This window comes from Streptomyces sp. NPDC055955 (assembly GCF_042270245.1).
Lineage (GTDB): Bacteria > Actinomycetota > Actinomycetes > Streptomycetales > Streptomycetaceae > Streptomyces.
This window is the reverse complement of record NZ_JBHJYS010000035.1, coordinates 1-56,404: the sequence shown is the minus strand read 5'-3', so window position 1 is coordinate 56,404 and position 56,404 is coordinate 1. Positions and strand designations below refer to the sequence as shown.

General features: G+C 67.7%; 50 protein-coding genes and 7 pseudogenes (1 of these 57 cut by a window edge). 21 read left to right on the top strand and 36 right to left on the bottom strand.

Going from position 1 to position 56,404, the window contains the following annotated elements; translation table 11 throughout:
* A protein-coding gene (locus tag ACFC96_RS42780; protein ID WP_340457839.1) for a serine/threonine-protein kinase crosses the window boundary here: on the bottom strand, positions 1–919 show its 5' portion. It extends 368 nt beyond the left edge of the window; 919 of the gene's 1,287 nt are visible here — the first part of the coding sequence; its start codon is at positions 917–919; the stop codon falls past the left edge of the window.
* Between the two features lie 596 nt (positions 920–1,515).
* On the opposite strand from ACFC96_RS42780, the gene ACFC96_RS42775 reads away from it, so the two are divergent.
* The 3 genes from ACFC96_RS42775 to ACFC96_RS42765 all read left to right on the top strand — a co-directional run bounded on the left by ACFC96_RS42775 (position 1,516) and on the right by ACFC96_RS42765 (position 5,498).
* Entirely contained in the window at positions 1,516–2,016 is a 501-nt protein-coding gene (locus ACFC96_RS42775) for an NUDIX domain-containing protein (protein ID WP_376617911.1), read from the top strand.
* Positions 2,017–3,108: 1,092 nt separating this feature from the next.
* Complete coding sequence (locus ACFC96_RS42770) at positions 3,109–4,251, top strand: PLP-dependent cysteine synthase family protein (protein ID WP_376617909.1); 1,143 nt, start codon at positions 3,109–3,111, stop codon at positions 4,249–4,251.
* Positions 4,248–5,498, top strand: coding sequence for an MFS transporter (locus ACFC96_RS42765; protein ID WP_376617908.1), 1,251 nt, complete (start codon positions 4,248–4,250; stop codon positions 5,496–5,498). Before ACFC96_RS42770 ends, ACFC96_RS42765 begins: the two co-directional genes overlap by 4 nt.
* A gap of 139 nt (positions 5,499–5,637) precedes the next feature.
* Here ACFC96_RS42765 and ACFC96_RS42760 read toward each other — a convergent pair.
* The 6 genes and pseudogenes from ACFC96_RS42760 to ACFC96_RS42735 form a co-directional block, all read right to left on the bottom strand.
* Positions 5,638–6,322: pseudogene (locus tag ACFC96_RS42760) on the bottom strand (IS5 family transposase); the annotation flags it as partial.
* Between the two features lie 83 nt (positions 6,323–6,405).
* Positions 6,406–6,960, bottom strand: coding sequence for a putative immunity protein (locus ACFC96_RS42755; RefSeq protein WP_376617906.1), 555 nt, complete (start codon positions 6,958–6,960; stop codon positions 6,406–6,408).
* Between the two features lie 74 nt (positions 6,961–7,034).
* Positions 7,035–7,434, bottom strand: a pseudogene (locus ACFC96_RS42750) (hypothetical protein); the annotation flags it as partial.
* 56 nt (positions 7,435–7,490) lie between these two features.
* The gene (locus ACFC96_RS42745) at positions 7,491–7,955 is read right to left on the bottom strand and encodes a DUF2199 domain-containing protein (RefSeq protein WP_376617923.1); all 465 of its coding nucleotides are present in this window, start codon (positions 7,953–7,955) and stop codon (positions 7,491–7,493) included.
* Between the two features lie 340 nt (positions 7,956–8,295).
* Positions 8,296–8,784, bottom strand: a complete 489-nt coding sequence (locus tag ACFC96_RS42740; protein ID WP_376617905.1) for a hypothetical protein — start codon at positions 8,782–8,784, stop codon at positions 8,296–8,298.
* A gap of 78 nt (positions 8,785–8,862) precedes the next feature.
* Positions 8,863–9,081 (bottom strand): hypothetical protein, encoded by a 219-nt coding sequence (locus tag ACFC96_RS42735; RefSeq protein ID WP_376617904.1) that lies wholly within the window; start codon positions 9,079–9,081, stop codon positions 8,863–8,865.
* Between the two features lie 174 nt (positions 9,082–9,255).
* Between ACFC96_RS42735 and ACFC96_RS42730 the strand changes: the two genes are divergently transcribed.
* Positions 9,256–11,397 carry a SpoIIE family protein phosphatase gene (locus ACFC96_RS42730; RefSeq protein ID WP_376617902.1) on the top strand — a complete coding sequence of 714 codons (2,142 nt, stop codon included), beginning with the start codon at positions 9,256–9,258 and terminating at the stop codon, positions 11,395–11,397.
* On the opposite strand, the gene ACFC96_RS42725 is transcribed toward ACFC96_RS42730, so the two are convergent.
* The 6 genes from ACFC96_RS42725 to ACFC96_RS42700 all read right to left on the bottom strand — a co-directional run bounded on the left by ACFC96_RS42725 (position 11,390) and on the right by ACFC96_RS42700 (position 18,304).
* Complete coding sequence (locus tag ACFC96_RS42725) at positions 11,390–12,985, bottom strand: transporter (RefSeq protein WP_376617900.1); 1,596 nt, start codon at positions 12,983–12,985, stop codon at positions 11,390–11,392. The genes ACFC96_RS42730 and ACFC96_RS42725 overlap by 8 nt on opposite strands.
* Before the next feature lie 4 nt (positions 12,986–12,989).
* Positions 12,990–13,286, bottom strand: coding sequence for a hypothetical protein (locus ACFC96_RS42720; RefSeq protein WP_376617899.1), 297 nt, complete (start codon positions 13,284–13,286; stop codon positions 12,990–12,992).
* Between the two features lie 255 nt (positions 13,287–13,541).
* The gene (locus tag ACFC96_RS42715; protein ID WP_376617897.1) at positions 13,542–14,924 is read right to left on the bottom strand and encodes an NAD(P)/FAD-dependent oxidoreductase; all 1,383 of its coding nucleotides are present in this window, start codon (positions 14,922–14,924) and stop codon (positions 13,542–13,544) included.
* Positions 14,911–15,606, bottom strand: a complete 696-nt coding sequence (locus tag ACFC96_RS42710; protein ID WP_376224712.1) for a transporter — start codon at positions 15,604–15,606, stop codon at positions 14,911–14,913. The genes ACFC96_RS42715 and ACFC96_RS42710 overlap by 14 nt, the downstream gene beginning before the upstream one ends.
* Positions 15,607–15,746: 140 nt before the next feature.
* Positions 15,747–17,387, bottom strand: coding sequence for an MFS transporter (locus ACFC96_RS42705; protein WP_376617896.1), 1,641 nt, complete (start codon positions 17,385–17,387; stop codon positions 15,747–15,749).
* A gap of 17 nt (positions 17,388–17,404) precedes the next feature.
* Positions 17,405–18,304 (bottom strand): phytanoyl-CoA dioxygenase family protein, encoded by a 900-nt coding sequence (locus ACFC96_RS42700; protein WP_376617894.1) that lies wholly within the window; start codon positions 18,302–18,304, stop codon positions 17,405–17,407.
* A 242-nt stretch (positions 18,305–18,546) separates the two neighbouring features.
* On the opposite strand from ACFC96_RS42700, the gene ACFC96_RS42695 reads away from it, so the two are divergent.
* Positions 18,547–19,119, top strand: a complete 573-nt coding sequence (locus tag ACFC96_RS42695) for a TetR/AcrR family transcriptional regulator (RefSeq protein WP_340457855.1) — start codon at positions 18,547–18,549, stop codon at positions 19,117–19,119.
* A gap of 181 nt (positions 19,120–19,300) precedes the next feature.
* Here ACFC96_RS42695 and ACFC96_RS42690 read toward each other — a convergent pair whose 3' ends face one another.
* From ACFC96_RS42690 to ACFC96_RS42665, 6 genes are all read right to left on the bottom strand, one after another.
* Entirely contained in the window at positions 19,301–20,764 is a 1,464-nt protein-coding gene (locus tag ACFC96_RS42690) for an aldehyde dehydrogenase family protein (RefSeq protein ID WP_376617892.1), read from the bottom strand.
* A gap of 28 nt (positions 20,765–20,792) precedes the next feature.
* Positions 20,793–21,890 (bottom strand): Zn-dependent alcohol dehydrogenase, encoded by a 1,098-nt coding sequence (locus ACFC96_RS42685; RefSeq protein ID WP_376617890.1) that lies wholly within the window; start codon positions 21,888–21,890, stop codon positions 20,793–20,795.
* Positions 21,891–21,959: 69 nt separating this feature from the next.
* Entirely contained in the window at positions 21,960–24,368 is a 2,409-nt protein-coding gene (locus ACFC96_RS42680) for an AMP-binding protein (RefSeq protein WP_376617889.1), read from the bottom strand.
* Complete coding sequence (locus tag ACFC96_RS42675) at positions 24,365–25,174, bottom strand: gamma-glutamyl-gamma-aminobutyrate hydrolase family protein (protein WP_376226541.1); 810 nt, start codon at positions 25,172–25,174, stop codon at positions 24,365–24,367. Before ACFC96_RS42675 ends, ACFC96_RS42680 begins: the two co-directional genes overlap by 4 nt.
* Complete coding sequence (locus ACFC96_RS42670) at positions 25,171–26,544, bottom strand: glutamine synthetase family protein (protein ID WP_376617887.1); 1,374 nt, start codon at positions 26,542–26,544, stop codon at positions 25,171–25,173. Before ACFC96_RS42670 ends, ACFC96_RS42675 begins: the two co-directional genes overlap by 4 nt.
* Positions 26,537–27,199 (bottom strand): hypothetical protein, encoded by a 663-nt coding sequence (locus tag ACFC96_RS42665; RefSeq protein ID WP_376617885.1) that lies wholly within the window; start codon positions 27,197–27,199, stop codon positions 26,537–26,539. Before ACFC96_RS42665 ends, ACFC96_RS42670 begins: the two co-directional genes overlap by 8 nt.
* 171 nt (positions 27,200–27,370) lie before the next feature.
* Here ACFC96_RS42665 and ACFC96_RS42660 point away from each other — a divergent pair, with 171 nt between their 5' ends.
* The 7 genes from ACFC96_RS42660 (at position 27,371) to ACFC96_RS42630 (ending at position 35,682) form a co-directional block, all read left to right on the top strand.
* Positions 27,371–28,354 (top strand): alpha/beta hydrolase, encoded by a 984-nt coding sequence (locus tag ACFC96_RS42660; protein WP_376617883.1) that lies wholly within the window; start codon positions 27,371–27,373, stop codon positions 28,352–28,354.
* 114 nt (positions 28,355–28,468) lie between these two features.
* A complete protein-coding gene (locus ACFC96_RS42655) occupies positions 28,469–30,130 on the top strand; it encodes a flavin-containing monooxygenase (RefSeq protein ID WP_376617881.1) in 1,662 nt (553 codons plus the stop codon).
* A complete protein-coding gene (locus ACFC96_RS42650) occupies positions 30,127–30,507 on the top strand; it encodes a hotdog domain-containing protein (protein ID WP_376617879.1) in 381 nt (126 codons plus the stop codon). The genes ACFC96_RS42655 and ACFC96_RS42650 overlap by 4 nt, the downstream gene beginning before the upstream one ends.
* Positions 30,508–30,514: 7 nt before the next feature.
* Positions 30,515–31,882 (top strand): flavin monoamine oxidase family protein, encoded by a 1,368-nt coding sequence (locus ACFC96_RS42645; RefSeq protein WP_376617877.1) that lies wholly within the window; start codon positions 30,515–30,517, stop codon positions 31,880–31,882.
* Between the two features lie 101 nt (positions 31,883–31,983).
* Positions 31,984–33,216, top strand: coding sequence for an acyl-CoA dehydrogenase family protein (locus tag ACFC96_RS42640; RefSeq protein ID WP_376617875.1), 1,233 nt, complete (start codon positions 31,984–31,986; stop codon positions 33,214–33,216).
* A gap of 321 nt (positions 33,217–33,537) precedes the next feature.
* The gene (locus ACFC96_RS42635; RefSeq protein WP_376617873.1) at positions 33,538–33,759 is read left to right on the top strand and encodes a hypothetical protein; all 222 of its coding nucleotides are present in this window, start codon (positions 33,538–33,540) and stop codon (positions 33,757–33,759) included.
* A 372-nt stretch (positions 33,760–34,131) separates the two neighbouring features.
* The gene (locus tag ACFC96_RS42630; RefSeq protein ID WP_376617871.1) at positions 34,132–35,682 is read left to right on the top strand and encodes a long-chain fatty acid--CoA ligase; all 1,551 of its coding nucleotides are present in this window, start codon (positions 34,132–34,134) and stop codon (positions 35,680–35,682) included.
* A gap of 288 nt (positions 35,683–35,970) precedes the next feature.
* Here ACFC96_RS42630 and ACFC96_RS42625 read toward each other — a convergent pair whose 3' ends face one another.
* Complete coding sequence (locus tag ACFC96_RS42625; protein ID WP_376617869.1) at positions 35,971–37,194, bottom strand: cation:proton antiporter; 1,224 nt, start codon at positions 37,192–37,194, stop codon at positions 35,971–35,973.
* 292 nt (positions 37,195–37,486) lie between these two features.
* Between ACFC96_RS42625 and ACFC96_RS42620 the strand changes: the two genes are divergently transcribed.
* Entirely contained in the window at positions 37,487–38,125 is a 639-nt protein-coding gene (locus ACFC96_RS42620) for a DUF1345 domain-containing protein (protein ID WP_340457748.1), read from the top strand.
* Between the two features lie 67 nt (positions 38,126–38,192).
* Here the strand turns inward: ACFC96_RS42620 and ACFC96_RS42615 are convergent, their stop codons facing one another.
* Both ACFC96_RS42615 and ACFC96_RS42610 read right to left on the bottom strand, forming a co-directional pair.
* A complete protein-coding gene (locus ACFC96_RS42615) occupies positions 38,193–38,375 on the bottom strand; it encodes a hypothetical protein (RefSeq protein ID WP_376225183.1) in 183 nt (60 codons plus the stop codon).
* A 273-nt stretch (positions 38,376–38,648) separates the two neighbouring features.
* Positions 38,649–39,224 carry a hypothetical protein gene (locus ACFC96_RS42610; RefSeq protein WP_376617867.1) on the bottom strand — a complete coding sequence of 192 codons (576 nt, stop codon included), beginning with the start codon at positions 39,222–39,224 and terminating at the stop codon, positions 38,649–38,651.
* Between the two features lie 427 nt (positions 39,225–39,651).
* Here ACFC96_RS42610 and ACFC96_RS42605 point away from each other — a divergent pair, with 427 nt between their 5' ends.
* Positions 39,652–40,212 carry an SMI1/KNR4 family protein gene (locus ACFC96_RS42605; protein WP_376617865.1) on the top strand — a complete coding sequence of 187 codons (561 nt, stop codon included), beginning with the start codon at positions 39,652–39,654 and terminating at the stop codon, positions 40,210–40,212.
* Between the two features lie 177 nt (positions 40,213–40,389).
* Here the strand turns inward: ACFC96_RS42605 and ACFC96_RS42600 are convergent, their stop codons facing one another.
* From ACFC96_RS42600 to ACFC96_RS42580, 5 genes and pseudogenes are all read right to left on the bottom strand, one after another.
* A complete protein-coding gene (locus ACFC96_RS42600) occupies positions 40,390–40,683 on the bottom strand; it encodes a DUF1330 domain-containing protein (RefSeq protein ID WP_376617863.1) in 294 nt (97 codons plus the stop codon).
* A 107-nt stretch (positions 40,684–40,790) separates the two neighbouring features.
* Positions 40,791–41,663: a PhzF family phenazine biosynthesis protein gene (locus ACFC96_RS42595; RefSeq protein ID WP_376617861.1), complete on the bottom strand. Its 873-nt coding sequence runs from the start codon at positions 41,661–41,663 to the stop codon at positions 40,791–40,793.
* Positions 41,651–42,544, bottom strand: a complete 894-nt coding sequence (gene nadC / locus ACFC96_RS42590) for a carboxylating nicotinate-nucleotide diphosphorylase (protein WP_376617859.1) — start codon at positions 42,542–42,544, stop codon at positions 41,651–41,653. The genes ACFC96_RS42595 and nadC overlap by 13 nt, the downstream gene beginning before the upstream one ends.
* A gap of 17 nt (positions 42,545–42,561) precedes the next feature.
* Positions 42,562–42,717: pseudogene (locus ACFC96_RS42585) on the bottom strand (dihydrolipoyl dehydrogenase); the annotation flags it as partial.
* 163 nt (positions 42,718–42,880) lie between these two features.
* Positions 42,881–43,426, bottom strand: coding sequence for an RBBP9/YdeN family alpha/beta hydrolase (locus ACFC96_RS42580; RefSeq protein ID WP_372567035.1), 546 nt, complete (start codon positions 43,424–43,426; stop codon positions 42,881–42,883).
* A gap of 122 nt (positions 43,427–43,548) precedes the next feature.
* On the opposite strand from ACFC96_RS42580, the gene ACFC96_RS42575 reads away from it, so the two are divergent.
* A complete protein-coding gene (locus ACFC96_RS42575) occupies positions 43,549–44,004 on the top strand; it encodes an Lrp/AsnC family transcriptional regulator (RefSeq protein WP_376617857.1) in 456 nt (151 codons plus the stop codon).
* Between the two features lie 4 nt (positions 44,005–44,008).
* Here ACFC96_RS42575 and ACFC96_RS42570 read toward each other — a convergent pair.
* Both ACFC96_RS42570 and ACFC96_RS42565 read right to left on the bottom strand, forming a co-directional pair.
* Positions 44,009–44,565 (bottom strand): annotated as a pseudogene (locus ACFC96_RS42570) (FAD-dependent oxidoreductase); the annotation flags it as partial.
* A 116-nt stretch (positions 44,566–44,681) separates the two neighbouring features.
* Positions 44,682–45,470 (bottom strand): dienelactone hydrolase family protein, encoded by a 789-nt coding sequence (locus ACFC96_RS42565; protein WP_376617855.1) that lies wholly within the window; start codon positions 45,468–45,470, stop codon positions 44,682–44,684.
* A 150-nt stretch (positions 45,471–45,620) separates the two neighbouring features.
* Between ACFC96_RS42565 and ACFC96_RS42560 the strand changes: the two genes are divergently transcribed.
* Entirely contained in the window at positions 45,621–46,592 is a 972-nt protein-coding gene (locus ACFC96_RS42560) for a GlxA family transcriptional regulator (RefSeq protein WP_376617853.1), read from the top strand.
* Between the two features lie 73 nt (positions 46,593–46,665).
* Here the strand turns inward: ACFC96_RS42560 and ACFC96_RS42555 are convergent.
* The 4 genes and pseudogenes from ACFC96_RS42555 to ACFC96_RS42540 all read right to left on the bottom strand — a co-directional run.
* Positions 46,666–46,890 (bottom strand): annotated as a pseudogene (locus tag ACFC96_RS42555) (IS256 family transposase); the annotation flags it as partial.
* Positions 46,891–47,002: 112 nt separating this feature from the next.
* Positions 47,003–47,232: pseudogene (locus ACFC96_RS42550) on the bottom strand (glycosyl transferase); the annotation flags it as partial.
* A gap of 85 nt (positions 47,233–47,317) precedes the next feature.
* Entirely contained in the window at positions 47,318–47,971 is a 654-nt protein-coding gene (locus ACFC96_RS42545; protein ID WP_376617851.1) for a CatB-related O-acetyltransferase, read from the bottom strand.
* 72 nt (positions 47,972–48,043) lie between these two features.
* Positions 48,044–49,516 (bottom strand): DHA2 family efflux MFS transporter permease subunit, encoded by a 1,473-nt coding sequence (locus ACFC96_RS42540; protein ID WP_376617850.1) that lies wholly within the window; start codon positions 49,514–49,516, stop codon positions 48,044–48,046.
* A gap of 153 nt (positions 49,517–49,669) precedes the next feature.
* Here ACFC96_RS42540 and ACFC96_RS42535 point away from each other — a divergent pair, with 153 nt between their 5' ends.
* Together ACFC96_RS42535 and ACFC96_RS42530 are read left to right on the top strand one after the other, a co-directional pair.
* Entirely contained in the window at positions 49,670–50,236 is a 567-nt protein-coding gene (locus tag ACFC96_RS42535; RefSeq protein ID WP_376617848.1) for a TetR/AcrR family transcriptional regulator, read from the top strand.
* A gap of 264 nt (positions 50,237–50,500) precedes the next feature.
* Positions 50,501–51,370 carry a phosphotransferase gene (locus ACFC96_RS42530; protein WP_376617846.1) on the top strand — a complete coding sequence of 290 codons (870 nt, stop codon included), beginning with the start codon at positions 50,501–50,503 and terminating at the stop codon, positions 51,368–51,370.
* A gap of 470 nt (positions 51,371–51,840) precedes the next feature.
* On the opposite strand, the gene ACFC96_RS42525 is transcribed toward ACFC96_RS42530, so the two are convergent.
* Both ACFC96_RS42525 and ACFC96_RS42520 read right to left on the bottom strand, forming a co-directional pair.
* The gene (locus ACFC96_RS42525; RefSeq protein WP_376617844.1) at positions 51,841–52,221 is read right to left on the bottom strand and encodes a hypothetical protein; all 381 of its coding nucleotides are present in this window, start codon (positions 52,219–52,221) and stop codon (positions 51,841–51,843) included.
* A 56-nt stretch (positions 52,222–52,277) separates the two neighbouring features.
* A complete protein-coding gene (locus tag ACFC96_RS42520; protein WP_376617842.1) occupies positions 52,278–52,637 on the bottom strand; it encodes an ATP-binding protein in 360 nt (119 codons plus the stop codon).
* Between the two features lie 1,168 nt (positions 52,638–53,805).
* Between ACFC96_RS42520 and ACFC96_RS42515 the strand changes: the two genes are divergently transcribed.
* The 3 genes from ACFC96_RS42515 (at position 53,806) to ACFC96_RS42505 (ending at position 55,425) form a co-directional block, all read left to right on the top strand.
* Positions 53,806–54,672 carry a helix-turn-helix domain-containing protein gene (locus ACFC96_RS42515; RefSeq protein ID WP_376617840.1) on the top strand — a complete coding sequence of 289 codons (867 nt, stop codon included), beginning with the start codon at positions 53,806–53,808 and terminating at the stop codon, positions 54,670–54,672.
* Positions 54,669–54,893 (top strand): DUF397 domain-containing protein, encoded by a 225-nt coding sequence (locus ACFC96_RS42510; protein ID WP_376617838.1) that lies wholly within the window; start codon positions 54,669–54,671, stop codon positions 54,891–54,893. Before ACFC96_RS42515 ends, ACFC96_RS42510 begins: the two co-directional genes overlap by 4 nt.
* Positions 54,894–55,101: 208 nt before the next feature.
* Entirely contained in the window at positions 55,102–55,425 is a 324-nt protein-coding gene (locus tag ACFC96_RS42505) for a hypothetical protein (protein ID WP_376617836.1), read from the top strand.
* A gap of 22 nt (positions 55,426–55,447) precedes the next feature.
* On the opposite strand, the pseudogene ACFC96_RS42500 reads toward ACFC96_RS42505, so the two are convergent.
* Positions 55,448–55,669 (bottom strand): annotated as a pseudogene (locus ACFC96_RS42500) (IS5/IS1182 family transposase); the annotation flags it as partial.
* Positions 55,670–56,404 lie beyond the last annotated feature (735 nt).

The following is a 56,404-nucleotide window of genomic DNA, read 5'->3' as shown; positions in this document are numbered from 1 at the left end:
TGGCGAGCCGGGCGAGGAGCGCGGCACGGGACTCGGTTGGTGGGGAGACGCGGCTTGGTCCGGCGGCGTGGGTGAGGTCGAGTTGATGTAGCGCCTGGGCGAGGGCGGCGGCGTTCGGGTACCGCTTGTCGGGCTCCTTGCGCAGCAGGGTGAGCACGAGGTCGTCCCAGGCGGGTGAGATGTCCGGGGACACCGAGCTGGGAGTGGGGGGTTCCTGGGTGAGGTGCGCCGTGAGGTAGCCCACGGTGTCGGGGGCCTGGAACGGCAGTCGGCCTGTGATCAGCTCGAAGAGGAGGCAGCCGAGGGCGTACAGGTCGCTGCGTGGTTCCGGGAAGCCGCGTGCTTGTTCGGGGGCCATGTAGGGCGGTGTGCCGACGATGAAGCCGGTCTGGGTGAGTCGGTCCGCGGTCGCGTAGGGGTCGGCCGCCCTCGCGATGCCGAAGTCGAGGACCTTCACGGTTCTGGACGGCGTGATGAGGATGTTGGACGGCTTGATGTCCCGGTGCATGATTCCGGCGTTGTGCGCGTCAGCAAGGGCGTCACCTATCTGCGCGCCCCATCGGGCCGCGTCCGGCAGGGTTACGGCGCCTCGGCGCAGCATCGTGTCCAGACCCTCGCCTCGGACCAGCTCCATGACCAGGAACGGGACCCGTTCGCTTCCCACGCCGGTCTCGCCGAGGTCGTGGATGGTGACGATGTTGGGGTGCTGCAGTTGGGCGGTGATTCGTGCCTCGCGCAGGAACCTGGCGCGTGCCTCGTCGCCGTGGCTTCCGCCACCGGAGAGCAGGGAGATCACCTTGACCGCGACGGGCCGACCCAGCGTTTCGTCCAGTGCCTCCCATACTTGGCCCATTCCGCCTTCGCCGAGCTGCCGCACCAACCGGTAACGGCCGCCGAGGAGTTGGTCTCGCACCGTCATGCTTCCCCCTTTTCGAACTTTGCTGTACCTGCTGCTGGCGAATCGGCGCGATGTGATCATGACGTGGCCGCGAGGGCGCCATGGCCGTTATCCAGAAACCTGCCAAACGGCAGGGGCGTTCGCCAAGACAGCCGCCTTGATTCGGATCAGCCTTCCATGCCCGGCGCGTCCCCGGCTGCGGGCCGATGCCGTCGAGTGCCGCTCGCGCGCGGTTTCCACCAGCCCCACCCTGGCCACCTCGGCAAGAGGCCCGATCACCTCGGCCTGCCGTACTGCGGCATCCCATACAACGGCCGGAGCGGTCAGCACCCCCCGCTCGGTCACCGGCCCCTTCGCCACCCGGCTCCCTCCGTAACGCGCACACGACTACGTCCAACTCGACCGTAGTGCAGGCGATTTCGTGACGCGGGAGAGTTCACAGTCCCTGCACTGCGCGACGAAACCCCGGCTCATCCGCGCAGGCGAGTACGTCTCGTGCAGCAAGTGGGTTGTTGAAGCCATCAACTGCTGACGCCTCCTGGTGCAGGTGGTCTTGGTCCGGTTCCGCGAATTGCCGGGAAGCGGCGTTGTCAGTGGGCTCTGCCAGGGTGCGCGTCGTGGACGAACTGGTGGAGCGTGTCGACAATCGAGATCGTGTCCTGGGGGTGGTCAGCCGTCGGCAGGCCATCCGGGAGGGGTGGCTGCACCGGGTCGCCGTCACGGCGTGTCGTGATGAGCGCGGGCGGATCCTCGTTCACCGGCGGTCGGAGCAGCTGTCACGCTTCCCCGGGCTCTACGAGGTCGTGGTCGGTGGAGCGGTGAGTGTCGGTGAGTCCTATGAACAGGCCGCCGCACGGGAGTTGGCCGAAGAGCTGGGCATTCGTGTGCTGCCGCGCTTGCTGTTCACGTTCATCAACCGCAGCGGATTGAGCCCTCACTGGCTCGGCCTGCACGAAGCCGTGGTGCCGGATGCCGTGGTCCCTGATCCCGATGAGGTCGCCTGGCATGACTGGCTGACGGAGCCGGAGCTGCGGTCGGCCCTGCTGGAGTGGCGCTTCACTCCCGACAGCCACGAAACCTTCATCCGGTATCGCGCGTTCCGGACTGCGCAGTCCTGACCTTGCCCGCCTTTGCTTGCAACAAGCGCGGCAGACGTCGGGAACGATGCGAATCTGACGACAGTTGTCATGCTTCGCGGTCCAGAAACCCCCTTGACCAGGGTGCCGGATTGACGACCCCCAGCTCGCTCCGTCTCACCTCCGGAGACCGGGCGGTGGTGGCGGGGCAGGACACGGATCTCGGCTGCGTCGGCGTCATGTCCGGTCAGGGCGGCGTTCTCCAGAGCCACAGGTTGGCAGCGGTCGGATAGATCTTCGGCCGTTCCTCCAGTTGCCGGCATTGGGCCTGGAGGTCGGTGTACTGCCTTCTTGCCCGCAAGGACAACCGGAATGCGGCAGGCTCCGGTATCCGCCTGAGGCCAACCAGTGCGCGTATTCATCCGATGCGGTGAACAGCGACGAGAGTCGCCTCCGCGCTCGTCTCTGCTCCAGCCCGTGTGCGCAAGCAGACGAGGCCCTTTCCTGTCACCCCTGAACAGGCTGCCCATCCACTCCTAACAGGAACTTTAAGTGATCAGGTGACTACTCTTTGCACTTATGGCGTTGTGTCCGGTACCTCGGAGTCACCGTCCCGGATTGAGCACCGGGGCGGTCCTCCTCCTGCTCATCGCCACCCTGGTTCATGTCCTGGCCTGCGCGCACGGGGCCACACCAGCACCCGCCGGCCAACCGGACACGTTCGCATCCGTCCAAGCTGCGTGCCTGCAGCAACCGGGCAACACCCATCGAGCGTCTGACGGACCGTCCGTCCCGACCCCCGGAAGCGAAAGCCACTGCTGGGCACTGGACGAGCCGGCCCAAGCAGCACGAGACCTCTCCGCCCACCAGCATCCCGACCCGGACCCGGAGACGCTGCCCCTCGCAACGAGCCTCGCGCCGCCGGCTCGCGCGTACTCTCCCGCCGACGGACCACCCAGCTCCGGCGCCTCTTCAAGTGCTTCTGCACGCGCCCGCCTCGGCGTCTGGCGGACGTGATCCTGCGCTGACCCGCGCCTTCAGACCAACACCGCGGGATCCCAGCTCACGTCCCCTCTCCCTCGACCCGCGCCCAGGGCCCCACACTCACGCCCCTGGGCATAGGAGACGCACGTCATGCACCCCACCCACACCTTTGTCCCCGACTCGCCCGCCCAGCTCCTGACCGACACCAAACGACCGGCCCACAGCCCCGCCGGCCTGGTCGGCGACACACCCGTCCTATGGATCGGCGCACCCTTCACCGCACAAGGACGCGGATTCTGGACCAAACTCGAAGGCCACAACCCCGGTGGCATCAAGGACCGCACCGCCCTGCACATGGTCCAGGCAGCACACGCCCGAGGCCAGCTGCTCCCCGGCGCACGGATCGTCGAATCCACCTCCGGCACCCTCGGCCTCGGCCTGGCCCTCGCCGGAGCCGCCTTCGGCCACCCCGTCACCGTCGTCACCGACCCCGGCATGGAACCCCTCATGACGGGACTGCTCACCGCCTACGGAGCCGACATCGAACTCGTCGACACCCCGCACCCCACCGGCGGCTGGCAGCAAGCCCGCCGCCACCGCGTCGAAGAACTCCTCGCCGTACACCCCGATGCCTGGTGCCCCGACCAGTACAACAACCCCGACAACGTAGCCGCGTACGCATCACTGGCCCGCGAACTCGTCGCCCAACTCGGCCGCATCGACACCCTGGTCGTCTCCGTCGGCACCGGCGGACACTCCGCCGGTATCGCCTCCGTCCTGCGCCAGTACTTCCCACACCTGCGCGTCGTCGGCGTCGACACCACCGGCTCGACCATCTTCGGACAACCCGCAGCATCCCGGCTCATGCGCGGACTGGGCAGCAGCATCTACCCCCGCAACGTCGCCTACGGACTCTTCGACGAAGTCCACTGGGTCGCGGCACCCGAAGCCGTCTGGGCCGCCCGCACCCTCGCCCGCCACCACTACGCCACCGGCGGCTGGAGCGTCGGAGCCGTGGCCCTCGTCGCCCGCTGGCTGGCCCGCACCCTGCCCGCCGAAAACCGCATCGTCACCGTCTTCCCCGACGGCCCACAACGCTACGTCGGCACCGTCTTCGACGACGCCTACTGCCGCGAACACGACCTCCTGAACCACCTCCCCGCCGACGACCCCGACCTCATCCAGCACCCACAAGAGCGAGCAGTCACACGCTGGACACGCTGCACCCGGATCACCGACCCATCCACCCCCAGCGACACCTCCGCGCCCGGACTCGCGGGAGCCGACCGATGAAGCAACTCTGGCAACAAACACGCTCCTTCCCACCCGCCGTACAGCTGCTGATGGCCAACCAGTTCGCCATCAACCTCGCCTTCTACATGCTCATGCCCTACCTCGCCTCCCACCTCGCCGGCCCACTCGGGCTCGCCGCCTGGGCCGTCGGACTCGTCCTGGGCGTACGCAACTTCTCCCAACAGGGCATGTTCCTCATCGGCGGCACCATCGCCGACCGCTACGGCTACAAAATCCCCATCATGGCCGGCTGCCTCCTGCGTACGGTCGGCTTCGCTCTGCTCGGCTGGGTCGACAACCTGCCCGCGCTCGTCATCGCGTCCGCGGCGACCGGCTTCGCGGGTGCTCTGTTCAACCCGGCCGTCCGTGCGTACCTGGCCGCCGAGTCGGGTGAGCGGCGCGTCGACGCCTTCGCCACCTTCAATGTCTACTACCAGGCCGGCATGCTGCTCGGCCCTCTCGTCGGACTCGCCCTGCTCGCCGCCGACTTCCGCCTCGTCTGCACGGTTGCCGCCGCCATCTTCGCCGCGCTCACCATTCTTCAGGGACGGGCGCTTCCCACACGCCGGGGAGACCCGGGGCCGGACTCCGGCGGCAGCATCCTCGCCCAGTGGCGCACGGTCGTGGCCAACCGGCCCTTCCTCCTCTTCTCCGCCGCCATGATCGGCTCGTATGTGCTGACCTTCCAGGTGTATCTGGCCCTGCCACTGGCCGCAGCCGACGCGCTGGGCTCACAGGCAACGATGGTCACCAGCGGGCTCTTCGTCGTCTCCGCCGCCGTCGCCGTCATCGGACAACTGCGCCTCACCGCCTGGGCCAAGCGCCGCTGGAGCACAGAGCAGGCCCTGGTACGCGGCCTCGGCGCTCTGGGGCTGGCCTTCCTGCCGCTGGCCCTCACCCCGCCCGGCATGACAGCGGCGGTACTGCTCTCCCTCGTCACATCCGTGGTACTCCTGGCCGCGGGCAGCGCCATGGTCTACCCCTTCGAAATGGACACCGTGGTCGCGCTGTCCGGCAACCGCCTGGTCGCCACCCACTACGGCTTCTACAACACCGTGTCAGGGCTGGGCATCACGCTCGGAAACCTGGCCACCGGCGCCCTGTGGGACTTTGCCGGGCAGCACGATGCACGCTGGCTGACCTGGGGCATTCTGTCCGCCACCGGCCTGGTGTGCGCGGCATCGGTCGCCGCGCTCGCACGCACCGGACGACTCGCTCCCGTGCCGGAACACCTCGTGGCGGCCTGACCGCGGAAAGCGCGGACACACCGCGGTTACGGCTCCGGTCTCCGCGACCCTCGCGGAGACCGGAGCCGCGGCACTCGATCCCGCAGCGTCCTTCCCGATCGCGTAGCAGGCTCTCCATCTTTAGGGCCTGTCCGGCGGATCACGGACAAAGCCAGAGTCGGATGGAGGTGACGGCGACGGTGCCGTGGAAGATGTAGGCGCGTTTGCCGAACCTGGTGGCCACGGCGCGAGAGTTCTTGAGGCTGTCAATCGTCCGCTCAACGGCCAGGTACGGGGGTGACCGCCGCCGAGGCGGTGGACTCGGATGCGTTCATGACGGGCATGAGCTGCGGGGCATCGCCCCACTGACCGGCGTGCTCAGCAAGGCCAGTGGGCGGCGCCCGCCCTCTCCACAACGTGGATCTTGCTCGTCAGGCCGCCCCGGGAGCGTCCGAGTCCCTCATCAGGGCGGTGCTGCCGGGGCCTGGCTCTTTTCCCGGTACCCGAGGTGGTTTTTTGTGGGCCCTGGCGGCGTGCTGGTGGGCCCGGCAGGAGGTGGAGTCCACGCTCACCATCGGCCAGTCGATAGGGCCCTCGGTGCCGGCATCGGCCAGGACGGCCGCGAAGAGCCGGTCCCAGGCGCCGTCCGCCGACCAGCGCCTGTGCCGCTCGTACACGGTCTTCCGCTTTCCGAAGCGTGCAGGAAGATCCCGCCATGGCACCCCCGTGCGGTTGCGGTACAGGATCCCGTTGATGACCCTGCGGTGGCCTGCCCAACGGCCGCCACAGCTAACGGACTTCGATAGATGCGGCTTCGGTCGGGCCCGTTCCGCGTTCGTGAGATCTCACCGCCCCATGAACATGCCAACGGCGAGAGCCCCCGGTAGTCACAAGATCTGCCACGGCCAGAACCTAGCCATCCGTGCGTTCAGTCAGTCCCTGCTTGCGGGGACCCACGGAGGGAGGTGTCCAGAGTATTCATGAGCTGCGCAGCGCGGCTCTTGCCGCTCGGCGCGAGAGGGTACCGCTGGAGGATATCGATCAGGGCTGGTGTGGCTCGTTCGCGGGCCTCTTCGATCGCCCTGTTCCCGGCCATGGGATCCTCGCCTGCGTCGATTTCGGCGATGCGTGCCGCATTCGCAGCGGCGCGCAGGATGTGGCCCACTTGGTGAGCCTTCGCGATCGGGTGCAGGTATGCCGCGGATGCGGCATCGCCGGCGGCTTGCGCAGCAAGACGTGCAGTTTCAGTGGCAGTCTCCTTCGCCGCTCGGTGAGCGTCCATCGACGTGATGCGCTGAAGCTTGGTCCTGGGCGCCCCGTTGATGAACTCCCATGCCGCATCGATGGCCGCCCGTGGTCGGACGTCACCGAGGTTGGCATCCTCGAACACCGGGAGAACTTCCTGCGCTGTCTCGGCGACGTAGCGCGCTACGACTCGCAATTCGTCCATGGTCAGGTCGAAGTCACCGTTCACGCTCGTCACGAAGGCGATCGTCGCACATCCATGAGCGGGGCACCCTCGCGAGCAGGCCCAGCTCCTTGGTCCGGGCGAAAACGTCAAGCTTGGCTCCGTCCATGATCCGCCGGACACTCCCTGGCAAGGTCATCCCGTAGAGCATCGACCAACACGGTCCCAAGTTCGTGAAGTTGCGACAGGGTCGATTCGTATCTTTCGGGCCAGCCCTCGGCAGTGGCTTCAGCTGTGTGCACAGGGCGGGCGACGCCGAGTTCCACGAGCTTGTCGGCGTTCATGGTGCCGAGTTCTTCGGGGGCCGGTGTACGTGCCGATCTGGAGGACGACGTGCCAGCCGGGCAGGTCACCGAGGGCAGCGAGGCACTGCCGGTAGAACTCCGGTTGGCGCGTGTAGGCGGAGCCGAGGGAGATGACCAGTACGTTGTCCGCGTCCGCCGGGCGGGCGAACGCGGATGGCTTCGGCCTCAACGAACCTTTGGGCCCTGCGGCTCAGGCCGGCAGGTGCGTCTGGGCTCTCAGCTGTACGAAGTTGCCAGCCGTCATGGCTGCTCGCTCCTGCTGGAGTGGAACAGGTCCGCCGCGATCTCCTGCACGCGGTCCATGGTGATTCCCGTTCGCTGTTCGACGGCGAGGGGATGGTCGGTGGGCTCGAGCTCGACGTAGGGGCGCTCACCGACCGGACGGATGTGGACGTTGGTCTTGAGGTTGAGGGTCGTGGTCGAATAAGCAGGCAGGTCGGTGGTGAGCCAGCCGAAGTGCGGCTTCTCTGTCTCACGGCCGCGCCTGTCCCACAGGTCTGCCAGCCGAGAGAAGTTCTCGCGGCTGAGTGACACCCACACACCCCAGGAGAACACCTCGTCGCTGCCGATGACCGGTATCTCAAGCAGGCCCTTGACGAAGTAGTACTGCCCGCGGACCACACACTGGTCTATTGAGAGCAGGCAGTCGTCGGATTCGGCGAAGGCCGGATCCCATACGGCCGGGGCGTCAGCCGTGTAGTTCATCGGCAGCTCAGGATGGCGAGCCCCGCAGCGCCGGCAGGTGAATCCGAGATCACTGGTCATGGCGATGGAGCTTAGTAATGGGCCCAGGCACCACCTTGGCCGGGAACCCGTCCTGGCCGCTGCCCTGCGGGCCAGCTAGAGCACTCACCCTGGCCAACTAAAGGGCGTTGCAGGAGCAAGCCAGAGCTTGCCCTCGGGCAGAGTCACCAGTTGCTCGACGGGGGCGGTGAGGGACTGGCTCGATAGCTCGTCCGCTCCGCGCGGCAGCAGCCCAGGTCCGCGGTGGTGCTGGCGGGCAAGGCCGCTCTGCCTCACCCGGGTCGCACCCCCCTGTCCCCGATCACTCGTAGCGGTAGTCGTAGTAATCCTTGGCGCCGACGAGGACCGAGGTGACACAGCGTGGCAGCCTGTCCGCGTCCCGCTCGACCTCCTGGGAGGTCTGTCGGGTGAAACCCAGGGACACGCCGGGGATCACGGGGTACTCGGGCTGCGACGTGCCGACCCGCCAGCCGCGGCTGACGGCGCGCGCGAAGACCTCCTGGGCGGGGGTGGTGAACACCTCGTCCCCGTCGAGCAGTACGCGTGTGCTGAAGACACGGCCCTCACCGGGCCACCACAGCTCGATCGCGGTCACGACGACACCGTCCTCCTCGGCCATGGCCTGGACGCCGACGTGGTCCAGCGTCCACTCGGCCATCGCGTCGTCCTCGGAACGGCGCAGGACGCTGGCCTGGCCCCACTCCCGCGGCGCCGCGGCGACCGCCTCCTGAAGCGTCATGCCGAGCCGCAACGGGGCCACGCCGTGCGGCGGGTCGAATACCAGGTCCATCGTTCGCTTGTCACCTCATGCTCGGGCAGAGCCGCACCTGTGCCGTGACGTCGAGGGGGCACGGTGCGTCCTCATCGGTCATTTGAGCAGGTCGGAGCCTACCTTCCACCCCTTCTGCTTCAGCATGGCCTGGAGCTTCCTGTTGTTCTCCAGGCTGTCGACCGTGTCCTTGATGTGGGGGTCGTACCTGTCACCGTAGGGTTTGCGGATCTCGTCGATGTCCATCTTCATGGCCTTGTCCCAGCGCCCGGCGTCGATGAACGCCCGTTGCTTCGCACGCCAGCGTTCGCTCCACATTGCTGGATCCGGTGCTGGTCAGCTTGCGGTGGTCGTCGGAGTCCATGCGGAGGCGTCGGCGTCGGCACGCTGTATCACTCCCGGGTCCGCGGTCCCCGCCCCGCTGTGCGTGTGATCCGTCCTTCCCCCTCGCTGGAGGGGCGGGAATTCGGGATCTTCGGTACGTTTTGCGCTATGGGCATCGATGTCGACGCTTTCCTCCGTCGTCTGGCTCAGGAGCTCAGACCGCGGGCGGAGGCGTCGGCCGACCTGCTGCTGCGACGCCTGCGCGTCGACATGCCCGAGCTGTGGGCACACGAGGAGTTCGCCGCGCTGGCGCTGGAGGAGACGGCCGCGCACATCACCACGTTCATGGACCTACTCGAACAGCGCATCGACGCGACGGAGGTCGAGGCGCCACCCGAGGCACTGGAGCTCGCCCGCCTGGCCGCCCGGCGTGGGGTGCCAATCAGCCAGCTACTGCGCTCGTACCGCCTCGCCCACATGATCCTCATCCAGCTGATCCAGGGCGAGGCCGCCCGGCTCACCGACGACTGGCAACTGATGAACGCCGCCGCCATGCGGCTGGTCGAGGCGGCCTTCGCGTACATCGACCGCGGGTCGGAGCAGGTCGTCGCGGCCTACCAGGAGGAGCGCGACCGGCGGCTGCAGCGACGGCTGCTGCTGGCCAACGAGGCGAGCCGGCGGATCGGGACGGCTCTCGACACCGCCCGTACCGCCGAGGAGCTGGCAGTGTTCGGCACCGAGGACTTCGCCGACCTCGTCACCGTCGACCTCCTCGACTCCCTGCTCCACGACGGCGACACCCATCCGCCGGCCCCTCCGGCGCGTACGCCGGTGCTGCGTCGTATCGCTCAGCGTTCAGCGCTGGACGACGACGCGGACCTGCCGGTCGCCGTCGGCCGGACACACACCTTCCCGGCGGAGTCGGAACCAGCGCGCGCCCTGGCCTCGGGACAGCCGCGCCTGCACGGCACCACGGCGCCCACGTCCGAGCACCACTCGGCCCTCCTGCTCCCCCTGCGGGCCCGCGGCAACACTCTCGGCCTCGCGCAGTTCCTCCGCCGCCGGACCGCGGCCCCCTTCGACGACGACGACCTTGTGCTGGCGCAGGAGATCGCGGCGCTGGCTGCGGTGTCCATCGACAACGCCCGCCGGTACAGCCAGGAACGCAGCACCGCGCTCACCCTCCAGCGCAGTCTGCTGCCGCAGCGCGCGGTGGAGCAGTCCGCCGTCGACACGGCGTCGCGCTATCTGCCGAGCGGTTCCCGGGCGGGTGTGGGCGGTGACTGGTACGACGTGATCCCGTTGTCCGGAGCCCGGGTCGCCCTCGTCGTCGGCGACGTCGTGGGCCGCGGCCTGCACGCCGCCGCCACGATGGGCCGCCTGCGCACGGCCGTCCGGGCCTTCGCGGACATCGATCTGATGCCCGACGAACTTCTCACGCATCTTGACGACGTGGTCATCCGTCTGCAGCGTGAGGAAGCGAGGGACTACGGCGAGCTGAGCGCCACCTGCCTGTACGCGGTCTACGACCCGGTGTCCCGCCTGTGCACGCTGGCCAGCGCCGGCCATGTCGCGCCGGCCGTGGCAACTCCCTCTCGCTCCGCAGGAGTTGGTGCCACATGGTCGGTCGACTTCCCGGAGATGCCGATCGGCCCGCCCCTGGGTCTGGGCGGACTCCCCTTCGAGACGACGCAGTTCGAGCTGGCGGAGGGCAGCCTGCTGACCCTGTACACCGACGGCCTCATCCAGAGCCGTGGCCGCGACGTCGACTCCGCGCGCGCCGCGCTGTGCGACGCCCTCACCGACGGGCCGGACACGCCGGAAGAGATCTGTGACCGGCTGCTGGCCGCCGTACTGCCCAGCAACCGCTCCGACGACGTCGCCCTCCTGGTGGCGCGGACGCGGGCCCTCGACCCCGGCCATGTCACCTCGCTCGACCTCCCTTCGGACCCGGCGGCCGTCGCCGGCGCCCGCGCCCACACCTGCGAGACGCTCGCCGCTTGGGGGCTGGAGGAGCTGTCCTTCGCCACGGAGCTGATCGTCAGCGAGTTGGTCACCAACGCGATCCGCTACGGCAAGGGCCCGATCCAGCTGCGGTTGATCCTTCAGTCCACGCTGACCTGCGAAGTCTTCGACACGAACAGCACCTCGCCGCACCTGCGCCACGCCCGCACCTTCGACGAGGGCGGGCGCGGATTGCTGCTGGTCGCGCAGCTCGCCGAGCGCTGGGGCACACGGCACAGCCGCGAGGGCAAGGTCATCTGGGCGGAACAGGTCCTGCCTGGCGAGGCGGACGGCATTCTCAGATGACGCCCTGCTGCGCCAAGTTCTCGGCGCGAACGGGACTGCGCCCCGGGTTCCTGCTGCCGAGCCACCCCAGGAGGAACGCCGTCGGTACGGAGACCAGGCCTGGGGTGCGGAACGGGTACCAGTTGAATTCCGCCCCCGGCATCAGCGCGTACGCCGATCCGGACACGGTGGGAGAGAACAGTGTGAGGACGGTGCACAGCAGCAGTCCTCCGTAGACGGACCACAGCAGTCCTCTGCGGTTGAACCCGGGCCAGAAGTAGGAGTAGACGAGCACCGGGGCCACGCATGTCGCCGCGACGCTCATCGAGAAGATGGCCAGGAACTCCACCGAATACCGGTGAGCGGCCGCGGACAGCGTCAGGCCTACCGCACCGAGGGCGACGAGGGCCAGGCGCAGCACCCGCACGTGACGGCTGCCGGCGCGTCGGCCGTCGGTGCGGGCGAACAGGTCGTGCGCGAGACAGACGGCGGCCGCGAACATCACGCTCGTCACGGTCGTCAGGATCACGAGGAAGGCCGCAGACGCCACGGCGGTGATCAGAGCGACGCGCATCACCGAGCCGTTCGCGAGGGCACCGGAGGCCAGCAGGATGGGGGACGCTTGCCCGTTGCCGTCGACGAGGCCGATGTCCCTGCCACCCACCACGGCCGCGGCCGCGAAGCCGGTGGCGATCAGGAGGAGGAAGTAGGCACCGGTCAGTCCCACGGCGATGCTCATGGACCGCCGTGCCGAGCGCCCGGTGCGGGACGCGGCGACGCGCAGGATCAGGTGGGGCATCGCGGCCGTGCCGAAGATCATGACGATGTGATCGCTGATCATGTTGAGCGGCACGAGGCTCGAGATGTGCGCCCACAGCCCTGGGCTCAGATAGTCATCGGGCGCCACGCTCTTGTCCACGGCGGCCGAGAGCAGGGTTCCGGCGTCCCACGAGAACTTTCTCAGGGACGCCACCACGAGCACCCCGAACGTCACCAGCGTGATGACGACCTTGACCATGTGCATGCGGCTGGTGCCCTTCAGATCCGCCACCACGGCGAAGCAGACGACCAGTCCGCCCATCAACACCGTGCACAGCACCTGTGCGGCATCGGTCGACAAGCCGATCAGCATGGCCGCGATGATGCCGCCGGCCCGAAGCTGGAGCACCAGCATGGGAAGCGTGATCGCGAGCGTCACCACGGCAGCGGCAATGCGTGGCGCCGGCCCGAAGGCCCGTAGCGAGAAGACGTCGCCGAGCGTGTAGCGGCCGCTGTCGCGGATCCGCTGAGCCAGGAGCAGCAGCAGACCGAGGGCGAGGACGCTGTCGACGGCGGAGGCGAACCCGTCATAGCCGAACAGGGCGATGGCCCCGGACGTCGCGAACAGCGTGACGACCGAGATCTGTTCGCCGGCCATGGCGAAGCCGTTGAACACCGGTGACAGGGACCGGTCCGCGACGTACAGACCTTCTGCGTGGTCGTCGTGGGTCGCCAGGGTGAACACCCACAGCAGAGCCAATCCGATGAAGACGAGGAATGCGACCAGCACCGGGCCGCTCGCCGCCGGACCGATCGGGTCGTGTACGCCCGAACTCAGGTGCAGGACCATCGCGTCACCTCCAGGAGTCGTCGGCCGGAGAAGCGCCCGGGGCCCTGGTCGGGGGCATGCCGGAGGCCAGGGATTGTTCGAGGGGATCGCAGACACGTGTCGACCGGTTCTCGTACCACCAGGTACTGCCGAGAAAGACGCCGAGCTGCAGGATTCCCCACGTGATCCCCAGCGTTAACCGCCCGCGCACGGGCACCGTGGCGAGCCCGGCGGTGCAGGACAGCACGATGCCGGCGGCGAGGGGCACCGCGTTGACGGCAAGGAACACCCGCTGGGCTCGGTGCACAGCGCGGCGGAGCATTTCGGCGTGTTGCGGCGGGACATCCGTTACTGGCTCATCGGGCGGTTTCGGAGCGAAGTAGGAGTGCACGGAACTCTCTTGTGCGTCAGGGTGCGGGGTTCAGGACGTGGTCTCGGCGACCCGGGCAAGGTTTGACGGCGTCGGGGGCGTCCGGACTGTCATGGGCTGTCGGATCATCGTTGGATCCGTGGCACGGACACGCTGTCGGCCTCTCGGCCACAGCGTGTCCTTCACCCTGCCGTCCGGCGCCAGCGGTCAGGCCACAGGCACCGCGCCTCGCCGGGCATTGCGCCGGCTTCCGTTGACCAGATCGTTGAAACGGTCGACGGCCCAGATGGTGCGCAGTCCCAGCGGACTCATCATCATCGGACGAGGGAACTTCGGCTCCTTCATCCACAGTCCCTGCAAGTCTTCGTGTTGTTCGCCGTCGACGATGAGATCGGCGATGAGGGTCCCGACGTAGGGCGCCTGGGCCAGCCCGTGGCCGTTGCAGGCGATCGAGTAGAAGACGTCTTTCTCGATCTGCCCGGCCAGCGGAAGCCATGACGAGGTGATGGCGATCCATCCTCCCCACGCACGCTCGACCGCGACGTCGGACAGAGCCGGAAACCGTGTCGCGAAGGCTTCTGCGAGTTCTTCGACGAGCGCCGGGGCCGGCTTCTTCTGCGAGAGTGGATATGTCGTGCCACGCTCGAGCCGTCGGACGCCGAACACGATGGTGTTGCGCGGCGTCAGGCGGTAGTTCTCCATGATGTTGTGCTGGGTGACCAGTCCCGACCGGCTGGTCCACCCCAGTGCCGCCAAACGGCCAGGGTCGATGGGTTCGGTCTCCACCTCGATGACGTAGATGGGCACGGAGAGCCGTGGAGGAGTGATGTCCCACTCTCCCGCGTACGCGTTCGTCGCCAGAACCACTTTGTTCGCCCGCACCTGACCCTGGGCAGTGGTGAGGACTACCTGACCGCGGTCGCGCGTGACGTCGGTGACCTTCGTCTGCTCGAAGACTTGCGCGGACGAGCCGAGCAGTGCGCGGCGCACACCCAGGGTGAATCTGCCGGGATTCATCATTCCCCCGACCACCTCGCGCATCCCGCCGAGGAATCCGCGCGGGATTCCGAGTTCTTCGCTCGTGCCGAGTTCCACGTGGCAGCCGGCGCGTTGAAGAATCTTGGCCACACGGCGTACTCGGCCCATCTGTCCACGCGACACCGCTGCGAAGCAGTTGCCCGTCGGCTCGTAGTCGCAGTCGATGCCGTGCGTCTTGATGAGGTCTTCCACGTGGTGCGCGGCGTGCTCGGCGAGTCGGATCATGCCGGGCATCTTCTTGCGGTAGAGCAGATTGAGGAGTTGGAGGTCGCCGCCTGGAGCACCCGCCAGTTGCCCGGCGTTTCGGGAGCTGGCGCCGTGTCCGCAGAATTCGGCCTCCAGCAGCATCACGTCCTGACCTCGTTCGGCCAGTCGTAGCGCCGTCGACATGCCTCCGAGGCCGCCGCCGACAACCGCGACCTCACAGGTGAGGTCGCCGGTCAGGGCCGGCTGGATGTCTGCGGGGGGATCGACCCAGCCGCTGAAGGTGGCGTACTCCACGTTGTCGGTTTTCATGGGTTGTTCCTTTCGAGCGCTCTCAAGCCCGAGCAACGCTCGGTTCGTTCGCAGCCGGCTCCGCACCCGTCGCCACGTTGTGGTTGTGCAGAGCGCGGTACGAGATGAAGTACACGAAGAGCTGGAAGCCCCAGGTGGTGAGGGCGAGGATGTAGTGGGTGGTGCGGTACGCGTCGTCGCCCGGAATCGGGAAGAAGTCGTATATGAGTGCGATGGCGGTCCCCGCGGCGGTTGCAAGCGCAGCGCCGATGGCCAGGCCCTTGGCACGGATCTTCCACAGCCGCCACGAGAAGTAGGCGAGGAAGAGGGTCGTGAACGCGTTGACGACGACGTAGAACGTTGCCGGGCCGACGTGAAGCTCATGGCCGCGGAACTGCTGGAGATACAGCCCGGCGACGATGGCCAGCGCGAACACGCCGATGTCGACCGTCAGCGTCGGCTTGTACCGGCGAGTGACGCGCATCAGACCCATGACGAGGATCAGGGTGATGCCCACCGATCTCGAGAAGGCGTCGAAGAAGTACGCGATGTCGTACAGGACGCTGTCCGGGTCGCCTCCGAGCAGGGACCACACGAGGAAGTTCGAGCCTGACGTGGCGACGATCATCCATTCCAGGCCGAGCAGGTAGTTGCCGTACCGTCGAATGAACTTCCATCCGTAGGAGAAGCCGGCGAAGATCATCCAGAGATCGGCCAGCGTGAAGAGCAGTTCCTTCATGGTTCTTGTTCCTTTGAGTTGGGGCCGGATTTGCTGAGCTGGAATCCAATCTGTGCGGTGGTCGCTGGGTTGCTTCACCCGTGGATGCCGTCGCAGCGAGGGGCTGGTCCAGGACGCGCCGCCTCGCACGCGTATCTGCCTCAGCCGAGCGTGTGCTGCTCAAGCACGGCGCTGAAGCCGCCCTTGTGCCGCAGTCGCGACAGCACCGTCGCGAGGATGACCAGCGCCGGGAAGACGAGCGAGACCCAGTAGGCCGTGGTGTATGCGTGAGCGCTCGGCATGTGGGCGCCTTCGAGGAGGTAGTCCGAAGCCTTGGGGTTCACCATCGAGGGGTTCAACGTGCCGGCCGTCATGCCGGCGACGTCGATCGAGTGGTACACGAATCCCGATGCGTTCAGCAGGATCGTGACGACTGCGGCACCGATCGCGATGCCGATGGCCATGACGGTGCCGGGCATTCCGGCCGCCATACCGGCCTTCTCCTCCGCGACGACGAACTGCGGTATGGCGAAGGCGGCGCTGTAGCCGGCCCGGCTCCCCAGGCCGATGACGCCCGACGCGACGACGTACTCCCATGGCCGGTCATGAGCAACGGCCAGGAACAGCAGGCCGACCGCGCAGACCGCGGCGCCGCCTATCAGGATGGCGCCGGGGCGACCGCGAGCGATGAGCTTCTCGGAATACTTGCCGCTGATGAACATCGTCAGCGCGAACGGCAGCATGATCAGGCTCGTCTTCAGCGGGTCGTAGGTCAGGCCGTACTCCGCGAACTTCGTCGACCAGCCCGTCAGCCCACCGTCGGTCGAGACGGGCAGGCCGTTCGGGGTCTGGACGTAGTAGTTGGCCAGCACCAGGAATGCGGCATCGATACAGCCGAAGAGCCCGGCCGACAGACACGCCGTGGTGACGTACGGCGTGCGCAGCACCGAGATGTCGAAGACCGGCTTGGTGGACCGGCGTTCCGCGAAGACCCATGCGGCCGCCGCGACCACGCCGACGAGGAGGATCATCGCGCTGTTCTTGCCGATGGTGCTGTCCGGCGGCGCGCTCAGGGGCAACAGGATGAGGGCCACCCAGCCGATCAGCCACATCGTGTTCACGACGCCCAGTCGGCCTGTGGACTGTGGCGGAGAGTTCGGTACGACCAGCAGCAGGGCGACGGTGGTGATGGCGAAGAGCGCGGCCAGGATGTAGTAGAAGGGCGCAATCGACAGGCTCGGCAGCGAGCCGTCCGCGTTGAGGTGGGTAGGCAGTGGCCAGATCCGTACGGAGATTCCGCCGCCCACCATGCCCAGCACCACGCCGCTCCCGGTGGCCATGATGAGGACCATGACCGCCGTCGACACGCCGTTGCCGGGCAGGTGCCGGCGCAGGAAGCTCAGCGGCAGCAACTGGGCGGCGCTACCGAAGCCCAGGAGCGCCGATCCGATCACCAGGGCGACGTAGTTGTCGGCGATCGCTGCGATCAGTGCACCTCCCACGAGGAAGCCGCCGGCGAGCAACGCCATCGCGCGCTCACTCAGCATGTCGGTCAACCGTGGGATGAGCACGAAGCCTGCGCCGCCACCCAGCGTGAGTGCGCTGAAGATCCAGGTCGCGGCACTCGCCGAGTTGTGCGCGTAGCTGGAGGTGATCAGGGGCAGGAGCGGCGGCACCATGAATGCCACCGCGTTCGTCACGGTGGCCAGCAGGGCGGCGACAGCGATCAATGCCCTCTTGTCGGTCGCGACACGGGTCGGAGTCTTCGCTTCGGTCCGGCCGAGTGTTCTTTGGATGTCCATGTTCTTGGCCGGCTTTCTCAGGGGTGAGCCGGGAGCCCGGCGCCGATGGCGGTGTAGTCGTCACGGCTGAGCAGGTCCATGGGGTCGGACATCTGCCCACCGACCTCGACCCAGCCGAGGTAGTGCTCCGAGGACCAGTCGAGTGCTCGCTGGATCTCCTTGGGGAACGACCGGATCTGCTCGAGCGTGTAGGTGAGGAAGGGGTTCTCCTCGGGGCGCAGGAAAGCGAGGTCGTAGCCCGTCGACAGGCCGAAGCGGTGCTCGTCCGAGGTCGTGTTCCGGCCACCGCCGTGGTAGGTGGAGCCGATCCAGATGAGCGCGGAGCCGGCCTTCATCTGGGTCGGGACCGCTTCCTCGAGTCGCGGTGCGCGCTCGTCGTCCCACAGGTGGGAGCCCGGAATCACGAGGGTGCCGCCGTTCTCGGCGGTGAAGTCGCTGACGGCCACCATGATCTGCACCCGCGCTTCGCGCTGGTAGGTGGGGTGTCGCCACAGCCAGACCGAGTCGTCGCGGTGGAGCGGTTGCGAGCCCTGTCCTGGGCCGATCTTGATGGCCATCGTCGCGCCGATGTGCATGCCTGCGGGGTGGGGCACGGGCTGTTCGCCGAAGAAGACGTTGATCGGCTTGTCGAGGATGCGCTGGGCGACGCCTCGGAACAACGGGTTCAGCGCGATCGTCGCCATGTGCTCGGTCCGCGCGAACAGGGCGCTTGCACGCTTGGTCCTGTTGCCGGCGAACACCTCGTCGTTGCCCGTGTCGACCCTGTCCAGGACGGGGTCCAGGTCCTTCTTGATGCCTTCGATGACGGCGTCGTCGAAGAGTCCTTCGATGATCACGCCGCCGTCTCGCATGATCACCTCGACCGCGGCGTCCGCGGTGGCGTCGGGAGTGAGACGGGCGAGCTCGTTTTTCGTCATGACTGGTCCGCTCTTGAGAAGGGGCTGGGTCGCGATCGGGGGGCCGAGCCGGCCTTGCGATGGCCTCGTACGCTAAGGGCAAGTTAGTCATCCGTTCAAGACGTATGACTAACAAATTCACGGCCAGCAGCAGACCCGACTGCTAGGCTGAGCTTTGACTTAATCAAGCGTCCAACTATGTGGACGCCTTGCACCGGGAGGGTTTCGTGCCACGGATCTCCGTCGCCCAACGGCGTAGCGACTTGATCAACGCCGCAGTGGAAGTCATCGCGACCCACGGCATCGACGGCGCAACCACCCGACGGATCGCCGAGCAGGCGCAGGCGAACCTGGCGATGCTGCACTACTGCTATGACTCCAAGGAGGACCTCTTCGCGGATGTCTACGATTTCGTGGCCGGCAGGTTCCGCGAGGTGATCAAAAACAGTGATCCGCACTCCAACCTGGTGGACACAGCTCGCCAACTGCTGCGCGGTGTCATGGAGTGCTACCTGGAGTCGGCCAGCTTCACCGCGGCGACATTGGAGCTCATCAGCTGGGCACGGCGTCAGCACGAAGGCCGCGGCATCGCGGTGTACGAGCAAGCCCTTGAGACGGCGCGTGCTGTGCTTCGCAGCGCCCCCTCAGACCCCCCGGTCGAACCAGAAACCATCGATCAGATCGTCTATGTCATGACCGCCTTGGCCGACGGTTTCGCCCTGAACTGGTTGACCTACGGGGATCGGTCCGCCGCAACGGAGCAGATGGAAATCGCCGCCTCGGTTCTCGAGAGTTGGCTCGCGGTTCGGCTCGGAACTACGCCTGCAGCACTGTGATTGCCGCATGACGCCGCTGCGCTCGAGCTGTTGTACGGCAGAGCCGGCGCGGCCCGGCGAAATCAAGTGACGGACGCCGACGACCCCTTGGGCTGCAGGTGTCCGTGGTGCAGCCGCTCGTCCTGGGTGTGCACGGCGGGAGGCCCGGGGTCGGGCCTCCCACAGATCATGTGTGGTGTTGTCACAACAACAGGTCGGGCGAGTCGACGCCGACGACCCGGTCGCCGCAGAAGACGCGCACCGACTCTGCCGGTCCGTGGCCCCCGATGCCGGCCGGGCCCCAGAAGCTCTGGGCCGACTCCTCACCGAGGTCGGCGAGCTTGGCGCCGTTGACGCGCACCTCGCCGGCCATGACGCGGGAGCCGACGTCGATCGCGCGGTCGGTGTCGGCGCCGAACACGTAGGCATCGAGGCCTGAGGGGTTGGCGTTGGCGATGCGCAACGCCTGTTCGTCGCAGTCCACGGCGTGCAGAGAGACGACGGGCCCGAACAGCTCGGCGGTGGCCTGAGCAGGGTCGGCGCCGGCGGCGATCGTCGGCGACATGAAGAAGCCGTCGAGCTCGGGCAGTTGGGCGGGCCGGCGGATGCTCGCCCCGAGGTCACGCAGCCCCTCGATCCTGCTCTTGAGGGTGTGGAAGTGCGGCGCGTTGGAGATCGGGCCGATCTCGACGTCCTCGTCGAGAGAGTGCCCGACGACGAGCTTGGAGATCCGCTCGGTCAACGCCTCGAGAAGGGGGTCGACCAGGCTGCGGTGAGCGAGGATCTTGCCCGGCCCCTCACACCACTGACCGTTGAGCTTGGTCAGGCCGTCGAGGATGCCGTCGGCAGCGACGTGGAGATCGGCGTCGTCCAGCACGAGCACCGGATTGTTCCCGCCGAGCTCCAGCTGCAAGACCTTGAAGTCCTCCGCGCCGGCCCGCGCGATGGCGCGGCCGGCACCCGGCCCGCCAGTGAACGAGACGACCTTGATGCGTGAATCGGAAGTCAGCCTGGCGCCGACCTCGCCGCCGCCGTGCACCAGCTGCAGCGCGCCGCTGGGCAGGCCCGCCTCGACGAAGCACTCGACGATGATCTGCGCACTGCTGGGTGCGTGCTCCGAGGGCTTGAGGATGACGGGGCAGCCCGCCGCGATCGCGCTGGCGATCTTGGCCGCGGGAATGAAGCTCGGACCGTTCCAGGGCGTGAGGATCGCAGCCGGCCCCCACGGCACCTTGTGGAGGCGGACATCGCGGCCACCGGCCGCCAGCGCGGTGACGCGCGGAATGTTCACCAGGTCCGCCGCCGACGCCCGGATCCTCGCGGGCAGGAAGGCCGCGACCTTGCGCGTGACGCCGATGGGTGTCCCGCTGGTCAGCGAGTCCGTCCGTGCGATGTCCTCGGCTCGCGTCTCGAGGATCTCGGCGACGCGCTCGAGCATGCCCGCGCGCTCCCGCCGGGCGTCCTCGTCCCAGCGGCCGATGTCGTACATGCGCTCCGCGTGCTGCAGCGCCCGGTCGAGATCGTCGGGTGCCGTCGTGACGAGGCGATGGACGGGCTCGCGCGTGTTGGGGTCGACGTTCCAGGCGTCATCGACCGTCGGGCACTCGCTCCACTCGTCGGCGATGTAGTTCACCGGCTGCGGGATCGTGATCTCGTTGCTCACCATGGGGCTCACCTCTGCTTTCACTCGTCGGTCAGGACTGGAGATCGACGACGATGCGGGTCACGTCACCGGACTTCATCGCCTCGAAGCCCTCGTTGATCTCGCCGAAGGGGATGACCCGCGTCACCATCTCGTCGAGCAGCAGGCGTCCCTGCTGGTACAGGAGCGCGAGCTGGAGGATGTCCTGCCGCGCTTGACCTGAGCCCATGTAGGAGCCGATGAGTCGCTTCTCCTCGAAGAAGAAGTCCGATGCCGGGATGCTGAGTTCGGTACTTGCGGGCGCGATGCCGACCAAGCACGCGGTTCCTGTCGGGCGCAGGAGGGCCAAGGCCGTCGCCGCGGTACGGGCCGAGCCGACCGCCTCGAAGGAGTAGTCCGCTCCGTCGCCCAACTGGCGGTGGAGTTCCGCGACGACGTCGCCGTCTGCGCCGTTGATGACGTGGGTCGCGCCGTAGCCGCGCGCGGCCTTGAGCCGTGCGTCGTCCAGGTCGATGGCAACGATCGCCGATGCTCCGGCGAGCCTGGCCCCCTGGATGATGGCCGAGCCGACGCCGCCACAGCCGATGACCGCCACTGTGCTGCCCGGCCTCACCTGGGCGCCGCGGAAGACGGCGCCGATTCCGGTGATGACGCAGCAGGCCAAGAGGCACCCGACGTGCAGCGGTACCTCGTCAGGGAGCCGCACCAGAGCGTTCTCCCGCATGAGGACGTGCCGGGAGAAAGCCCCGACGTCGCCGAGCCGCTCGATCGGCCTGCCGTCCGTGGTCTGGAACGCGGGCCGCGGACGGCGGCGTACCTCCTCGACACGACGGCACTGGGTCGACCGTCCTGCCTCACAGTTGGTGCAGCGGCCACAGGAGGGTGTCAGCGCGCCGACCACGCGGTCCCCGGGACGCAGGCCGGACACCTGTGACCCGACCGCCTCGATTACGCCCGCCACCTCGTGCCCGACCACGACCGGCAGGCCGGTCGGAACCGTCCCCGTCATGTAGTGCAGGTCGCTGTGGCACAGCCCCACGTTCGTGACCGCGACCCGCACCTCGTGCGGCTCCGGGTCGTCCACCCGGATGTCGGTCAGCTCGAGCGGCTTGTTGACCGCGGTGAGTACCGCGGCCTGGGTGTCGATCATGTCGACGTCCCCTCTGTCGGTTCCTGTGGGATTGGTCTGTCGAAGGTGATGGCGAGCTCAGGGCGCGGCTTACGCGCCGGTGCCCCTGCCGGACAGGAAGCCCCCGATCCCCGCACTGAGGACTCCGCTCTCCCACGCCTTCCACGCAGCGAGGTCCTCACGGGCGAAGGCCGCTTCGACCTCCTCTGTCTGAGGGCGCAGGAGAGCCAGGTGGAGGGCGGTCGTGTTCCCCTCGGGCGTCCACTCGATGACGGTGTCGATGGCCCGGCCGATCAGGGCGTCGGGCTCGACGATCTCGTCCAGGAGCCCGATGCGCAGCGCCTCGTCGGCCAGGACCCGAGGCGATCCGAGCACCATGCGCATCGCATGGCTCCCGATGAGGCGCCTGAGCAGCACGCTGGACGCGTTCGAGATCGTGATGCCCCGACCGTTCTCCGGCTGGTAGTACTCCGTCGCCCGGGTTCCGATGCGAGCGTCGCAACACAGAGTGATCTCCGAGGCTCCCCCGACCGCGAGTCCGTTGACCGCCGCGACCACGGGTACCTGCGTCTGCAGGATGGCCCGGGTGATGTCGTGGAAGCTTGCGAACGCCTCGCGGAGTTCGGCGTCCGTGGACGGCGCGCTCTGGAGGTCCTCCCCCGCGGAGAAGGCTCGCCCCTCGCCGGTGAGCACGATCCCGCGCACGCTGTCGCCGGTCCCGAACTCGCGGATGACCGTGGCCAGCCGCAGCCGGGTGGCGACGTCCATGGCGTTGAGCTTCTCGGGACGCCTGAGCGTCAGCACCGCAACGCCCCGCATGACGTCGACGTCGAGGAATCCTCCGTCGGAAGCGGTACGTGCCGCCGTCTTGTTCCGTCGTGCACCGAGGTCGTGCGTCACGCCGGGATCGTCCGCGGCGCGTGCCTTGAGGGCCGGCTTGGAGATGCGTTCGGACGGCGTCCGCGGGAAGTCGGCGACGAACTCGATGTAGCGCGGCACCTTGAAGCGAGCGAGTTCCTTGCGGGCCCGCTCGACGATCTCCTCGGCTGTCGCACGATCGGCCGGCACGCCGGCAGCCAGCTGGACGAAGGCCTTGACCTCTTCACCGAGGGTTTCGTCGGGTTCGGCGACGACCGCGGCCGCGACGACCACGTCATCGCGCTCGAGGGCGGCCTCGACCTCGACGCTCGCGACGTTCTCGCCGCCGCGGCGCACCATGTCCTTGATCCTTCCGACCAGTTGGATGCCGTGGTCGCGCTGTCGCACGACGACGTCACCGGTGTGGAGCCAGCCGTCACGCAAGACCCTTGCCGTGTCCTGTGGGCGGTTCCAGTAACCGCTCATCATGGGCTTGCCCGAGACGACCAGCTCACCGGGATCGCCGGCCGGCACCTCGATGCCGTCGGGGTCGACGACGCGGACCTGCTTGGTCGGCACCGGCCGCCCCAGGCTGCCGCTCCCGACGGCGCCGGCGTCGGCGAACGGACTGAACAGGTCGACACCGGACTCGGTCATCCCGTAGATCTCCCGCCACGGTGCGCCCCATCGCTCCTCCAGCTGTGGGTGGAGACCGACGGGAATGCCCGAACAGAGCACGTGGCGTACTTCGTTGTCGCGGTCCTCGGGCGCGGGCGGCTGCTTGAACAACAGCGTGGGCATCGACCCGAGGACGTAGATGAAGGTCGCGTGGTGCCGGCGGACGTCCGCCATGAAGGTGGACGCGGAGAACCGGGGCAGCACGACCAACGGGGCCCCGATCGTGAGTGCGAGCGCCGTGTTCCACTGCGGATCCATGTAGGAGAACGGCTGGGCCGTCAGGAGTACGTCCTCGGTTCCGAGGGCGGTCGCCGCCGCACAGGTCCAGGCCAGCCGGACCCAGTAGTCGTGGGTGAGCATGCACGCCTTGGGGAAGCCTGTCGTGCCGGAGGTGTACTGCAGGTTCGCCAGTGTCCCGGCGTCGACCGGCACCGCCGGCGCCGTCTGCGGGAACGGCTCGCTCCCGTCGTCGGCGACGTCGACGACGCGGAGGTCGGCGAGCCGGTCCTCCGTTGCCAGGACGTCGGCGATCAGCCCGGACCGTTCGGTGTCGGTGAAGGCGACGCGTGCACCCGAGTCCCGGAGGACGAAGGCGAGGTCGCCCCGCTGGTAGGAGGAGTTGATCGGCACTGCGACCGCTCCGGCCTTGAGTGCAGCGAGCCAAATGACCGGCCAGTGCACGACGTTCGGGAGCATGATCGCGACACGGTCGCCCGGCTGTATGCCGTCGAGCTCGATCAGCCGGTGCGCCAGCCTGGAACTCCATGCGTCGATGGCGGCGAAGCTCCATGACCGTTCGCCGAAGCGCAGGAACTCCCGTTGCGGTGAATCCTGTGCGCGCCGTGACAGCAGCTCGGTCAGGGTCGGGATGGTGGGGTCCTCACCGAGTTGTTCGGGCTTCACCACCGGCGCGGGACGCGCCTGGGTGCGACCGCCTCGCTCGGCTGCCACGTTCTCCGTCATCGCACGCTCCTGTGCGTCTGTTCACCGCGGTGGGCCGCGAGCAGCTCCGCCGCGGCCTGGACGATCCATGTCATCGCCGGGTCTGCGCTCTTCATCCACTCCGGGTGCCACTGGACTGCGAGCACCGGAGCACCGGGGAGCTCCACCGACTCGATCACGCCGTCGCTCGTGCGTCCCGTCACGACCAGGCCGGCGCCACAGCGGTCGACGGCCTGGTGGTGCCAGGAGTTGGTCAGCGCGTGCTCGCCGAACAGGTCGGCGGCGATGGAGCCCTTCTCGAAGGTCACCAGGTGATCAGCGGTGCCGTCGGTCGGCGCGGCCTTCGTGGACAGGTGACTCACGGAGCCGGGCGGAAGATCGGCGACGAGCGTGCCGCCGAGGGCGACGTTGAGCACCTGCAGGCCGCGGCACACACCCAGCACGGGAATCCCCCGCTCCAGCGCGGCTCGGACGAGCTCGATCTCGTACTCGTCCCGAGCCACGTCGTGGGCCGTCGGATCCGTCCGTGGATCGATGTCGCGGACCACTGACGTGTCGCCACCCCAGCACGCCGGATGGACGTCCTGTCCGCCGGTGATCACCACACCGGACAGCCACTGGCAGATGTCCGTCGCGTCGGTGTCGTACGACAGGTGCACCGGAAGTCCGCCGGCCTGCGCGATCCGGCTCGCGAAGTCCGACATGTAGCTGTCGGCGCAACGGTCGCCGTACCGCTTGTCGGCTCCCTTGATCAGGTCCAGCCGGTACCGGCGCCCGGTGATGCCGATCAGCGGGCGCACGGTCGCGGCCTCCTCGCGCGCGCTCACGGCAGTTCGAAGTAGCGAGTCGACTCCCACGGCGAGAGCTCCGCGAACGGGTCGCCGCCGGCGGTGTGGAACTGCATCCACTCCCACTTGCGCGACGCGATCCAGCAGTCGACGAACTCGTCGCCGAGGAGTTCGCGCAGGATCGGGTCGGCGTCCAGGGCCGCCGCGGCCTTCGTGATGGTGTCCGGGATCCGCTCGATGCCCAGGCCCGGCGGCAGGCACCACGCCATGTCGGTGACCTGCTCGGGCGGGTCGATCTTCCGCTCGACGCCGGCGATGACGCCGGCCAGCACGCCCGCGAGCGCGAGGTAGAGGTTCGCGTCCGCGCCCGGGAGGCGGTACTCGAGGCGGGAGTACTTGGGGTGTCCGCAGACGGCGCGCACCGCGGCGGTCTTGTTGCTGATGCCCCAGCTGATCGTGACCGGAGGTCCACTGAGGTCGACCAGCCGCCGGTACGACGTGATCTGCGGCAGCACGATCGAGGTGTTGCCCTCCATGGTCGCCAGCAGCCCACCGATGGCGTGCAGCATCGTGTCCGACGGTCCGTTCTCGGCGTAGAACGCGTTGGCGCCGCCCTGCTGCAGGGAGAGGTTGATGTGGGATGCCTGGCCGTATCCGGCGGTGGGCTTGGCCATGAAGGTCACGCTGTGCCCGCGCTCGAAGGCGACCTCGCGCATGATCTGGCGGGTTCGCGCCCAGGCGTCGCCGACCTTGATCGGATCGCCAGGTGCGATGTTGAGCTCGACCTGGCCGGCGGCGTCCTCGTCGCTCCAGGCCTCCCACTCGATGCCGACCTCGTCGAGGCGGTCGGCCACGGCGTTCATGTAGTCGCGCCAGTCCTTCGACTTGGCGAGGTGGTACGCCGTACCCGCGCTGCCGCCCAAGGGGGTCAGGTCGCGGTACCCGCGGGCACGCGCCTCGTGGATCGACTCCTCGAAGACGGTCGCCTCGATCTCGACCGCGACGGTCGCGGTGAATCCGAGCCCTGCCAGACGCTCGACCATCTTCCGCGCGAGGTTGCGCGGACATATCGGGACCGGTGTGCCGTCCTTGAGCCAGTAGTCACCGATGACCGCGTCCAGGCCCGGCTTCCACTCGACCAGGGTCGACGCGTCGGGGCGGAGGTAGACGTCGTCGAGGTGGCCACGCCAGGCGGGGAAGGCGGCACCGAAGGCGGGAAGGTTGCCGAGGTCAAGGCCGAACAGGAGGTCCGCGAAGGCGAACCCTGCGTCCTTGCCCGCCGCGTACTTCTTGGGCGAGACGTTCTTGCCGAGGAAGCATCCCTCGTGGTTCGTCGCCTCGAGCCGGACGGCTCGCGTGGCGGAGTCGCGGAGCGGCGCGCGGGTGGCGGTGGTGCTGAGCTCAGACATCGTAACGAACCTTCCAGGACGCGCCGGTCATCACGGACAGCTGCGAGAGGGTGCCCTGGATGCCCAGGGCGCCCGAGGACAGGACAGCGAAGAGGTCGTCCGCTCCGCAGAACACACCGGCGAGCGTCTCGGGAGCTCCGGCGATCAGGTACTGCGTGGGGCCGTCGCCGAGCACGGCCTGCTCCAGGCCCTCCGGCCCTTCGGTGACGGCGATCAGCACGTCGGGAATGCCCGGCAGTGAACGTGTCGCGTCCCAGAACCGCTGAGCGGCATCACGCCACCCGGGCAGCGGCGGCGTGAGCGCCTGCAGGACGCCGCCGGCCAGGTCGGCGTCACCGGAGGGGTCCGCCGTCGGCGCGAAACGCGCGTTGAGGTCGACCGTGACGGCGGCGTCCGGCTCTACCAGTACGCCGCTGGACACGTCGATTCCGTTGTCGCCGAAGCTGACCGTGGCGGCCTGGGGCGTGTCGTGGGAGTGAACGGCAACGGTGCCGGCCGACCTGGTCAGGGTGTCGATGGCATGCCCGGCCCGGGCGGAGTCACGCAGCGTACGGCCGATCAGTCGGACGAGGGGACTCGCGTCGTCCTCGATCCTGACGTCGACCTCTGCGGCACCCGCAGAGGTCGACGCGGGGGCCGTCATGGTTCCGGTCATGCTTCGGTCCTTTCGACTTCAAGAGCCACGCGACGACGGGTGTGGACGCCGCAGGGGCTCTGGCGATCCGCGCTTCTTAGTCATCTGACTCAAACGCGTGACTAGGATGGTGGGGCACGGATCACAACGTGTCAACACCTCCCTGCCACCTCGCCGGAAAGGCCCCCGCGCATGACCAAGCCAGTCCCACCGAGCTGGGAGCGCCTCGACGCCGACGCGCTGCTCGTCGCCCAGGCGATCGCCGAGACGCTGACCACACCTGTCCGCGAGCTCGGAGCCCAGGCGGCGCGCGAGCTGCTCGCGAGCACGCCGCCCGACCGTCCACTGACGCCCCTCGACCGGGTCGAGGCGGTGACCGTCCCGACCCGTTCCGGACCACTGCGCGCGCGCCTCTACCACCCACCCGGCTCGCCGGCCAAGGACCTGCGGCCGGCCCTGCTATATCTCCACGGAGGCGGGTTCGTCCTCGGAACCCTCGACGGAGTGGACGAGGTCTGCCGCGCCATCGCCGCTCGGTCCGGGTGGCTCGCGCTCTCCCTGGAGTACCGGCTTGCCCCGGAGCACCCCTACCCGGCGGCCCTTGAGGACTCGCTCGACACGCTGGCCTGGCTTCGCAGATCGGCCCTCGACGCGGGCATCGATCCGGACATGATCGCCGTCGGCGGCGACTCCGCAGGCGGCAACCTCGCCGCTGCGCTCTGCCTCCACCTCCGGGACCGCGGACTCCCGCTCCCGGCGTCGCAGGTCCTCGTCTATCCCGCGGTCGACGACCGGTTCTGCACGCCGTCCTGGACCCGGTTCGCCGACGCACCCCTGCTGACTGCAGCCGATGCCCGCTGGTTCTGGGAGCAGTACATCGGCCCGGACCGCCAGGGCGGCGTCGATCAGTACGCAGCCCCCATGAAGACGGCGTCCCTAAGCGGGTTGCCGTCGGCCCTGGTCCTCACCGCCGAGGTCGACCCTCTGCGTGACGACGCCGAGGCGTACGCCGAACGGCTGCGACGCGACGGCGTACCCACCACCGCCGTTCGCCACTCGGGCGTGTTCCACGGCTTCTTCACCGAGGTCGGCGTCTTCGCCCGGACCGACGCGGCGATCGACGACGTGGCCCGGCACCTGCGAGGCGTCGCCGCCTCAGCCTCGACTTCTCGATGACAGCCGGGCATTGACGAGGTCATAGCCCGTAGTTACATTCTTAGTCATTCGACATAGTCAAATGACTAGCTCAATGCTGTCTGTCAGCCCCTTGGACACGAGAAGGCAGAGAACATGACCGCCACCTCCTCCACGCCCCCGATCGTCGATGTCCTGTGCGTCGGCGCCGGGTTCTCCGGCCTGTACGCCGCCTACAAGGCGGCCGAGCAGGGCTGGACGTTCGCCGGGTTCGAGACCGCCCCCGATGTCGGCGGCACCTGGCTCTGGAACACGTATCCCGGCGCCCGTTGTGACGTCGAGAGCATCTACTACTCGTACTCGTTCAGCGAGGAACTCCAGCAGGAGTGGACCTGGAGCGAGCGCTTCGCCCCGCAGGCGGAGATCCTGAGCTATATCAACCACGTCGCCGACCGCTTCGGCCTTCGTCGGCACTTCCGGTTCAACACCAAAGTGATCGCTGCGAACTGGCTCCCGGACGAGCACCTGTGGGAGCTGACCCTCGACTCCGGCGATACCCGCCGTGGCCGCTACCTGCTGGCCGGCTCGGGCGGACTGTCGACGCCGAAGGACTTCGACGTACCCGGCCTTAAGAACTTCACCGGGCTGACGGTGTCGACGAGCCGCTGGACGATCTCGCTCGACGACCTCGCCGGCAAGCGGGTCGCCGTCATCGGCACGGGATCGTCAGGCGTGCAGTGCATACCCCTCATCGCCGAAGTGGCCGACCACGTCACCGTGTTCCAGCGAACCCCCAACTACGTCTTCCCCGCCCGCAACGCCCCACTGCCCGCGCAGAGAGTCGCCGAGATCAAGAGCAACTACCCCGCCATCCGCGAGGAGTGCCGGCAGTCCCCCGGCGGAATCCCGGACCGACCCGTGACCGACTGCGCCTTCGACGTCTCCGCCGAGGAGCGTCAGGAGCGCTACGAGCGGGCCTACGAACGCAGCGGATTCCAGGGCGTCGGCGCGGAGTTCGCCGACCTCCTCACCGACCTGAAGGCCAACGAGACTGCGGCCGACTTCATGCGTCACAAGATCCGTCAGATCGTCCGTGATCCGCGGACCGCGTCCCTGCTCGAGCCCCGGTTCCACCCGCTGGGCGCCAAGCGCAGCTGCTTCGGAACCGACTTCTACGAGACGTTCAACCGTCCGAACGTCTCGCTCGTGTCGCTGCGTGATGAGCCGATCGCGACCATGACCTCCGACAGCATCATCACCGAGCGCGGCTCCTACACCGTTGACGCCATCGTGCTCGCGATCGGTTTCGACGCCTTCACCGGCCCCCTGTACGCACTCAACATCGCGACGCCGGAGGCAGGCACGCTCCAGGAAGCATGGAGCGACGGCGTACGCACCTACCTGGGCACCATGACCGCCGGATTCCCCAACTTCTTCATGATCGGCGGCCCCCAGAGCCCCGCACTCGCCAGCAACGTCGTCGTGACGATCGAGCAGGCGGTCGACTGGATCACCGACCTGATCACCCATGCCAAGGCCGAAGGAAGCGATGTCATCGAACCCACCACCGAGGCCCAGGACGACTGGGTGAACATCACCGAGGCCACGGTCGGCCAGACGCTCTACGCGACCACCGACTCCTGGTACCGCGGCTCCAACGTGACCGGCAAGCCGACCACCTTCCTCGGCTACGTCGGCGGCGTCGGCAAGTACCGCCGCATGTGCACCGAGATCGCCAAGCGCGGCTACCCCGGCGTCAGGATCGGCGGACAGGCGGTTGCCCCCGGGATGGGCCGCATCACCGAGGAGATCGCGTGAACGTCGTCCACCAGCGCTACGTCGCCTACTCCGATGCCCACTACGCCGGCAACCTCGTCGACGGCGCGTACAGCCTGAAGCTGTTCGGTGATGCCGGAACCCACCTGGCGATCACCGGCGACGGCCACGAGAGCCTCTTTGCCGGGTACTCCTCGGTCGAGTTTCTCGCCCCGATCCGCGGCGGAGACGTCATCGAGGTCGAGGCGCGCCTCGCGTCCAAGGGCAACCGCAGTCGAACGGTCGAGTTCGAACTGCGCATCATCTGCCGAGCCCTGGACGAGACCGGCCGAGCGGAGGTACTCGCCCACCCCATCGTCGCTACTCGCGCCCGAGGGACGGGTGTCGTCCCTGCCGAAGCAACCAAGAACGGGAGTTGATGCAGCGATGAATGCATCACCAGACGCACGTGAAGAGGCGTGCGAGATCATCGTGGTCGGTGCCGGCATCGCGGGGTTGATGGCCGCGACCACCCTGTCCGATCGGGACGTCGTCGTGCTCGAAGCCACCGGTCGGGCCGGGGGGCGCGTGGAGTCGGTGCGCCAGGGCGACTACTGGATCAACCTCGGAACCCAGTTCACCGAGGGAACCGGCACCCTGATCGAAGCCCTCGAACGCCACCAGATCCCCATGGGGACGCTGGCGGGCAAGAAAGTGGCCCTCGCACTCCACGGAAAGCAGGTCGACACCTCAAATCCGTTCGGCCTGATGTTCCGCTCCCGGATGACCTTCATGGACCGGGTCGGTCTGGCGACCGTCGGCGCTCGCATCCTCGCGGCCGTACCGTTCCTGGAGATGAACCCCGACAAGTCCCTGGCGAGGCGGGTCCGGGCGGCACTCGACGCACGCCCCGCGTCGTACGTGCTGCGCGGCGTTCACTCCGAAGTCGCGCGGGCGATGGTCCGGTCCTGGTCCGGGCAATGGATGGGATGCGAGCCGGAGGAGACAGCGGCGACCCAGTTCGCGATCTCGATGGGGATACTCCTGACGGACCCGGCGAAGGTTCCGAACTTCTCCCTGCCGGCGGGAGGAAACCAGACCCTCACCGACATCCTGGCCGCCGACCTCGGCGATCGGCTGCGTCTGAACTCGCCGGTGAGGTCGGTGCAGTGGACCGAGGACGGCGTCGTCGTGGACTACGCGGACGAGAACGGACCGGCGCGGATACGCGCCCGCCGTGCGATCGTCGCCGTTCCCAGCGACGTGGCTGTGAAGATCATGCCCGGCCTTACACCTGGGTATCGGGCCGCGTTCGACGACATTCACTACGGCCGGTACGTGGTGGTGGGCTACTTCACCCGCGAGGAGGGCCCCCAGCGATGGGACGATTACATCGCTGTGTCGACGCCCCAGCTGTCGTTCCAGGCGATGTTCAACCATGCCGCGGCCCTGCGCGGTCCTGGCCCACGAAAGCCGGGCGGCGCGCTGGCCTGCTTTGCGGGCGGCGCGGTGGCAGACAGCCTGTTCGAGCTCACCGATGAGGAGATCGTCACTCGATTCACCACAGACCTCCTCTCGCTCTACCCCGAGCTCGAGGGGAAGCTCGACGAGGGGATCGTCCGACGTCACCCCCGGGTCGTACCGTTCTGGCCACCCGGCGGACGTGCCTCGCTGCCGACGCTGCGCCAACACCTCGGCCCCGTCTACCTGGCCGGCGACTACCAGCTCGACATGCCATCACTCGCCGACGCGGCCTCATCGGGTGAGCGGGCCGCGGAGCAGGTTCTGGCGAGCCTGTCCCGCCCGGTGCGCTGACGATCCGACACTCACCGCATTCCTCGGCCGCCCGCGCCGGCGGCCACGCCCCGACATCGTCGGCCCACGATTCCCGGCTGCCCCTTGCAAGGAAAGTAACCATGCCTGTCACACAGCACCCCGCCCGTCAGGCGGACCGGCTCTACCACGACCTCCTCTCACCCTCGAAGACCCGGGAGCTCCGCGACCGAGTGCGGAAGATCGCCGCCGACGTCGTCGCCCCCGCCGCACGCCGGATCGCGAACGGCGATGAGCGCGCCGACGGCTTCCCGCGGGACGTCTTCGACGGCCTTGCCTCCGCCGGCCTGTTCCGCGTGCCCTTCGCCGCCGAGGTCGGCGGGGACGGCTTGGCTCACCCGGTAGCGGCGACCGCCGTCGCCATCGAGGAGCTGGCCTACTACTCCAGCAGCATCGCGGCGGTGTTCGACGTGCACTGCATCCTGGCCGGCAATGCCCTGACCCACGCAACCCCCGCACAGCAACAACAGTGGCTGCCCCAGGTCGCCAACGGCTCGATCGTCGGCGCCTTCGCCACCACCGAGCCCGAGGCGTCGTCCGACCTGACCCCTCAGGCGGTGCGGACCGTCGCCGTCCAGCGGGAAGACACCTGGATCCTCAATGGCCGCAAGCGGTGGATCTCCAACTCACCGGTCGCAGGATTCATCGTCACCCTCGCCCGCACCGGCGACCGGCTCTCGATGTTCATCGTCGACACCTCCCTGCCCGGAGTGCGAGTCGGCGAGCCCGACCAGAAGATGGGCAACCGCGGCCAGCTCACCGCCGACGTGACGTTCGAGGACGTTGAGCTGACGAACGACTCTCTGCTCGGCGGCGAGCCGGGACACGGACTCCGTCACGCGCTCGCCACACTCACGCTGGGCCGCATCGGCATCGCCGCCGCCGGTGTCGGCATGGCGCAGGCCGCCTTCGACCACGCTGTCGCGCACCTGTCGACGCGGGAGGCGTTCGGACGGAAACTGGCCGCCAACCAGCACTGGCAGTTCCTCCTCGCCGACCGCGCCACGGAGATCGAGAACGCCCGCAACCTCTACCTCAAGGCTGCGCTGCGCCGTGACGCCGGCGAGGTGTTCCCCGAACCGGAAGCCTCGATGGCCAAGGTCTACGGCAGCCGGCTCGCCGTCGACATGGCCCGCGACACCGTCCAGGCCTTCGGCGGCCTCGGCTTCGCCCGTGAGCTCAGCGCCGACGGCACGCCGGGGCCGGTCGAGGCGATCTACCGAGACAGCAAGATCGGGGAGATCTACGAGGGCGCCAACGAGATCCTGAAGTGGGTCATCGCTCGCGGCATCTTCGGCAAGGACATCACCGGATGAGTCTCGCCGACCGCACCCCGCTCATGTCGGGCGGAAGCTGCGGCATCGGCCTGGCGATCGCAGCCGCCCCCGCCCGCCGCGGCGCCAGCGTGATCCTGCCGGCCAAGACCGACACTCCGGACCTTCGATGGTCCGGCACTGTCCACATCGCTGCCGCGGAGATCGAGGCCACTGGCGGCAGTCCCTTGCTGTCGTCGGGGACGTTCGCAACGAGGCATCGGTGCAGCGGGCCGTCGAACGGGACGTGGACACGTTCGGGGGCATCGACACCGTGGTCAACAACGCTTCGGCGTTGACGGTCGACGCACTGACACGCTGACAATGAAGCGGTTCGACCTGATGACCGACATCCAACTGCGCGGCACCAGGCCCTACCTGCTCTCCCGCAAGGCCCTTCTCCATTCGCACAAGGGGCCCAACCCGCACGTCTTCTCGCTCGGCCCACCCGTCAACCTCTCCCCCGCCTGGCTCTGCACCCACCCCGCGTACACGATGGCCAACTACGGCGTGACGATCCTGACCTTTGGCTGGGCAGCGGAGTAGGCCGAACACGGCGTGGCAGCCAACTGCTTGTGGCCCGAGACCTACATCGCCATTGATCCATTGAAGAACATCCTCGGCGGCGACGCCGCGGTAGCCAGGTCACGCTCACCCGAGATCGTGGCCATGCCGCCGTCAAGGTCCTCGAACGGCCCGCAAGGGAATGCACCGGCACCACATTCGTCGATGTCGAGGCGCTCCGTGACGCCAGAGTCACCGACCTCTCGCCATACGGCGACACGGGGCAACTTTGAGTACGACATCTTCGTCGATCGACCGCGATGACGACGTACACGGCCACGCCGGGGCGAAACGCGGGCCGAACGATCCATCCGCGGGCGAGCAAGCCCGCCGCGAGGCTCATGAGGAGTCACCATGCTGAACCTGTCGATGCTGCTCGAGGATTCCGCCAGCAAGTACCCCGACCGCGAAGCCGTCGTACTGGGCACGACCCGCCTGACGTACCGCCAGGTGAACGCTGCGGCCAACCAGGTCGCGAACCTGCTCGTGGAACGCGGGATCGGCCCCGGTGACAGGGTGGCCCTCAGCTGCCCGAACCTGCCGCACTTCCCGGTCGTCTACTACGGCATCATCAAAACCGGCGCAGCTGTCGTTCCGCTCAACGTGCTCCTCAAAAGCCGTGAGATCGCCTACCACCTGGACGACGCCGACGTGAAGGCCTACTTCTGCTTCGAGGGCACCCCCGAGTTGCCCATGGGCTCAGAAGGCTTCGCCGGCTTCCATCAGGTCGACACCGTCGAGCACTTCTTCGTCATCACCGGTGATCCGGCCGCTCCCAGCCCCATCGACGGCGTCGAGACGCTCGGCAGTGCCCTGGTGGGCCATGGCACAACGTACGACTCAGCAACGACCGAGCCCACCGACACGGCCGTCATCCTCTACACCTCCGGGACCACCGGACGGGCCAAGGGCGCCGAGCTGTCGCACGCCAACACGGTGATGAACGCACTGGCATGCAACCGCCTGTTCCGCACCACACCGGCGTCCGACAGCCACCTGCTCTGTCTCCCGCTCTTCCACACCTTCGGTGCCACGGTGCAGATGCACGCAGGCTTCTCGATGGCTGCCACCCTCTACCTCGTTCCTCGCTTCGATGCGCGCGAGGTCGTGGACCTGATGGACCGCGAGCCCATCACGTTCTTCGCCGGCGTACCCACCATGTGGTGGGGGCTCTTGAACGCGCTCAGCGACGACATCGACGTCGAGCGCATCGCGAGCAACCTCCGGATCGGCATCTCCGGAGGTGCCGCACTCCCGATGGAGATGGCTCACCAGATCAAACAGCGCCTCGGCGTCACGGTGCTCGAGGGATACGGGTTGTCGGAGACTTCTCCCGTGGCAACGTTCAGCGACCCCGATCTCGACCCACGCCCGGGATCGATCGGGGTGCCCATCTGGGGCGTCGAACTGAAACTCATCGACGCCGACTGGACCGAGGTGACCGAGAGTGGCCAGGTCGGCGAAATCGCGGTCAAGGGCCACAACGTGATGAAGGGCTACTACGGCCGGCCGGCAGCCACCGCCGAGGTCATGCGTGAGGGATGGCTCCGCACCGGCGACCTCGCACGACGCGACGAGGACGGTTTCTACTACATCGTCGACCGTTCAAAGGACCTCATCATCAGAGGGGGCTTCAACGTCTATCCGCGTGAGATCGAAGAAGTCCTGATGACGCACCCGGAGGTCAGCTTGGCCGCTGTCATCGGCGTACCTCACGACAGCCATGGCGAGGAGATCAAGGCCTTCGTCATCCTGCAGCCCGCTTCCTCCCTCACCACCGACGAGCTAGTCGCATGGGCCAAGGGAGAGATGGCGTCGTACAAGTACCCGCGCATCGTCGAGTTCGTGCCCAGCCTGCCCATGACCGCCACCGGAAAGATCCTCAAGCGCGACCTGGCACGCTGAACGAAGCGGTGAGACACACGACGTACAAACACACATCACGGTCGCCGCCGGACCAGCCGGCGCCACCGAATCCCTTCGGTCGGGGACGACTCCGTCGACCACCCCACCCGCCACCCGCCACCCGCCACCCGCCACCCGCCACCCGCCACCCGCCACCCGCCAAGGAGAACTCACGGGCGAACGAGAGGGTTTGCCTACCGAGAGGCACATCCTCGTCGAGGTGGCCCACGGCTTGGATCGGTCGCGGGCCTTCGGTCTGCTCTGCCGTGAGGGCCAGCGCGCGTCCGGTCACTGATCAGGTCCCACCATGGTGGACGGCGCTTCGGACTGCGGATGGCGTGCGAACCAGCGGGCGACGGGTTCCATGGTGACGCCGTGCAGAAAGACACTCAGCAGGACCGTCGCACAGGTCACGTTGACGACGAAGGCCGCATCGTCGCCCTCAAGCTGGGTGTACGCCAGGACCGCGAAGACGATGGACGTGACACCGCGCGAGCCGAGCCAGCCGATGGCGCTGCGCTCGGCCCAACTGAAGCCGGTGCCGACGAGCGCGGCGGCCACGGGCACGAACCGGGCGACGGTGAGAGCGAGCAGTGCGTAGGCCACGACCGGAAGGTCGATGCCATGGGCGAACTCGTCCGCGATCAGCTTGCCGAAGGTGAACCAGACCGCCAGGGCCATCAGATGACTCACGTCGTACACGAGGTCGAGATTGTCGCTGCCGATGGCGTGCGCGGTGCGGGCATAGCACAGGCCGGTTACGAATGCCGCGACGAAACCGTTGCCGCCGATCAGCACGGAGGCAGCGTAGGCGAGGAACGGCAGCGCCAGGCTGGCCATGCGCAGCCCGGCGGACGTGGCCCAACCGGCGTCCAGGGCCCACCGCACCAGCCGGGCGGCCAGAAAGCCCAGGACGCCGCCAGCCAGCACCGCGTACCCGGCACCCTTCAGGGCGTTCAGGACCAAGTCACCGAGCGAATCGCCCTCAGCCGAGACGAGATTGGCCACGCAGAACACGAACAGCGGGGAGATCAGTCCATCGTTGAACCCTCCCTCGATGTTGAGGGCGGCCCGAACCCGCAACGGCACCCTCTCGTCTTTCAGGAACATCAGCACCGGGGCAAGGTCCATCGGCATCACAACCAACGCAGCCACTGCCAGGAGCCACCAGCTCGTGCCGGGAAAGAGCAGGGCGCCGAAGAGAGTGGCGAGGACGACGGATCCCGGCAGAGCCAGGCCCAGCAAACGGCCCTCCCCCACGGACTTTCCACGCCATTCGTATTCCCTGCCCTCAGTGGCGTCCGTGAAGAGCATCACGGCCAGTACGATTTCGACGCATCGCTGAAAGGTGTGCGTTTCCAGGTCGAGGGATACGACGGGACGGTCACCACCGGCCAATACAACGCCCGCCACCGCGAAAGCGATCGGCGCGGTAATGCTCCACCGGGCCACCTGATCCGATACCAGAGACCACACAAACAACAACGACAGAAGGACGAGGACAGCGACCACGGAAACTCACAGGGGCAAGAGAGTGATGAATCGAGCCATGGTCCATCCTCGCAGGCCCGCATCCGGTGTTCGCTTCCGACAAGGTGTGTCTTCCGGAACACTCCACGGACCGGATGCACGCCGCAATCGGCGGCGAACATTAGACTGCCACCTCGCCGCCGTGCCCAGCAGGCAATACGCAGTAGGCAGCAGGCGCGAAATACGAAAACCCTCCTCGTAGTATCACGATGATCACCGCATTAAGAGGGGCTCCCTGGTGCACTCCTGGCTCTCGGAACGCCGTAGAGCGGCGATGAGCTCTCTCATCGCGACGTGCACAGGGGCCGTGCTTCTCCTCGTCCGCGCACTCAACGGCAGCCCGGAGCTGATCTCTGGGGCGGACGTGGGCGTGTTCGCGCTGTTCGCCTATCTCGCTTCCTATCTCACCGTCACGCTGATCGCTTTCGCGTCCGCCTCTCCGGAACAGATTCGCGCGTGGGCCCTGCGTACAGTTCGCGGCACAGTGATCCAGCGGTACGTCCTCGGGACCGCGCCCGGCCCGGGCGTGTCCATCTTCATCGCCGTGGCCGCACTCGTGGTGGCGGTCGTGTGGCGCCCCGGACACCTCGGCTCAGCACTCTCCCTCGGCCCTCGGGTGATCGTCGCACTCGCTCTCGTCGTCGACGCCTGGATCTGCGTACTGGCGTCCTTCGCGGTGGCCTTCCACGCCGACAACCTCGTGGAGACCGAACCGGGGCTGGATTTCCCCGGCAACGACACCGCGGCCTGGGCCGACTACGTCTACTTCGCCCTGTCCGTCATGACGACGTTCGGCACGACGGACGTCACGGTCACCTCACGGGAGATGCGACGGACCGTTGCCGCCAACGCGGTCATCGCGTTCGTCTTCAACACGGTAACGGTGGCAAGTCTCGTAGCCGCCCTGGCGTGATCTCGTCGCCGGTTTGCTTCGCCCGTCGAAGCTCGTCGTGCGAGCGGCCGGCCGGCCTGTTCGGTGTTTAGCGGGGCCGCTTCCGCTTCTCGAGCGCCATCACCGCAACGCTCGGCACCATGACGATGAGCGCCGACAGTTGCAGCCACCCGGGCTGGCCGATGAACAGCGACACCATGACCGCGGCCAACCCCGCTAAGAAGCCCAGGTGTGCCCAGAAATCGCGACGACTCAGCTCCGGCTCGCTCACGCCGACCCCCTCGAATGGCCCGCCCCCGCAAGCCAACTCAGCATCACGAGCCACAACCGACGCGTCAAGAGGGCGATCGCAGCACCGAAGCCCCCTACTTCCACGAGAGACCGAGTGGTCTCGGCTCTGGGTTGCGTCCGAACCATCGTGAACGGGGCGGAACGAGACGGAAACTGAGACGGGCTGGGCCCGAGGCCCGTGCTACCCAACGGGCACGGAAGAGGTCTGGCCGGCCGACTGACGGCCTGGAGCCGTCGCGTGAAGCACCGATCCTCAGAACTTGCCTCCCACCAAGACCGTGCGATGGTCACCCAGCACGCGCGCGAAACGTTCGAGGAAGCCGGGGCTGAACTCGGGCCAGTCCCAGAACTCGAATCCCAGATAGCCGAACGCGTAGTAGTCGTTGTCCCAGGTCCACGCGGTCAGGTCACCGGCTCGACTACAGCGTGGACAGGTGACGGCAGCTTGGCCCGAGTCGCGCCAGGTGCCGATGGCCTTGTCGAAGGGATCCCAGGCGTCCTCGATCGCGTCCCACTCATCGGTATACAGGTCCACGCGGGCGGCGCAGCATGGGCAGGCGGCGTACATGGCATCGCCCTGCCCGCCGTGGAAGACGGTTCGACCTGTCTCGACCTTGAGTCCGTCGCTCGGCTCCCAGTCGACTTGCTCGACCGCCTTGGCCCAGAGCGGACCCGGCGGGTGTCCGAGCGGGGCGCCGAGAACGCAGTCGGTGCGCTCGGCGCGGACTATCCCTTCCGCGACGAGCCAGTCAAGGCCGCGGGCTGCCAGTGCTGTTGCGTCGGCCGGCGTGGCGTGGAGGTCGACGATGGTCTGGAAGTGGTTTCCCATGAGGAGGGAGAGTACGAGGCGCCACCGACAGTCCGCAGTTGAGGGCCTGAGCGGAGATCTGAGGACCTGAGTTTGGGAAGCTTGGATGATCTAGGGGAAGTTGGGCCTGTGACCTGCGGGGAGTGCCCTGCTGCCAACCTCTCGGCGCAGAGCGCTCGCTGCCCGCCGTTCTCCGTGGTTTCCCCGCTCAACCTGGCACGGGTCTGGCACGGGCCTGAGTTCCACCCTGGGGTGCAGTCGGGTTCCACTCTGGGGCCGATCCGTGCAGAGCCTGCTCCGTCGAAGCCGATGCAGGATGGGGTAACTGGGAGTGCTGCGCTGATCCTGTTGATGGCGGGTCTGATGCGCCCCTCGGCGGCACTGTCAGTGCGCGTCACTAAAGTCACCGTCACTGACAACTGAGCAGAGAACCACCGGGGGGAACTTCATGGCAAACGAGATCGCGGCGGCTGTTGTGGGCGCGTGGGATGAGATCGAGCGGTGGTACGAGGCCCAGGGTGCTGGGCATCTGATCCTGCCTCCGGCTTCCGGCGAGCAGATCGCCGCCCTTGAGGCCACGCTCGGTGTCGAGCTACCGGAGGCGGTCACGGCCTCGCTGCGGCGACACAACGGATCGACGGACGGGGGCTGGCCCACGGGCACGCTGTTGTCCTGTGACGGCATCCTGCAAGAAGTGAGTGTGTGGCGAGACCTCCTGACCAGCGGGGACTTTGACGATCTCAAGGACTTCGTTGCGGACGGCGAGGCGCTCAAGGCCGGCTGGTGGCAGATCGGTTGGGTCTCGCTCGATGCGGACGGCGGGGGAAACGGCGCGGTGCTGGACCTGTCACCGGGGCCTGGTGGAAGGATCGGCCAGGTCATCGACATGGACCACGAAGCAGGGCCGAGCGGGCCCATTGCGAGTGACTTCGTCGGATACCTGACAGGTGTGGCGGCTCGGTTGGACGACTTCTCAGTGATCGACGGACAGTACGTCGAGGAACGTTGAAGTGCTCTCCTCCCGGTCACCGTGTGGGGAACCGGTGGCGGGGAGCAGGTTGGTGGCGCGGGCGGGGCTCGTGCGGCTCACGACCAGCACGAGCACCCACGAACCCCGCGACACCAGCAGCCGCACCAGCGAAGACCAAGATGGTGGATCTTGAGTGAAGATCCGCCTGGACCCCGGTCAGTCGATGCCTTCGACGATGCGGAAGTCGCGCTCGATGCCGTCGGAGAGGGCGACCAGCGCCTCCTGGTAGGCCGCACTCTCGTGCGCCGCGACGGCCTGCTCGAAGCTGTCGAACTCGATCAGGACGGTGCGCTCGGCGATTCCGGCGTCGTGTGCCACGACCCGACCGCCACGGACGAAGGTCTGACCGCCCCCGGCCGCGACGGCGGGACCGGCCAGCTTGTTGTAGGCAGCCAGCTTCTCAGGGTCTGAAATGGTGCGGTAGACGCTGACCCAGTAGCCCTTGGGCATGGAACCTCCAGTGTTGGGATGAGTGCATCTGACGTACGGGTTGGTCTCGGGCGTGCGTCGGCGGCTGTCCCTTGTTGGTCTGCGGACCACCGCGAGTCGCCTTCGTGTCAGCCGAGCCGGGGAAGGCGGACGGCACGCGCGATTTCTGCAGCGCCGCCCAGGCGGATCAGGGTGCCGGACGCGCTGCGTTGTGTGTTGGCGATGATCGTGGACGGATGGCCGAGGTGATCGCCCATGTCGACCGCGATGCCGGTGGCGCCCTGATCCGCGAGATACGCGGCCAGACATGCGGTGCTGTTGGCGTTGGCGACATCCTCGGGGACGCCGATCGACGGGGCGAACATCCGGGCCGCCGCCCGACCGTCCGCATCGGGGATCGAGTAGGCGTAGCAGCCCAGCAGTCCGTAGCGGTCACAGGCATGGCGCAGCGCCGTGAAGTCCGGACGGAGTTCGGCCAGCGCGGTGCGCGATTGCACGGGTATCAGGAGCCGTGGCCGGCCGGGTGAGGCCACGCAGGCGCCGTCGGGAAGGGCTTCGCTCATCAGGCCGAGGGCGGTCGCGATCGCCCGGAGTTCGGGTTTTCCGGCGTCTCGCGGGCTGATCGGGCCCGGGTCGAAAGTGGCCGTCAGGTCGTCGTGTTCTCGCTTCGCCCAGCCTTCGAATACGCGACTTGTGGTGTGCAGCGTGGCCCGGTAGTCGGCGTCGCCGCTGTAGCGCAGAGCGAGCAGCGCCAGTGCGGCGACTGTGCCGTGACCGCAGGCGGGCAACTCGCCTTCGCCGGTGAAAAACCGGAGCCGATACGACGGTCGAGCCTGATCCTCGCCGTCCACCGCAGCGATGAAGACCGCGTGCGAGGTGCCTGTCGCAGCAGGGATGCGCCGTCGCTCGGCATCGGTGAAGGGCACGTCGTCGAGAACGGCGGTCGGACTGCCGCCCTGGCCCTGCCGCCGGCACGCGTCGACGATCGTCACCTCGGGCATGGCGCCGCGTCCATCGTGATCAGCATCGTCAGGTCGAGCGCGGGCGCGCTGTGCGTCAGGGCGCCGATCGAGATGAGGTCGACGCCGGCATCGGCGATGGCGCGAACCCGGTCCAGGGTGATGTTGCCGGAGGCCTCCAGGAGGATCTCCGAACCGCCGGAACGGCCGGCCCTCATGCGCATCACTTCTTCGATGTCGGCCACCTCCATGTTGTCGAGCATGAGCCAGCCGGCTCCCGCTTCCATGGCTTCGCGGGCTTGCGCGACGGTCTGCACTTCGACGTCGATCGGCACGCTCGTCCCGGAATCGGCCATTCCCTTCCAGACGGCATTGATCGCCGCGGTCACCCCGCCCGCCGCGGTGATGTGGTTCTCCTTCAGCAGGACCATCGCCGCCAGGGTGAGCCGGTGGTTGCTGCCGCCGCCCGCGGTGACGGCGTACTTGTCCAGCGCCCGCAGCCCCGGGGCGGTCTTGCGGGTGTCCAGGATCCGCGCCGGGGTTCCGTCCACGCCTTGGACGAAGCCGTCGGTGACCGTGGCGATGCCGCACAGGCGCTGCAGGAAGTTCAGCACTGTGCGCTCGGCGGTGATCAGGCTGCGAGCCGATCCGGTCAGCCGCACCAGGACGTCCCCGGCCCGCAGCCGCACGCCGTCCGCGACCAGAGTCTCGACCTCGACCTCGGCGTCGGTCTGGGCGAAGACCTCGGGGACCACGGGCAGTCCGGCGGCGACACCGGGCTGGCGGGTACTGATCTCGGCGGTGGCGATCAGGTCGGCCGGGACGCTCCACAAGGTGGTGATGTCGTCGGTGGCCCTGTCCTCCGCCAGGGCCGCGGCCACGCTGGCCCGCGCCGCCGACGCGGGGAAATCGGCGATCTTCATGGGTGGTTCCTCAGCTCTCAGAGATTGATCATCGGACCGACGAGGCTGTGGACGACCTCCTTGACGGCTTCCCCGAGCGTCGGGTGGGCATGGACGTTCCTGGCGATCTCGTGTGCTGTGAGATCCCACATCCGTGCCAGCGTCAGCTCGGGCAGGAACTCGGCGACCTCCGGCTCTCTGCGGCGACGTGGGCGATCGGACGGTTCTGGCAGCGGCCGACCAGACGGCGCCGGCCTTCAGGGGACAGCGGGGCATTGCGATGCGACATGCACGGGCCTTCTTGGCAGGGCGACGGCCGGTGTCGACGCGAAGGGCCTCCGCGTCGAAGCGGTCATCTCAGCCGTCGACGAGTACGCGAAGGAGTTCCTGGCCGGCCTGCCAGTCGCCAAGACCGCTGCCGGAGTTGATGTGGCCGTGGCTTCCGATGAAATGGCCTTGCGCCTGCCACGTATGCGCCAAGGAGGCGGACGTCGTCGGGTCGCAGTAGGGATCGTCGTCGCTGGCCACCATCAGGCTCCGGCACGGCAATGGGCGAGCGGACAGGTCCAAGAACGTAGGTGCGGCCTCACCTGGGAACGCCGGCCCCTGGGGATTCGGAGGAGCGACCAGGAACGCCGTGACCCCGTCGGGTCGCGCCCGGTCCAGCCAGTGCGCGGTTGCCCAGCAGCCGAGGCTGTGAGCCACCAACGCCACCTTGCCCTCACGCCGGGATGCGATCTCGTAGGCGTCCTGGATCGCGGCCACCCAGTCTGGCAGGTCCGGCCTGCTCCACGAGGCCGGAGCGATCCGGACCGCTGAGGACCCCCACCGCTTCTCCCACAAGCTCTGCCAGTGCCGCTCATTCGAACCGTCGATCCCAGGGATGATGACGTACGCGACCATCGCCTACCCCCCTTCCAACCGTGGCCCCCACACATCGCGGGGCACTCTGGGGCGATTCTCGATGGGTGGGCGGCAACGATCGGGCTCAGCAAGCGATCTCAAAGAAAGTGGGGGTGACAACGATGGAATCACTCGACACGATCGACCGTGCCATCTTGGAACTGCTCCAGACTGACGGCCGGCTCACCGGAGCCGAGGTCGGACGCCGAGTCGGACTGTCCCAGCCGGCAGCCAGCGCCCGCATCCAACGCCTGGAGAAGAACGGGATCATCACCAGCTACCGCGCCGTCGTTGCCCCAGCCGCACTCGGACTGAACATCCATGCCATCGTCCGACTACGCACCACCCACGCGCAGCTGACCCAAGCCCTCACCCTTGCCGCCCAGATCCCCGAGATCGTCTCGACCCTCCGCGTGACCGGCGAGGACTGCCTGCTGTTCGACGTGCACTGCGCTCACGCCGAACGCCTTGAACAAGTCGTGGACTCCCTCGCCCGCTACGGACCGGTCACCACCGCCCTCGTACTGCGCAGCTACCCGCCCAAGGCGCTGCCAACAGCACCGTCAACAACGTCATGACCCGCAACACGTAGCCCTCGACGCGGGGCGCGAACCCGATCGCCTGGAACACCTTGTCAGCCTCGAGCACCTCGGTGGCACCGTCGCGGGTAACCGTGACCCGCACCTTGCCCGCCGTGCCGGTGCCGTCGACGGCGTCGACCCGGGTCAAAGTCACAATGGTGATCCCGAGCTTGCCGTACTGCTTGGCCAGCTCGGTGGACACCTCGGCGCCCTCGGCCGGCACCACGCGGTCCAGGTACTCGACGATGGTCACGTCCACGCCATAGGCGCGCAGCACGTAGGCGAACTCGACACCGATGGCCCCGCCGCCGACGATGACGACGCTCCCCGGCAACTCCGCGGAGAGGATTGCTCCTCATCGGTCACCACGCTGTCGCTGAGCCTGGTGCCGGGCAGAAGCCGGGTCGTGGCACCGGTGGCGATGGCGCAGTGGTCGAAGGTGAGCGTCTCCGATTCGCCGTCGGACCGCGCGACGCACAGTGTGTGGTCGTCGGCAAAGGTGCCCCAGCCGTCGTATTCGGCGATGCCGTTCTTCCGCATCAGATAGTGCACGCCCTTGGGCCCGGAGAAATAGTCGAGACCTGTGGATCGGCGTATCAGCGGCTTGAGTCTTAGAAGCACGCCAAGGACCCGATGTGGACGACCCGCCATCGAACTGGTGACGCTGCTCACTGTCAGTCGTCTGGGCATTCGGAATGTCCAGACGGGCTCAAGCGGTCGATGAGGAAAGCGAGGATCTCGTTCCTGGCCTTCAGAGTGGGATGTCCGTCCTCGTCGACGAGGTGGGCGGTGACGACGCTGTGGGGGGAGCCGACCACGTCACGGAAGAACGGGGGCGGATTGGTGTTGGCGGAACTGGCCGGAAGAACGCGGCCGTCGAAGGCGTCGCCGAGGAGTGCTTGGTAAGCGGCGAAGCGCTGGCCGGTGCACCAGCGGTCGTCGTCGAAGCGGTAGGCGAGAACTTTCAGTCCATCGCGCGCGATGCGCTCTCGGACCGCGCGTGCGTCCTCGCCGCTGATCTCGAGTGCGGCAGGGTCGTCCAGCGGCAGTGACGGATGGTTGACCACTGGCGCAATGACGGCCGGCTCAAGTGCCATGGTGAGTGCGAAGTTGCCGGTGAAGCACAGACCGATCGCACCGACTCCCGGACCGCCGCATTCGGCGTGGGCTTGGCGCGCGAGCCCACGTAGCCACGCGGTGACGGGGCTGGAGCCGCCCCCGGCGAACGCACGGAACTCGGCGCTGACGCAGGCGCGACGGACAACCTCTTGACCACCCTCGACCGTGGGATAGGCGCCGTCGGTGCCGAAGAGCGAGGGAACGTAGACGGTGAGGCCCGCATCCCGCACCCACCGTGCCAGCCGAAGGACGTCGGGGCTGATACCGGGCATCTCCGGCATCAACACGACGGCTGGTCCGGAACCCGAGGCGTACACCGTCTTCACCACCCCGTCCACGTCCACGAGTCGTCGGGAGAAGTCCTTGATCTCGTCGTTAAGGCGTCCGTTGGCTCTCATGCCGACAGCGTGAACTGGCCTGCCCGCACAAGGGATAGGCCAGATCGCCATGTAGAGGGGTAATCTCGCCAAAGGCGTGATGGTGAGGAGGCGAGCGTGAGCGCGCTGCGGGTCGGTGTCCTGGCCTATCCGGGCTGCTTCGCCTCCGAAGTGTTCGGCGTACCCGACCTATTGACGATGGCCACGCACGTCGCTGGCCCGGACCACGCCGGATACGAAGTGTCGGTCGTTTCGTCGCGACGTCATGTCACCGCATCGGGTGGTGCGGCACTGACTGTCTCCCCGCTACGCGAAGTCGACGTCCTTGTCGTGCCAGGGTTCGAGCTTCTGCCGGGCCTCGATGTGGACGCGAAGCTCACCTCCCTCGCCCCGGAAGTTGCCGCAATCCACTCACATACTGCCGCAGGCCATGTCGTCGTCTCGATCTGTGTCGGGGCGTTCCTGCTCGCCGAAGCCGGACTGCTCAAGGGGCGCCGGGCTACGACGTCATGGCTCTTCGCGGACGAACTGGCCCGACGCTGTCCTGACGCTGATGTCCGACCCGAACGTCTGGTCGTCACCGACAAGGGGGTGACGACGACGGCTGCCTTCAGTGCCATGTATGACTTCGCGCTGGAGCTGATCCGCCAGCACAGCGGTGCCGGCGTGGCGCGGGCGACCGCGCGTGTGGCGCTCGTCGACGATGCGCGATCGTCTCAGACCCCGTACGTCGACGTGCGACTTCTTCCACAGCCTGGAAACGAGTTCTCCCGCAGGGTCATGCGCTGGCTCGACCAGAACCTTGCCGCCCGATACGACCTCGCCGCGTTGTCGAACACATTCAATGTCAGCACTCGAACGCTGCTGCGGCGCTTCGCAGACGAGACCGGCCAGAGTCCGCTGCAGTACCTGCGATCGTCGCGCGTCCATCGCGCCCGACACCTCCTTGAGACCACGGACCGAACTGTCGCCAGCATCTCTACAGCGATCGGTTACAAAGACCCCGGCACCTTCGCTGTTCTCTTTGCCAAACACACCGGACGACGACCAAGCGACTACCGCGCAGCCTTCCGGCATGACGCCAACTGATGGCGCCTTCCCTGGGGGTGAGGTGTATTCATATGCGGAGAAATAGACAGACCTGCGGGTCGGTTGAGGTTGCTCAGGCTGCGTGAGCCTCGGGGCGTTCGACGAGGTGGCCGCGTTCGAAGCGGGCTCCGGCGCAGACGAGGGCGACGAGGTGGGGTGCATTCACGGCCCGCCAGCGGGCCTGGGCGGAATCGACGAGTTTGAAGACCATCGCGAGAGCGGCGGCCGCGCTGCCGACTTCCCGGGTGACCTTGGTCCGTAGCCGAACCGTCGAGAACGTCGACTCGAGCGGGTATGTCCTCCAGCGTGCTCAGTACCCGAATCGAGGAACTGTCCGGCGCCCGCCTGCTCGCCCTGAACGGTGATGGCTACCGCCTCACCCAGCTCGGCCAGGATCTTCAGTAGCGCACCTGGACGGCGTCGTCGAGGAAGAGGCTCGCCGCGGCGATGGGATCGGCGGGCCAGTCGATGTTCGCGATGGGCAACGTCGAGGTGCAGGGCACCAGTTCCGCACCGGCGGATGTGATCCGTCGGCCATGAGCGGGTCGTTGGCGTAGGTGACCCGGCGCCCTCGGGTCACCAGTTCACGGATGAGCGCGAAGATGGACTGGACATGGCTGACGATGGGGACGCCGGCCATGGCGATTGGGCACGGCGAGGGGCCTCTGGGCGATCACTCGTTTCCGGCGCAGGACAAGTGCGGGCGGTGTGGCGAGGACGCGGTGTCAAGGCCGGTCGATCTGCGCGGCGGCCTCCTCCAGGTCGGTGATGGTCCCTGACATGATCGTCCGTACATGGCTGGTGATGTGCTGCACGGGCCAGTCCCACCAGGCCACGGCGAGGAGCCGGGCGACGTCCGCGGCGTCGTAACGGGTGCGGATGAGCCGGGCGGGGTTGCCGCCGGCGATGGCGTAATCGGGGACGTCGCCGGTGACCACGGCGCCGGCGGCGATGATCGCGCCGTGGCCGATGCGCACACCGGGCATGACCGTGGCACCGTGACCGAACCACACGTCGTTGCCGACGACCGTGTCACCCCGGCCGGGCAGGTCGGTGATCAGGTCGAAGTCCTCCGCCCAGGAACCGCCCATGGTGGGGAAGGGGAAGGTGGAAGGACCGTCCATGCGGTGGTTGGCGCCGTTCATGATGAACCGGGTGTCCGTCCCCAGCGCGCAGTACTTGCCGATGACCAGCCGCTCGGGACCGTAGTGGTACAGGACGTTGCGCGTCTCGAACGCGGTCGGGTCGTCCGGGTCGTCGTAGTAGGAGAAGTCACCGACCTCGATCAACGGCGACTTCACCAACGGCTTGAGCAGAGCCACGCGCGGGTGTTCGGGCATCGGGTGGAGCACTGTGGGGTCAGCAGGGATGGGTGGCATCGGGGAGGCGGTTCCTCTCTAGTGGGATGGTGTCGCAGGTACGGCAGGAACGGGCCATGGGGTGATCTTGGTCTAGTTCGGGCTGGTCGCGGATGCCTCGCTCAAGGTGGTGGCCGCAGCAGGGTCGGTGGAACGCTGCGGGGCCGCGGAGTCTTGCGCGGGCGTGGACCTCGCCAGCCACAGTCCGGTGAACACGGCGGTGGCCAAAGTGACGGCACCGGCGGCGAGGAAGGCGCTGTTGAGGCCGGTCTCGAAGGAGGCGCCGCCGGATTGCCGGGCGCGGACGACGGCTCCGAGCAGCGCGACGCCGAGCACGGCACCGATCTGCCGGGTGGTGCTGCTGATGCCTGAGGCGAGGCCGCCTTCCTGCGGGCTGACTGCTTGGATGGCGGCTCCCGTCAGTGGGGACATCGTCAGGGCGAAGCCGGTGCCGACGAGTCCCAGCCGCCACCACACGTTCCCGTAACCGGTGTCGGCGTGCACCGTGCCGAGCGCAAGGAGCCCCAGGCCGGCCAGGACGAGGCCGGTGGTGACCACGATCCGGAAGCCGTACCGGGCAGCGAGCCGGCCCGCGTACGGGCTGACGATCACCATGGCGAGGGATACCGGCAGGGTCTGCAGGCCGGCGCGCAGGATCGAGCTGCCCTGGACGTACACGAAGAACTGGGAGAAGAAGAACGACGAGCCCATGAGCGCGAACCCCACCACGACCATCGCGGTGTTGGACACGCTGAACAGGCGCTGCCGGAACAGGCCCAGGGGCAGCATCGGTGCGGAGCGGCGCGCTTCGACGGCGACGAAGGCGGCGAGGAGGATCACCGCGGCGGCGAAGCTGCTCAAGATCACCGGCGAGGTCCAGCCGCGGGCACCGCCCTCGATGAGCCCGTAGGTCAGTGCCCCGACCGCCAGGACGGACAGCACCGTCCCAGGGACATCGATCGCGGGGGCGCCGGGATTGCGGGTCTCTTCGAGGCTGCGCAGACCGGCCACCAGCAGGATCACACCGATGGGCAGATTGACCAGGAAGATGGCGGGCCAGCCGAAGGCGTCCGTCAGTGCACCGCCGGCCACGGGCCCCGCGGCCAGGCCGATTCCGCTGAGTCCGGCCCACAGCCCGATCGCCTTGACCCGTTCCTGCGGTACGGGATGGGCGGCGGCGAGCAGGGCGAGCGAGGCAGGGCTCAGCGCGGCGGCCCCGATGCCCTGCAGCACCCGGCCGGTGACCAGCCAGCCGAGCGAAGGCGCGAGGCTGCACAGCACCGACGCGGCGGTGAACACCGCCACGCCGGTCAGGTACACCCGCTTGCGGCCGAACCGGTCGGCGAAGACTCCGCCGGACAGCAGCAGCATGGCGACCAGCAGTACGTACGCGTCGACGATCCATTGCAGACCGGTCAGTTGAGTGTGCAGCCGGTGCTGCATGTCGGGCAGTGCCGCCCCGACGATCGTGTTGTCGAGCAGGACCATGAACTGGCCCATGCAGGTCACCGTGAGCAGCACGGCTCGGTGTGAACGACTGCCTACGGCCGCAGGCGAAGCCGCCATGGGGACTCCTCTCGATCACCGGTCGCAGCCAGCCATGGACGGGTGCGATCGGTGATGCACCTGAACGATTTAACGCAGTCGGCGACTGCGTTAGGCGACTGTAAGAGACATCACCTCACAAACGCAAGCCATAACTGCGTTAAGGTGAGAGGTATGAACGAGAAGGAGCGGGCCCGGCGGCCCGGCGGGCGCAGCGCCCGCGTCGCTGCGCAGGTGCACCGGGCCGTCACCGAACTGATCAGCGAGCGCGGCTACGGCAACTTCACCGTCGGCGACGTGGCAGCCCACGCGGGCGTGGCTGACAGCAGCATCTACCGCCGATGGGGCAGCCTGGAGGCCCTGCTCAGCGATGTAGCGCTCACCAGCCTCAACGCGCGCTCGCCGATGCCCGACACCGGGAGCCTGTCCGGCGACCTGCGCACGTACGCGGCCCAAGTGGCCCGCGAGATCACCGGACCCGACGGCCCGGCGGTGCTGCACCTCGCCGTCGCTCTGGCCGGCACCGGGCAGCAAGGCGCACAGGCTCGCGAAAGCCTCCGCGCCGAACGCACCCGGCAATTGCAGTCCATGCTCGACCGCGCCCGCGAACGCGGCGAGGACGCACCCGACGCATTCGAGGTGCTGGACCATATCCTGGCCCCGATGTATATCCGCGTCTTGTTCGGCATGGGCCCGCTCACCCCGGACTACGTCGACGGGCTGGTCGACCGACTGCTGTGACCTCGCCCCGGCCCCCGGGATCAGCCCTCGGACGCGGCGCCAAGGCTCCGCGCTCGCCGACACCTGCCCGGCCAGCTCAGACAGCCGGCCCTTGGCTGGCTCACGCGGCCTGGCTGAATCCGTCGGCTGGCGGGCCGTCGCCGCGGATGGCTCGTGACTTCGTCCGCTCGCTGCTCTCTGCCTCAAGAGGCGGAGGCAGCCGTCCGGCCGGGCCCCCAGCCCCATGCTGAAGAGACCTGAAGCGGAAACTGAGGAGAGCACCGAATGGAGACATCCGACACCTCGCGTGCCATCGCTGCCGCGACTTCGATTGCCGCATCGCTCGACCTGCCGGCCGACGACGCCATCGTTCTCCACAACTCGAACAAACTGGCACTGCGGCTGACGCCGAGCGATGTCCTTGCCCGGGTCGCCCCTGCGGGACAGGAAGTTGCACAGTTCGAAGTCGAACTCGCTCAACGGCTCGCCGAATTCGGATCCCCGGTGGGCCTCCCGGAGCCTCGGGTTGACCCGCGTGTGTACACGCGCGACGGCTTCGCCGTGACGCTGTGGACCTACTACGAGCCCGTGACGCCTCACGTCTCACACGTCGACTTCGCCGAGGCGCTGAAGCGACTGCACGCCGGCATGCGCAAGGTCGATGTGCCAAGCCCGAGCTTCATGGACCGGATCACGCAGGCGCAAGAAGTCGTTGCCAGCCTGGATCTCTCGCCGGAGCTGGCCGACGCAGACCGCGTGCTCCTCAGCGGCAGGCTGGGAAACTTGCGACGGGCGATCGAGGACCGCGGCGCCGTCGAGCAGTTGCTCCACGGCGAGCCGCATCCAGGCAATGTGCTCAGCACCAAGAAGGGCCCGTTGTTCATCGACCTGGAGACGTGCTGCCGTGGTCCCGTCGAGTTCGACCTCGCCCACGCTCCCGAGGAGGCCTGCAAGCACTACCCGAACATCGACCAAGGGCTGCTCGATGACTGCCGACAGCTCGTCCTCGCGATGCTCGCAGCATGGCGCTGGGAGCTGGGCGACCACTTCCCGAACGGGAAGCGATTCGGAGAAGAGTTCCTTCGCTTGCTGCGAGAAGGTCCACCCTGGCCGACCTTCGACACGGTGACCAGGCGGCTGGGCGGCGGCCGCTAGAAGTCACCAGTGGGGCACGACCTGGATCACCGCCATCGTCCGAGCCGTCATCGTTCGTGAACACGCCAGCTGGGGAAGAGGGAGAAGGCTCAGTGGCTCAGACTTCTGGCGGGATTGCCCGCATCTGATCCGTAGCTCTATGTCGAGAACCCCGTGAGGGCCAGCACCACCATGCCCAGAATCGCCGCCAGCCTGACCTCCCCGTTTCATCACGCCGGTCCCTACGCACAACACGACAACGCCACGCACCCGCCGTAACCTCTGCGGCAAGGGCCGCATCTTTGAACGACGATGCTCAGACAAGCCGCGTCGCAGGCCCCGGCGCCTGTGTGGGGCGTTGCCATGTTGGCGTCGGCTTGGACCGCGGCCAAGATCTGTTCTCAAACACGGTCGGGCGACCAGCGGCGATGCCTTTCGTAGACGTGCTTCCAGCGGACTGTCGCAACGACGACGGCACGGCAGGGCATGCCTCACGGCGCGCTGTCACCGTCGGGGTCGAAGGCGCCGGGCGTGGCTGCCAGGACGAACTGGACGCTCCCGTCGCAGACGACGAGCGAGTAGGTGATCCCGCGAGCGAGCTGTCCGCCCGCCCGTTGGTGCTCGACGTGGTCTTGGATCCACGCGCGCACCGGTCGAGCCAGTTCGTCATCGAGTTGATCGGCAACGTGTCCGGCTCGCCATCCGATCCAGGCCAGGGCCTGCTCAAGTGTCGAACAGGCCTGCCCGCCCAGCCAGAGCATGCGGCCGTCACAAAGGTGAGCGGCAGCATCGCACCAGAAGGAACCGCGCACAGGCGCTTGGTGAGGTTGCCCGTCATGGATCTTCTGCGGTGGGGCCTGGTCCAGGACCATGGGCAGGTCCGCCCCTGGCGCGCGGAGGGCAGGTGTCTGGGCACCTTTCCTCCCTGTCACAGTGCGCCTTCGGTCTGCTCAGGAAGAGTGACCGCAGCCTCAACTTGGGTCCCGTCGGCAAGCGGTGTGGACTCCCATCGGGTGGCCAGGGCCTCGACGAGAGCCAGACCTCGTCCGTGTTCTTCCTCAGGCCGCGCCTGTCGTGCGACGGGTTTGCCGACCAGTCCCTGGTCGGTGACGGTCACGATGGCCTCGGTGGCGGTGACGGACACAGTGATCTCGATGGTCCGACTCGCTGTGTGGACCACGGCGTTGGTGACGAGCTCACTGACGACGAGCCGCAGAGCCTCGACGATGTCGTCGTCGATCTGCCACTCCCGCAAAGCATCGACCGTATGCGCGCGGGCGTCGGCCACGCTGGAACGCGACGCCCCGGGCAAGGCCACCCTGCGCCGGCGCGGAGGGCAAGTGCCGGCTGTGGGGTGAGCGGGCGTGCCTTGCGCAGGGACCGGATCAAGGTCACGGCCCGGGACTTGCGCAGTCGTGTCGCAGCGCGCAGGAGGAGTCGGTTTCATGTGAGGCGCGTCCCTCCCGAGCGAGTCGGGAGCACGGGGGCTAGCCAAGGCGACGCCAGCGTGACCAGCGCGGTAGTGATGGCCTCACACAGCGCGTCGCTGTCGGTGGTGGCCGGCCTCTCCCGGCCGGGGGCGCAGATCCACGTGCGACCGCCCGCGTGACGGCGGCTGGCGACCGTGAACTCCGGTGCAGGGCACCGCATCACGGCGCCCTCAACGCACTGTGTGCCCGGCAGCGCAGGCCAAGTAGCCCCCGTGCCCGCCGCGACGACGATCTCGACCGTGGAGCGGGCGCGGTTGGCCAGGATCGGCCCCAACGGTGTTCCGCTCGCCTCGAGAACAGCCAGAGCCGCAACAGCCACGGTGCCGCTGACGCGTAACACCTCCACACCGGTGATGCGGACAGTGCCGCAGCGGCCCCACCGCCAGGCCCGTTGGAGCCCCTCCCCCGGTTCGGCGCCAGGCGTCCAGCTCTCGGCCCTGCCGTAGGCGGGCATCACCGCGTACCCCGGACAGAGCGAGGGCAGTTGGGACAGACCCGCACCGCGTAGCCGAGTAACCCGCGCAGCCTGACGTAGGCGAATCGACCGGACTTCAGGTTCTTCGAACTCCCGCAGCCCGCACAGGCGTTGCCTCGAATCCTTTCCCAGACCTCGGCCGGCGTGCTCAGGCCGTCATGCTCGCGGGCGCGAACGTCGCCTGGCGTACCTGGTTTGTTGGGCTGCTGGCCCGTGACTTGCGCGGACGGTGACATGAACCTCTCCCGATCGTCTGCGGCCTTGGTCGACTTAGTGCGACCGAGCCGCTACCTGACGTGTCCAACTGCCTCTACAGTGACGGTATGCGCACTCGCTGCGCAAGTGCGCAGCAAGTTCTCGGCAAGTTCGCATGTGCGTGAGGAATATTCAGCTCGAGGAGACGGCTCATGGGTGCAGCTCATAGGGGTAGTGCGGCAGACTGTGCGCAAGAAAGTGCGCAAGTTCAGCGGCGGCGAAAGGGGCGGCGACGTATGACTCCGCAACAGTCAGCGACGGCTAAGCGCCGGTCGCTCGGCGCAGAGATCAAACGGTTGCGCAAGGCGCGCGGGCTGAAGGCGTCGGACCTTGCAGACCGGTTGAAGTGCAGCGAAACCCGCATCAGCCGACTGGAGACAGGTACGGGGCGCGTGCGTCTCCTTGAAAAGGAGGTACTGGCGCTCTGCTCGCTGCTCGGCATCGAGGATGAGCAGCAAGTGCAGACGCTGCTCGACCTTGCCTCCGAGCCGGAGCAGTCCTCGGCCTGGTGGGACAGCTTCCGCGGCGTGCTGCCGAGCGGTCTCGGCGCGCTCCTAGCCTTTGAGACGGACGCCCTGTCGGAGCGCGCTTGGGAATCCAGCCTGATCCATGGGCTGCTGCAGACCGCAGACTATGCGCACGCCATCTTGTCGGCGTGGCCGGACAACCGGCCAATCGATGTCGACGATCTCGTGAGCGTACGGATGCGCCGGGCTGAACTCCTCACGGCGGAAGACCGGCCGCCCCTGAACTTCTGGGCGATCCTGGATGAAACAGTGATCCGCCGGACCATCGGCAGCGAGACCGTGATGCGGGAGCAGATCCGACATCTACTCAAGACGGCGGACCTCCCAAACGTGACCCTCCAGATCATGCCGATGAACAAGGGAGCTCACCCCGGCCTCGGAGGTGCCTTCTCCATCCTCGACTTCGAAGAAGCCGCTCCCGTGGTCTACGTCGACAGCCCAGCAGGAAACCTCTACCTCAACAAGCGGCACGACCTCAGGAAGTTCTCGGCGTCTTTCGACCTGTTGCGAGCACGGGCACTTGATCCCGACGATTCAGCCGCGCTGCTCAGAGACGCCGCAAAGGAGAAACCATGAACAACAGTTCTGAACCCGACTACCTGCAGGGCCTCGACTGGTTTAAGGCCTCGGCGTCCTCCGGAAGCGGCGGCTGCATAGAGGTGGCCTTCACCCGTGACGGCAGGGTTGCCCTCCGAGACAGCGAAGACCTGGACAATCCCCCATTCGTGGTCAGTGAGCACGTGTGGCGGTGCTTCCTCGACGGCGCGGGCAAGGGCGAGTTCGACATCAAGTCCTGAGTGCGGCAACTCCGTACGGGTGCTAGATGCATTGGGCCGGTCTCCTTGGCGAAGACTCGCCCCCGACGTCCGGAAAACCTGGCGCCCCAGGGGGACCGCTTGACTATGGTCGCCGGGGGGGAGACGCGTGTCCTGGCCATCTGTGATCATTCTTGTCCCCGCGGAGCGACGTCCGGCGCTTGAAGGGCGAATCCGGTCCCTTGAGCTCGTGCCGGATCCCGTGACGGGCGACGAACGGCTGCACCAGCACGGGTACTCGTACTACATCGACCTCTCGGGCGGGATCCTGGCGGACTACGAGCCGGAGGAGCTCGAGCAGGTAAGGACCCGGATCGGCGAACCGTACGCTGTTTACGTGTCGTGCCAGTCCATGGACGCGGCCCGGGCCTTCCTCCGTGACGTCCTGTCTGGTGTGGACGGTCTTGTCGACACCAACCACCACGAGATCCTGCAGGCTAGCGACTTCCTCACGCTGGTGGACCGTTACCACGGTTGGGACTGGCGTCGCCAACCGAGCACAGACCTCCAGTAGACCGGCCAACGTCGGCGTCCTGTCAACTGCGGGTCCAGATGGGGACGGTGGCCAGGTGCAGTGCGACCTGGTGGGCAAGCAAGCTTGTCCGTCCGCATTGCAAGGACCCGCCACTGCTTGATCCGAGCGATGCACCGTTCGACGGCATTGCGCTCTTTGTATGTCTCAGCGTCGAAGCCGGGCGGGGTCTGGCGCGGCCTCGACGCAGACGGTGGCCGATCTGGTCGGCGGACTGCGGGATAACCGTCGCCGAAGGTGCCCACGGATCGAGCGGTGGTGGAGCCAACCGAGTCGTTCCAGTAGATCTCACGTGATGTGTTGGCCTCGGCCTGGATCCGCTGCAGCAGCCGTCCCCGTGTTCCGTCGGCCGACCACAGCCGGCGGCGTTCGTAGACCGACTTCCATGGCCGGAACCGTTCGGGCAGGTCATGCAACTGCACCTCGGTCCGCACCCGATGAAGAGTCTCCCCACGGGGCCGCGACCTCACCATCCAGGACCGAAGCGCCGCCCAACAACGGCGCGGCACGTCGTGCATGGCGCCGCCCTCCCCTCGGCAGGCGTGCGCAGACCAGCCACACTGGTTGGTGAAGCTGTGTTGCACGCACACGGCGAACTCGCGGACCCAAGCGCTGCGCAAATCACCGTGGGTGACGCCATGTTCGCGGCGCCTTTGAGTTCGGCATGGCCACATGAGCGCACCTTCATCGCCCCTGCCAACGAGGCCGAGAGGGTGGTTATACGGACAGCACAGCGGGCTCTCACGGTCAACATGACGGAGCAATGGACGACGCCACCAGGAGCGCCATGCGCGGCGTACAGCAGCAGGGCTGTGCCCCCTACGCCGATCACCTGATCCTGTTCCGGGGCAGGAGGCCCGGGGGGTTAGTACTGCAACGGTCTTTGGCGTGACTGGTTGCCAGGGTGGTCGTTGCTCTGGCTATGGGTGGGGTGTTGGGTGATGTGAGGACGTGGGCGTCG

Coding starts and splice junctions, on each gene's coding strand:
- ACFC96_RS42680 (WP_376617889.1), bottom strand. CDS start 24,368: ATGACGGAGAACGTGGCAGCCGAGCGAGGCGGTCGCACCCAGGCGCGT.
- ACFC96_RS42635 (WP_376617873.1), top strand. CDS start 33,538: ATGAAGCGGTTCGACCTGATGACCGACATCCAACTGCGCGGCACCAGG.
- ACFC96_RS42545 (WP_376617851.1), bottom strand. CDS start 47,971: ATGCCACCCATCCCTGCTGACCCCACAGTGCTCCACCCGATGCCCGAA.
- ACFC96_RS42645 (WP_376617877.1), top strand. CDS start 30,515: ATGAATGCATCACCAGACGCACGTGAAGAGGCGTGCGAGATCATCGTG.
- ACFC96_RS42685 (WP_376617890.1), bottom strand. CDS start 21,890: ATGATCGACACCCAGGCCGCGGTACTCACCGCGGTCAACAAGCCGCTC.
- ACFC96_RS42665 (WP_376617885.1), bottom strand. CDS start 27,199: ATGACCGGAACCATGACGGCCCCCGCGTCGACCTCTGCGGGTGCCGCA.
- ACFC96_RS42745 (WP_376617923.1), bottom strand. CDS start 7,955: ATGAACTACACGGCTGACGCCCCGGCCGTATGGGATCCGGCCTTCGCC.
- ACFC96_RS42705 (WP_376617896.1), bottom strand. CDS start 17,387: ATGGACATCCAAAGAACACTCGGCCGGACCGAAGCGAAGACTCCGACC.
- ACFC96_RS42640 (WP_376617875.1), top strand. CDS start 31,984: ATGCCTGTCACACAGCACCCCGCCCGTCAGGCGGACCGGCTCTACCAC.
- ACFC96_RS42765 (WP_376617908.1), top strand. CDS start 4,248: ATGAAGCAACTCTGGCAACAAACACGCTCCTTCCCACCCGCCGTACAG.
- ACFC96_RS42610 (WP_376617867.1), bottom strand. CDS start 39,224: ATGGGAAACCACTTCCAGACCATCGTCGACCTCCACGCCACGCCGGCC.
- ACFC96_RS42720 (WP_376617899.1), bottom strand. CDS start 13,286: ATGCTCCGCCGCGCTGTGCACCGAGCCCAGCGGGTGTTCCTTGCCGTC.
- ACFC96_RS42530 (WP_376617846.1), top strand. CDS start 50,501: ATGGAGACATCCGACACCTCGCGTGCCATCGCTGCCGCGACTTCGATT.
- ACFC96_RS42515 (WP_376617840.1), top strand. CDS start 53,806: ATGACTCCGCAACAGTCAGCGACGGCTAAGCGCCGGTCGCTCGGCGCA.
- nadC (WP_376617859.1), bottom strand. CDS start 42,544: ATGAAGATCGCCGATTTCCCCGCGTCGGCGGCGCGGGCCAGCGTGGCC.
- ACFC96_RS42620 (WP_340457748.1), top strand. CDS start 37,487: ATGAGCTCTCTCATCGCGACGTGCACAGGGGCCGTGCTTCTCCTCGTC.
- ACFC96_RS42595 (WP_376617861.1), bottom strand. CDS start 41,663: ATGCCCGAGGTGACGATCGTCGACGCGTGCCGGCGGCAGGGCCAGGGC.
- ACFC96_RS42730 (WP_376617902.1), top strand. CDS start 9,256: ATGGGCATCGATGTCGACGCTTTCCTCCGTCGTCTGGCTCAGGAGCTC.
- ACFC96_RS42510 (WP_376617838.1), top strand. CDS start 54,669: ATGAACAACAGTTCTGAACCCGACTACCTGCAGGGCCTCGACTGGTTT.
- ACFC96_RS42770 (WP_376617909.1), top strand. CDS start 3,109: ATGCACCCCACCCACACCTTTGTCCCCGACTCGCCCGCCCAGCTCCTG.
- ACFC96_RS42660 (WP_376617883.1), top strand. CDS start 27,371: ATGACCAAGCCAGTCCCACCGAGCTGGGAGCGCCTCGACGCCGACGCG.
- ACFC96_RS42700 (WP_376617894.1), bottom strand. CDS start 18,304: ATGACGAAAAACGAGCTCGCCCGTCTCACTCCCGACGCCACCGCGGAC.
- ACFC96_RS42605 (WP_376617865.1), top strand. CDS start 39,652: ATGGCAAACGAGATCGCGGCGGCTGTTGTGGGCGCGTGGGATGAGATC.
- ACFC96_RS42690 (WP_376617892.1), bottom strand. CDS start 20,764: ATGGTGAGCAACGAGATCACGATCCCGCAGCCGGTGAACTACATCGCC.
- ACFC96_RS42540 (WP_376617850.1), bottom strand. CDS start 49,516: ATGGCGGCTTCGCCTGCGGCCGTAGGCAGTCGTTCACACCGAGCCGTG.
- ACFC96_RS42670 (WP_376617887.1), bottom strand. CDS start 26,544: ATGTCTGAGCTCAGCACCACCGCCACCCGCGCGCCGCTCCGCGACTCC.
- ACFC96_RS42735 (WP_376617904.1), bottom strand. CDS start 9,081: ATGTGGAGCGAACGCTGGCGTGCGAAGCAACGGGCGTTCATCGACGCC.
- ACFC96_RS42655 (WP_376617881.1), top strand. CDS start 28,469: ATGACCGCCACCTCCTCCACGCCCCCGATCGTCGATGTCCTGTGCGTC.
- ACFC96_RS42600 (WP_376617863.1), bottom strand. CDS start 40,683: ATGCCCAAGGGCTACTGGGTCAGCGTCTACCGCACCATTTCAGACCCT.
- ACFC96_RS42580 (WP_372567035.1), bottom strand. CDS start 43,426: ATGGTCGCGTACGTCATCATCCCTGGGATCGACGGTTCGAATGAGCGG.
- ACFC96_RS42575 (WP_376617857.1), top strand. CDS start 43,549: ATGGAATCACTCGACACGATCGACCGTGCCATCTTGGAACTGCTCCAG.
- ACFC96_RS42740 (WP_376617905.1), bottom strand. CDS start 8,784: ATGGACCTGGTATTCGACCCGCCGCACGGCGTGGCCCCGTTGCGGCTC.
- ACFC96_RS42535 (WP_376617848.1), top strand. CDS start 49,670: ATGAACGAGAAGGAGCGGGCCCGGCGGCCCGGCGGGCGCAGCGCCCGC.
- ACFC96_RS42725 (WP_376617900.1), bottom strand. CDS start 12,985: ATGGTCCTGCACCTGAGTTCGGGCGTACACGACCCGATCGGTCCGGCG.
- ACFC96_RS42710 (WP_376224712.1), bottom strand. CDS start 15,606: ATGAAGGAACTGCTCTTCACGCTGGCCGATCTCTGGATGATCTTCGCC.
- ACFC96_RS42525 (WP_376617844.1), bottom strand. CDS start 52,221: ATGGTCCTGGACCAGGCCCCACCGCAGAAGATCCATGACGGGCAACCT.
- ACFC96_RS42630 (WP_376617871.1), top strand. CDS start 34,132: ATGCTGAACCTGTCGATGCTGCTCGAGGATTCCGCCAGCAAGTACCCC.